Annotated in this window: 66 protein-coding genes and 1 pseudogene (1 of these 67 running past the window's edge); 11 read left to right on the top strand and 56 right to left on the bottom strand. The window is 73.9% G+C overall.

Annotated elements, in window-relative coordinates; all coding sequences use genetic code 11:
* The 8 genes from ptsP to IEV86_RS12355 form a co-directional block, all read right to left on the bottom strand.
* Positions 1–1,515, bottom strand: partial view of a phosphoenolpyruvate--protein phosphotransferase gene (ptsP, locus tag IEV86_RS12390; RefSeq protein ID WP_052426504.1) — the 5' portion only. Its footprint begins 159 nt before the window's first position; the window shows 1,515 of its 1,674 coding nt (coding positions 1–1,515); the start codon lies at positions 1,513–1,515; its stop codon lies beyond the left edge, outside the window.
* 14 nt (positions 1,516–1,529) lie between these two features.
* The gene (locus IEV86_RS12385; protein WP_043609323.1) at positions 1,530–1,829 is read right to left on the bottom strand and encodes an HPr family phosphocarrier protein; all 300 of its coding nucleotides are present in this window, start codon (positions 1,827–1,829) and stop codon (positions 1,530–1,532) included.
* A 90-nt stretch (positions 1,830–1,919) separates the two neighbouring features.
* Entirely contained in the window at positions 1,920–3,434 is a 1,515-nt protein-coding gene (locus tag IEV86_RS12380) for a PTS fructose transporter subunit IIC (RefSeq protein WP_043609327.1), read from the bottom strand.
* Entirely contained in the window at positions 3,431–3,895 is a 465-nt protein-coding gene (locus tag IEV86_RS12375) for a PTS sugar transporter subunit IIA (protein ID WP_043609330.1), read from the bottom strand. Before IEV86_RS12375 ends, IEV86_RS12380 begins: the two co-directional genes overlap by 4 nt.
* Positions 3,892–4,872 (bottom strand): 1-phosphofructokinase family hexose kinase, encoded by a 981-nt coding sequence (locus IEV86_RS12370; RefSeq protein ID WP_043609334.1) that lies wholly within the window; start codon positions 4,870–4,872, stop codon positions 3,892–3,894. Before IEV86_RS12370 ends, IEV86_RS12375 begins: the two co-directional genes overlap by 4 nt.
* Positions 4,869–5,627, bottom strand: coding sequence for a DeoR/GlpR family DNA-binding transcription regulator (locus IEV86_RS12365; protein ID WP_043609337.1), 759 nt, complete (start codon positions 5,625–5,627; stop codon positions 4,869–4,871). The genes IEV86_RS12370 and IEV86_RS12365 overlap by 4 nt, the downstream gene beginning before the upstream one ends.
* A 407-nt stretch (positions 5,628–6,034) precedes the next feature.
* On the bottom strand, positions 6,035–7,153 hold the full coding sequence (locus tag IEV86_RS12360) for a ScyD/ScyE family protein (protein WP_052426339.1): 1,119 nt from the start codon (positions 7,151–7,153) through the stop codon (positions 6,035–6,037).
* Positions 7,154–7,377: 224 nt separating this feature from the next.
* Positions 7,378–8,502 (bottom strand): GuaB3 family IMP dehydrogenase-related protein, encoded by a 1,125-nt coding sequence (locus IEV86_RS12355; protein ID WP_043607830.1) that lies wholly within the window; start codon positions 8,500–8,502, stop codon positions 7,378–7,380.
* Between the two features lie 75 nt (positions 8,503–8,577).
* Between IEV86_RS12355 and IEV86_RS12350 the strand changes: the two genes are divergently transcribed.
* Complete coding sequence (locus IEV86_RS12350; RefSeq protein ID WP_043607810.1) at positions 8,578–9,303, top strand: exonuclease domain-containing protein; 726 nt, start codon at positions 8,578–8,580, stop codon at positions 9,301–9,303.
* Positions 9,304–9,333: 30 nt separating this feature from the next.
* Here the strand turns inward: IEV86_RS12350 and IEV86_RS12345 are convergent, their stop codons facing one another.
* The 4 genes from IEV86_RS12345 to IEV86_RS12330 form a co-directional block, all read right to left on the bottom strand.
* On the bottom strand, positions 9,334–10,170 hold the full coding sequence (locus IEV86_RS12345) for an inositol monophosphatase family protein (protein WP_043607812.1): 837 nt from the start codon (positions 10,168–10,170) through the stop codon (positions 9,334–9,336).
* Complete coding sequence (guaB, locus tag IEV86_RS12340) at positions 10,167–11,699, bottom strand: IMP dehydrogenase (RefSeq protein WP_043607813.1); 1,533 nt, start codon at positions 11,697–11,699, stop codon at positions 10,167–10,169. Before guaB ends, IEV86_RS12345 begins: the two co-directional genes overlap by 4 nt.
* Before the next feature lie 43 nt (positions 11,700–11,742).
* Positions 11,743–12,384 carry a LuxR C-terminal-related transcriptional regulator gene (locus IEV86_RS12335; RefSeq protein WP_043607815.1) on the bottom strand — a complete coding sequence of 214 codons (642 nt, stop codon included), beginning with the start codon at positions 12,382–12,384 and terminating at the stop codon, positions 11,743–11,745.
* Between the two features lie 256 nt (positions 12,385–12,640).
* Complete coding sequence (locus tag IEV86_RS12330; protein ID WP_081978818.1) at positions 12,641–13,735, bottom strand: MerR family transcriptional regulator; 1,095 nt, start codon at positions 13,733–13,735, stop codon at positions 12,641–12,643.
* 442 nt (positions 13,736–14,177) lie between these two features.
* Between IEV86_RS12330 and IEV86_RS12325 the strand changes: the two genes are divergently transcribed.
* The gene (locus IEV86_RS12325) at positions 14,178–14,468 is read left to right on the top strand and encodes a WhiB family transcriptional regulator (RefSeq protein ID WP_043607831.1); all 291 of its coding nucleotides are present in this window, start codon (positions 14,178–14,180) and stop codon (positions 14,466–14,468) included.
* Positions 14,469–14,787: 319 nt separating this feature from the next.
* Here the strand turns inward: IEV86_RS12325 and groES are convergent, their stop codons facing one another.
* A complete protein-coding gene (gene groES, locus IEV86_RS12320) occupies positions 14,788–15,084 on the bottom strand; it encodes a co-chaperone GroES (protein ID WP_043607816.1) in 297 nt (98 codons plus the stop codon).
* Positions 15,085–15,289: 205 nt separating this feature from the next.
* Here groES and IEV86_RS12315 point away from each other — a divergent pair, with 205 nt between their 5' ends.
* The 3 genes from IEV86_RS12315 (at position 15,290) to IEV86_RS12305 (ending at position 18,360) form a co-directional block, all read left to right on the top strand.
* Entirely contained in the window at positions 15,290–16,477 is a 1,188-nt protein-coding gene (locus tag IEV86_RS12315) for a class I SAM-dependent methyltransferase (RefSeq protein ID WP_043607818.1), read from the top strand.
* Complete coding sequence (locus tag IEV86_RS12310) at positions 16,477–17,613, top strand: glutamate--cysteine ligase (protein ID WP_043607819.1); 1,137 nt, start codon at positions 16,477–16,479, stop codon at positions 17,611–17,613. Before IEV86_RS12315 ends, IEV86_RS12310 begins: the two co-directional genes overlap by 1 nt.
* An 81-nt stretch (positions 17,614–17,694) precedes the next feature.
* A complete protein-coding gene (locus IEV86_RS12305; RefSeq protein WP_043607820.1) occupies positions 17,695–18,360 on the top strand; it encodes a hypothetical protein in 666 nt (221 codons plus the stop codon).
* Positions 18,361–18,372: 12 nt separating this feature from the next.
* Here IEV86_RS12305 and tsaD read toward each other — a convergent pair whose 3' ends face one another.
* Positions 18,373–19,437 carry a tRNA (adenosine(37)-N6)-threonylcarbamoyltransferase complex transferase subunit TsaD gene (gene tsaD / locus IEV86_RS12300; protein ID WP_043607822.1) on the bottom strand — a complete coding sequence of 355 codons (1,065 nt, stop codon included), beginning with the start codon at positions 19,435–19,437 and terminating at the stop codon, positions 18,373–18,375.
* Between the two features lie 95 nt (positions 19,438–19,532).
* On the opposite strand from tsaD, the gene IEV86_RS12295 reads away from it, so the two are divergent.
* Both IEV86_RS12295 and IEV86_RS12290 read left to right on the top strand, forming a co-directional pair.
* Positions 19,533–19,904, top strand: a complete 372-nt coding sequence (locus tag IEV86_RS12295; protein ID WP_052426341.1) for a PadR family transcriptional regulator — start codon at positions 19,533–19,535, stop codon at positions 19,902–19,904.
* Entirely contained in the window at positions 19,901–20,404 is a 504-nt protein-coding gene (locus IEV86_RS12290) for an HAAS signaling domain-containing protein (protein WP_052426342.1), read from the top strand. The genes IEV86_RS12295 and IEV86_RS12290 overlap by 4 nt, the downstream gene beginning before the upstream one ends.
* 118 nt (positions 20,405–20,522) lie before the next feature.
* Here IEV86_RS12290 and rimI read toward each other — a convergent pair whose 3' ends face one another.
* The 6 genes from rimI to IEV86_RS12260 form a co-directional block, all read right to left on the bottom strand.
* On the bottom strand, positions 20,523–20,960 hold the full coding sequence (gene rimI, locus IEV86_RS12285) for a ribosomal protein S18-alanine N-acetyltransferase (RefSeq protein WP_043607823.1): 438 nt from the start codon (positions 20,958–20,960) through the stop codon (positions 20,523–20,525).
* A complete protein-coding gene (gene tsaB / locus IEV86_RS12280) occupies positions 20,957–21,643 on the bottom strand; it encodes a tRNA (adenosine(37)-N6)-threonylcarbamoyltransferase complex dimerization subunit type 1 TsaB (RefSeq protein WP_229734623.1) in 687 nt (228 codons plus the stop codon). Before tsaB ends, rimI begins: the two co-directional genes overlap by 4 nt.
* On the bottom strand, positions 21,640–22,167 hold the full coding sequence (gene tsaE, locus IEV86_RS12275; protein ID WP_043607827.1) for a tRNA (adenosine(37)-N6)-threonylcarbamoyltransferase complex ATPase subunit type 1 TsaE: 528 nt from the start codon (positions 22,165–22,167) through the stop codon (positions 21,640–21,642). The genes tsaB and tsaE overlap by 4 nt, the downstream gene beginning before the upstream one ends.
* Positions 22,164–23,318, bottom strand: a complete 1,155-nt coding sequence (gene alr / locus IEV86_RS12270; RefSeq protein ID WP_052426343.1) for an alanine racemase — start codon at positions 23,316–23,318, stop codon at positions 22,164–22,166. Before alr ends, tsaE begins: the two co-directional genes overlap by 4 nt.
* 111 nt (positions 23,319–23,429) lie before the next feature.
* Positions 23,430–24,137, bottom strand: a complete 708-nt coding sequence (locus tag IEV86_RS12265; RefSeq protein ID WP_229734622.1) for a nucleoside/nucleotide kinase family protein — start codon at positions 24,135–24,137, stop codon at positions 23,430–23,432.
* Positions 24,127–25,758 (bottom strand): NAD(P)H-hydrate epimerase, encoded by a 1,632-nt coding sequence (locus tag IEV86_RS12260; RefSeq protein WP_188484689.1) that lies wholly within the window; start codon positions 25,756–25,758, stop codon positions 24,127–24,129. Before IEV86_RS12260 ends, IEV86_RS12265 begins: the two co-directional genes overlap by 11 nt.
* Before the next feature lie 67 nt (positions 25,759–25,825).
* On the opposite strand from IEV86_RS12260, the gene IEV86_RS12255 reads away from it, so the two are divergent.
* Positions 25,826–26,815 carry an LLM class F420-dependent oxidoreductase gene (locus IEV86_RS12255; RefSeq protein ID WP_043608866.1) on the top strand — a complete coding sequence of 330 codons (990 nt, stop codon included), beginning with the start codon at positions 25,826–25,828 and terminating at the stop codon, positions 26,813–26,815.
* A 112-nt stretch (positions 26,816–26,927) separates the two neighbouring features.
* Here IEV86_RS12255 and IEV86_RS12250 read toward each other — a convergent pair whose 3' ends face one another.
* Together IEV86_RS12250 and glmS are read right to left on the bottom strand one after the other, a co-directional pair.
* Positions 26,928–27,287: a holo-ACP synthase gene (locus tag IEV86_RS12250; RefSeq protein ID WP_043608865.1), complete on the bottom strand. Its 360-nt coding sequence runs from the start codon at positions 27,285–27,287 to the stop codon at positions 26,928–26,930.
* A gap of 37 nt (positions 27,288–27,324) precedes the next feature.
* Entirely contained in the window at positions 27,325–29,190 is a 1,866-nt protein-coding gene (glmS, locus tag IEV86_RS12245; protein WP_043608864.1) for a glutamine--fructose-6-phosphate transaminase (isomerizing), read from the bottom strand.
* Between the two features lie 62 nt (positions 29,191–29,252).
* On the opposite strand from glmS, the gene coaA reads away from it, so the two are divergent.
* Entirely contained in the window at positions 29,253–30,200 is a 948-nt protein-coding gene (coaA, locus tag IEV86_RS12240) for a type I pantothenate kinase (RefSeq protein WP_043608863.1), read from the top strand.
* Between the two features lie 6 nt (positions 30,201–30,206).
* Here the strand turns inward: coaA and IEV86_RS12235 are convergent, their stop codons facing one another.
* The 6 genes from IEV86_RS12235 to IEV86_RS12210 all read right to left on the bottom strand — a co-directional run bounded on the left by IEV86_RS12235 (position 30,207) and on the right by IEV86_RS12210 (position 36,242).
* Complete coding sequence (locus IEV86_RS12235; protein WP_052426469.1) at positions 30,207–30,923, bottom strand: DedA family protein; 717 nt, start codon at positions 30,921–30,923, stop codon at positions 30,207–30,209.
* A 282-nt stretch (positions 30,924–31,205) separates the two neighbouring features.
* Entirely contained in the window at positions 31,206–31,838 is a 633-nt protein-coding gene (locus IEV86_RS12230) for a peptide deformylase (protein WP_043608860.1), read from the bottom strand.
* Positions 31,835–33,184 (bottom strand): phosphoglucosamine mutase, encoded by a 1,350-nt coding sequence (gene glmM / locus IEV86_RS12225; protein ID WP_043608858.1) that lies wholly within the window; start codon positions 33,182–33,184, stop codon positions 31,835–31,837. Before glmM ends, IEV86_RS12230 begins: the two co-directional genes overlap by 4 nt.
* Positions 33,185–33,307: 123 nt before the next feature.
* Positions 33,308–33,790, bottom strand: coding sequence for a 30S ribosomal protein S9 (rpsI, locus tag IEV86_RS12220; protein ID WP_043608857.1), 483 nt, complete (start codon positions 33,788–33,790; stop codon positions 33,308–33,310).
* 31 nt (positions 33,791–33,821) lie between these two features.
* On the bottom strand, positions 33,822–34,280 hold the full coding sequence (rplM, locus tag IEV86_RS12215) for a 50S ribosomal protein L13 (RefSeq protein ID WP_043608856.1): 459 nt from the start codon (positions 34,278–34,280) through the stop codon (positions 33,822–33,824).
* 285 nt (positions 34,281–34,565) lie between these two features.
* Positions 34,566–36,242, bottom strand: a complete 1,677-nt coding sequence (locus tag IEV86_RS12210; RefSeq protein WP_043608854.1) for an ATP-binding cassette domain-containing protein — start codon at positions 36,240–36,242, stop codon at positions 34,566–34,568.
* A gap of 144 nt (positions 36,243–36,386) precedes the next feature.
* Between IEV86_RS12210 and IEV86_RS12205 the strand changes: the two genes are divergently transcribed.
* Complete coding sequence (locus IEV86_RS12205) at positions 36,387–36,821, top strand: DUF5709 domain-containing protein (protein ID WP_188484679.1); 435 nt, start codon at positions 36,387–36,389, stop codon at positions 36,819–36,821.
* A 189-nt stretch (positions 36,822–37,010) separates the two neighbouring features.
* On the opposite strand, the gene truA is transcribed toward IEV86_RS12205, so the two are convergent.
* Positions 37,011–37,895, bottom strand: a complete 885-nt coding sequence (gene truA / locus IEV86_RS12200; protein ID WP_188484678.1) for a tRNA pseudouridine(38-40) synthase TruA — start codon at positions 37,893–37,895, stop codon at positions 37,011–37,013.
* A 66-nt stretch (positions 37,896–37,961) separates the two neighbouring features.
* Between truA and IEV86_RS12195 the strand changes: the two are divergent.
* Positions 37,962–38,737, top strand: a pseudogene (locus tag IEV86_RS12195) (ROK family protein).
* A gap of 33 nt (positions 38,738–38,770) precedes the next feature.
* On the opposite strand, the gene IEV86_RS12190 reads toward IEV86_RS12195, so the two are convergent.
* The 27 genes from IEV86_RS12190 to rplB all read right to left on the bottom strand — a co-directional run bounded on the left by IEV86_RS12190 (position 38,771) and on the right by rplB (position 53,802).
* Complete coding sequence (locus IEV86_RS12190; RefSeq protein ID WP_229734621.1) at positions 38,771–39,562, bottom strand: alpha/beta fold hydrolase; 792 nt, start codon at positions 39,560–39,562, stop codon at positions 38,771–38,773.
* A gap of 126 nt (positions 39,563–39,688) precedes the next feature.
* Positions 39,689–40,279: a 50S ribosomal protein L17 gene (rplQ, locus tag IEV86_RS12185; protein WP_043605488.1), complete on the bottom strand. Its 591-nt coding sequence runs from the start codon at positions 40,277–40,279 to the stop codon at positions 39,689–39,691.
* A 62-nt stretch (positions 40,280–40,341) separates the two neighbouring features.
* The gene (locus IEV86_RS12180) at positions 40,342–41,346 is read right to left on the bottom strand and encodes a DNA-directed RNA polymerase subunit alpha (RefSeq protein ID WP_043605489.1); all 1,005 of its coding nucleotides are present in this window, start codon (positions 41,344–41,346) and stop codon (positions 40,342–40,344) included.
* 174 nt (positions 41,347–41,520) lie between these two features.
* Positions 41,521–41,928, bottom strand: coding sequence for a 30S ribosomal protein S11 (gene rpsK / locus IEV86_RS12175; protein ID WP_043605490.1), 408 nt, complete (start codon positions 41,926–41,928; stop codon positions 41,521–41,523).
* Between the two features lie 89 nt (positions 41,929–42,017).
* A complete protein-coding gene (rpsM, locus tag IEV86_RS12170) occupies positions 42,018–42,398 on the bottom strand; it encodes a 30S ribosomal protein S13 (protein ID WP_043605491.1) in 381 nt (126 codons plus the stop codon).
* A 190-nt stretch (positions 42,399–42,588) separates the two neighbouring features.
* Positions 42,589–42,702, bottom strand: a complete 114-nt coding sequence (gene rpmJ / locus IEV86_RS12165; protein WP_003956441.1) for a 50S ribosomal protein L36 — start codon at positions 42,700–42,702, stop codon at positions 42,589–42,591.
* Between the two features lie 84 nt (positions 42,703–42,786).
* On the bottom strand, positions 42,787–43,008 hold the full coding sequence (gene infA, locus IEV86_RS12160) for a translation initiation factor IF-1 (protein ID WP_012867920.1): 222 nt from the start codon (positions 43,006–43,008) through the stop codon (positions 42,787–42,789).
* 206 nt (positions 43,009–43,214) lie between these two features.
* Positions 43,215–44,036, bottom strand: coding sequence for a type I methionyl aminopeptidase (gene map, locus IEV86_RS12155; RefSeq protein ID WP_043605558.1), 822 nt, complete (start codon positions 44,034–44,036; stop codon positions 43,215–43,217).
* A 2-nt stretch (positions 44,037–44,038) separates the two neighbouring features.
* On the bottom strand, positions 44,039–44,608 hold the full coding sequence (locus tag IEV86_RS12150) for an adenylate kinase (protein ID WP_043605493.1): 570 nt from the start codon (positions 44,606–44,608) through the stop codon (positions 44,039–44,041).
* Complete coding sequence (gene secY, locus IEV86_RS12145; protein WP_043605495.1) at positions 44,605–45,900, bottom strand: preprotein translocase subunit SecY; 1,296 nt, start codon at positions 45,898–45,900, stop codon at positions 44,605–44,607. Before secY ends, IEV86_RS12150 begins: the two co-directional genes overlap by 4 nt.
* 155 nt (positions 45,901–46,055) lie before the next feature.
* Positions 46,056–46,604: a 50S ribosomal protein L15 gene (rplO, locus tag IEV86_RS12140; RefSeq protein WP_081978665.1), complete on the bottom strand. Its 549-nt coding sequence runs from the start codon at positions 46,602–46,604 to the stop codon at positions 46,056–46,058.
* Between the two features lie 2 nt (positions 46,605–46,606).
* Complete coding sequence (rpmD, locus tag IEV86_RS12135) at positions 46,607–46,789, bottom strand: 50S ribosomal protein L30 (RefSeq protein WP_043605497.1); 183 nt, start codon at positions 46,787–46,789, stop codon at positions 46,607–46,609.
* Complete coding sequence (gene rpsE / locus IEV86_RS12130; protein WP_043605499.1) at positions 46,789–47,424, bottom strand: 30S ribosomal protein S5; 636 nt, start codon at positions 47,422–47,424, stop codon at positions 46,789–46,791. The genes rpmD and rpsE overlap by 1 nt, the downstream gene beginning before the upstream one ends.
* A 43-nt stretch (positions 47,425–47,467) precedes the next feature.
* Positions 47,468–47,839 carry a 50S ribosomal protein L18 gene (gene rplR, locus IEV86_RS12125; RefSeq protein WP_043605501.1) on the bottom strand — a complete coding sequence of 124 codons (372 nt, stop codon included), beginning with the start codon at positions 47,837–47,839 and terminating at the stop codon, positions 47,468–47,470.
* 2 nt (positions 47,840–47,841) lie between these two features.
* Positions 47,842–48,378 (bottom strand): 50S ribosomal protein L6, encoded by a 537-nt coding sequence (gene rplF, locus IEV86_RS12120; RefSeq protein WP_043605503.1) that lies wholly within the window; start codon positions 48,376–48,378, stop codon positions 47,842–47,844.
* Positions 48,379–48,402: 24 nt separating this feature from the next.
* Positions 48,403–48,801, bottom strand: coding sequence for a 30S ribosomal protein S8 (gene rpsH / locus IEV86_RS12115; protein ID WP_043605504.1), 399 nt, complete (start codon positions 48,799–48,801; stop codon positions 48,403–48,405).
* Between the two features lie 67 nt (positions 48,802–48,868).
* Positions 48,869–49,054 (bottom strand): type Z 30S ribosomal protein S14, encoded by a 186-nt coding sequence (locus IEV86_RS12110; RefSeq protein WP_043605506.1) that lies wholly within the window; start codon positions 49,052–49,054, stop codon positions 48,869–48,871.
* A gap of 2 nt (positions 49,055–49,056) precedes the next feature.
* A complete protein-coding gene (gene rplE / locus IEV86_RS12105; protein ID WP_043605508.1) occupies positions 49,057–49,626 on the bottom strand; it encodes a 50S ribosomal protein L5 in 570 nt (189 codons plus the stop codon).
* The gene (gene rplX, locus IEV86_RS12100; protein WP_043605510.1) at positions 49,626–49,967 is read right to left on the bottom strand and encodes a 50S ribosomal protein L24; all 342 of its coding nucleotides are present in this window, start codon (positions 49,965–49,967) and stop codon (positions 49,626–49,628) included. The genes rplE and rplX overlap by 1 nt, the downstream gene beginning before the upstream one ends.
* A gap of 2 nt (positions 49,968–49,969) precedes the next feature.
* Positions 49,970–50,338 (bottom strand): 50S ribosomal protein L14, encoded by a 369-nt coding sequence (gene rplN / locus IEV86_RS12095; RefSeq protein ID WP_035056152.1) that lies wholly within the window; start codon positions 50,336–50,338, stop codon positions 49,970–49,972.
* A 106-nt stretch (positions 50,339–50,444) separates the two neighbouring features.
* A complete protein-coding gene (rpsQ, locus tag IEV86_RS12090; protein WP_043605513.1) occupies positions 50,445–50,741 on the bottom strand; it encodes a 30S ribosomal protein S17 in 297 nt (98 codons plus the stop codon).
* 14 nt (positions 50,742–50,755) lie between these two features.
* Positions 50,756–50,998 (bottom strand): 50S ribosomal protein L29, encoded by a 243-nt coding sequence (gene rpmC, locus IEV86_RS12085; protein ID WP_043605515.1) that lies wholly within the window; start codon positions 50,996–50,998, stop codon positions 50,756–50,758.
* Positions 50,998–51,417 (bottom strand): 50S ribosomal protein L16, encoded by a 420-nt coding sequence (rplP, locus tag IEV86_RS12080; protein WP_043605516.1) that lies wholly within the window; start codon positions 51,415–51,417, stop codon positions 50,998–51,000. Before rplP ends, rpmC begins: the two co-directional genes overlap by 1 nt.
* 2 nt (positions 51,418–51,419) lie before the next feature.
* On the bottom strand, positions 51,420–52,247 hold the full coding sequence (gene rpsC / locus IEV86_RS12075; protein ID WP_043605517.1) for a 30S ribosomal protein S3: 828 nt from the start codon (positions 52,245–52,247) through the stop codon (positions 51,420–51,422).
* A complete protein-coding gene (rplV, locus tag IEV86_RS12070; RefSeq protein ID WP_043605518.1) occupies positions 52,247–52,615 on the bottom strand; it encodes a 50S ribosomal protein L22 in 369 nt (122 codons plus the stop codon). Before rplV ends, rpsC begins: the two co-directional genes overlap by 1 nt.
* Before the next feature lie 53 nt (positions 52,616–52,668).
* Entirely contained in the window at positions 52,669–52,950 is a 282-nt protein-coding gene (gene rpsS / locus IEV86_RS12065) for a 30S ribosomal protein S19 (RefSeq protein WP_043605520.1), read from the bottom strand.
* 15 nt (positions 52,951–52,965) lie between these two features.
* Positions 52,966–53,802 carry a 50S ribosomal protein L2 gene (gene rplB / locus IEV86_RS12060; protein WP_043605521.1) on the bottom strand — a complete coding sequence of 279 codons (837 nt, stop codon included), beginning with the start codon at positions 53,800–53,802 and terminating at the stop codon, positions 52,966–52,968.
* Positions 53,803–53,831 lie beyond the last annotated feature (29 nt).

Genomic DNA, 53,831 nt, shown 5'->3' with positions numbered 1-53,831 from the left:
CGACGGCGCCATCGACAGGCTCGTCACGCCGAGCCCGACCAGCACGAGGGCGAGCAGCGGGTCCGACGCGGACTCGCCGCACACCCCGACCGGACGGTCGGCCGCACGGCCGCCGTCCGCCGTGAGGGCGACCAGGTCGAGCACGGCCGGCTGCCACGGGTCCAGCAGGTCGGCGAGCTCGCCGCGCAGGCGGTCCGTCGCCATCGTGTACTGCGCGAGGTCGTTGGTCCCGAGCGACACGAAGTCGACCTCGGCGAGGACGTCGCGCGCGCGCAGGGCGACCGCGGGCACCTCGACCATGACGCCGACCGTCCGGACGCCCGCCTCGCGCGCGAGCTCGGCGAACCGCCGCGCCTCGTCGGCCGTCGCGACCATGGGGGCCATGACCCACGGGTCGGTGCCCGTCTGCTCGGCGGCACGCGCGACGGCGCGCAGCTGGGTGCGCAGCAGCTCCTCGGCCACGCGGACCAGGCGGTACCCGCGCACGCCGAGCGCGGGGTTCTCCTCGCCCGGCTGGGTGACGAACGGCAGCGGCTTGTCGGCCCCCGCGTCGAGCGTCCGCAGCACGACCTTGCGGCGCCCGAGCGCGGTGAGCACGCGCGCGTACGTCGCGACCTGCTCGTCCTCGGTGGGTGCCGCGTCGCGGCCGAGGAACAGCACCTCGGTGCGGAACAGGCCCACCCCCTCGACGGCGGCGTCGACGAGCCGCTCGGCGTCCTCCGCGGTGCCGATGTTGGCGAGCAGCGCGACGTCGTGCCCGTCGGCCGTGCGACCCGGCGCGGTGTCCTCACCGAGCTGCGCGAGCGCGACGCGCCGCGACTCGACGGCGGCGCGCACGGCGTCGTCGGGGTCGACCGTGAGGACGCCGGCCGCGGCGTCGACCGCGACCTCGGTGCCCTCCGGCAGGTCCGTCGCACCGCGCACCTGCACGACGCACGGGATGCCGAGCTGGCCCGCGATGATCGCCGTGTGGCCGGTCGGCCCGCCACGCTCCGTCACGAGCGCGAGCGTCAGCGCCAGGTCCAGGCCCGCGGTGTCGGCGGGTGCCAGGTCGTCGGCGACGACGACCGACGCGCGCTCGAGCACCGGCACCCCCGGAGCGGGTCTGCCCAGCGCGTGCGCGGCGACGCGGTCGCGCACGCTGCGCAGGTCCGTGACGCGCTCGGCGAGGTAGCCGCCGGCCTGCTCGAACATCGCCGCGAACCCGTCGACCACCGCGTCCAGCGCGGCGACGGCGGGCTCTCCCGCGTCGACCCGGGCGAGCGTCTGGGCCCGCAGGGCCGGGTCCGCCGCCATCTGGGCGGTCGCCCCGAGCACCTCGGCGAGGGTGCCCCGCGCGGCGGCCGCCTGCTCGCCGAGCCGGGCCGCGACCGCGTCGAACGCCTCGGCCATGACCCGGTGCGCGTCCGCGGCGTCGGCCCCGACCTGCTCCTGCGGGTCGATCTCGGGGGCCCCGTGGACCTGGACCACGGGACCGACGACGGCGCCGCGGCCCACCCCGGTCCCGTGCAGCACGCCGGCCACGGTCGTCACGCCCCCGCGCCGGCGGGCGGCGGCGCGTCCTCGCTGTCGAGGTCGGTCGCGAGGACGGCGACGAGGTCGTCGAGGGCGGCCTCCGCCCCGTCGCCGTCGGCCTCGAGCACGACGTCCTCGCCGTGCGGCACGCCGAGCGTCATGACCATGAGCACGCTCGCGGCGTCGACGGGGGCGCCGCCGGGCCGCGCGATGGTCACGGGGACGCCGGCCGCGGCGGCTCGCTGGGCGAAGATCGCGGCCGGACGGGCGTGCAGCCCGACCTTCGACGCGACGGTGACGGTGCGCTGTGCCATGGGTGGCCCTCCCGGGTCGTGGTGTGCGGGTGTGGCGTGGTGTGACGGGGTGAGTCGGGTGAGGCGGGTGCTGCTGCGGTGGTCGGCCGCTCAGCGCGAGCCGGCGAGCGCAGCGACGCTCTCCGTCTCGTCCAGGACGTCCTCCTGCGGGCTCCGACCGATGTTCTTCGCGATGACGACCGCGAGCGCGCTGACGACCGTACCGGCGGCGAGCGCGAGCAGGAACAGCAGCGGGACGCTGATCAGGGGCGTGACCCAGATGCCGCCGTGCGGGGCGACGAGCCCGCTCCCCACCGCCATCGTCAGGCCGCCCGTGACCGCGCCGCCGATCATGAAGGACGGCAGCATGCGCAGCGGGTCCGCCGCCGCGAACGGGATCGCACCCTCGGAGATGAAGGACGCGCCCAGCAGCCAGGCGGACTTGCCCGACTCGCGCTCGGCCTCGGTGAACAGACGCCCGCGCACGGACGTCGCGAGGGCGATCGCGAGCGGCGGCACCATGCCGGCGGCCATCACTGCCGCCATGACGCGCGCCTCGGTCGCCGCGGCGTCTCCCGCGGCGTTCGCCAGGCCCGTCGTCGCGAACACGTAGGCGACCTTGTTGACCGGTCCGCCCAGGTCGAAGCACATCATGAGGCCGAGGATGATCCCGAGCGGCACGAGCGCCCCGCCCGTGAGCCCGTTGAGCCAGCTCGACAGCCCGTCGTTGATCGCCTTCATGGGCGGCCCGACGACGAGGAACGTCGCGATGCCGACGACGAGCGTCGTGACGAGCGGGATGACGACGACCGGCATGATGCCGCGGAACCCCTTGGGGACGGCACGGCGTGCCAGCCACAGGGCCACGAACCCCGCGATGAACCCGGTCGCGATGCCGCCGAGGAAGCCCGCGCCGACCAGGCCCGCGATCGCGCCGCCGACGAAGCCCGGCGCGATGCCCGGCCGGTCGGCGATGGCGTACGCGATGTACGCCGACAGCGCGGGCACGAGGAAGCCGAATGCCAGCGCGCCGGTCTGGAACAGCAGGACGGCCCAGTGCTCGAGGTTGGTCCACTGGAACGCGGTCCACAGCGTCTCGGCGGGGACCGCCGTGACCTCGATCGCGCCGTTCTCGGCCCACGCGACCGACGACAGCATGAACCCCAGCGCGATGAGGATGCCGCCCGCGGCGACGAACGGGAGCATGTACGACACGCCGGTCATGAGGTACTGGCGGATGCGGGTCCCGACACCGACCGTGCGGGTCGCCGGCGCGGCGGCGACGGGTGCGGGCGCGGCCCCCGACGACGGCGCGGGCGCGGCCTCGACCGCGGCGATCGCGGCGGCGAGCACGCCGGGTGCGTCGTGGACGGCCTTCTTCACGCCGACGTCCACGAACGGCTTGCCCGCGAAGCGCTCTCGGTTCTGGACCTCGAGGTCGGCGGCGTAGATGACGCCGTCGGCGGCCGCGATGACGGCGGGGTCGAGCGGCTGCGAGCCCGCCGCACCCTGCGTCTCGACGACGACCTCGTGGCCGGCGGCGCGGCCGGCCTGCTCGAGGGCCTCGGCGGCCATGTAGGTGTGCGCGATGCCCGTGGGGCACGAGGAGACGGCGACGAACTTCATGACGGGACGACCTCTCGGGTGACGATCGCGGCGACGGTCGCCGCGTCGGGCGCCTCGTGCAGCGAGGTGCGGAAGGACTCGTGGACCAGGCGCCGTGCGAGCGCGGCGAGGATCTGCAGGTGGTCGCTGCCCCCGGCGGCGGGTGCGGCGATGAGGAAGACGAGCGTGGCGGGGCCGTCGGGCGCCCCGAAGTCCACGCCGCCGGGCACCTTGGCGACGGCGAGGCTCGGGACCGTCACGTGCTCGGAGCGCGCGTGCGGCAGACCGATGCCGCCCGGCATGCCGGTCGCCATCTGCGCCTCGCGCGCCCGGACGTCGGCGAGGAACCCCTCGGCGTCGGTCACGCGCCCGGCCGCGACGAGCAGGTCGACGAGGCGCCGCGTGACGTCGTCGCGGTCGGCCGCCACGACGTCGACCGCGACGAGGTCGCGTGTGATCAGCGGGGTGGACGGGGTGGTCATCGGAGCTCCTCGAGGGCGAGTGACGGATCGGGTCGGTGCAGCACGCGGACGACGTCCTCATGGACGTCCTCGGGTGCCGGGACGGCGCTGCCGGGGCACAGGACCGCGGCGCGGCCCCACGCGACGGCCGTGCGCAGGCGGCGCGCGTGCCCGTCGTCGGCGTCCGCGGACGGGCCGGTCGACGGGTCGACGGACAGGAAGCCGGCGAGGGCGGTGTCCCCCGCGCCGACGGTCGAGAGCGGGACGACGGGCGGGCCGCCCGCCCACCAGTGGTCGTCGGGCGTGACGAGCAGCGCGCCGTGCGCGCCGAGGCTCACGAGCAGCTCGGCGACACCCGCCGCCTGCACCTGGCGCGCCGCGGCGACCACGTCGCCGACGGTCCGCAGCCGCGCCCGCACGAGCTCGGCGAGCTCGTCGTCGTTGGGCTTGAGCAGCGCGATGCCGCCCGCCGCGACGGCGTCGACCAGGGTCTGCCCGGACGTGTCGAGCACGAACGGGGTGCCACCCTCGGACGCGATCCGCGCGAGACGGGGGTACAGGTCCGCCGCGGCCCCGCCGGGCACGCTGCCCGCGGCGACGACGGCGCGCGGACGGAGGGCGACGAGCCGCTCGACCGCGTCGACCAGCGCGTCGACCTCGTCGGCCGTCAGCGCCGGGCCGCCCGCGTTGACCTTGGTCGTCACGCCGGCCGCGTCGACGAGCGTGACGTTGGTGCGCGTCTCCCCCGCGACCGGGACGCCGACCGCCTCGACGCCGACCTCCCGCAGCATCGCCACGAGGCGGTCCCCGACCGGTCCGCCCGCCGGCAGGACCGCCGTCGTCGGGACGCCGTGGCGCGCGAGCGCGCGGCTCACGTTGATGCCCTTGCCGCCCGCGTCGTGGTGCACCGACCGTGCGCGGTTGACCTGGCCGGTCACGAGCGCGTCGAGCTCGAACGTCCGGTCGAGGCTCGGGTTGGGCGTGACGGTGACGATCATGCGGTCACCACCCGGACGTGGCGCTCGAGGTCGCCGAGCAGCTCCGGGTCGACCCCGGTGTCCGTGATCAGCGTGTCGACCGTCGAGAGCGGCGCGACCTGCGCGAAGTCGACGCGGCCGAGCTTGGTGCGGTCGGCGAGCACGACGACGCGCTGCGCCGCCGCGGTGAGCGCGCGCTTGACGGCCGCCTCCGCCAGGTCCGGGGTCGTGAGCCCGTGCTCGACGGTCAGCCCGTTGGTCCCGAGGAACGCCACGTCGACGTGGATGTCGGCGAGCTGGCGCTGCGCCCAGTGGCCGACGGCGGCGAGCGTCCGGCCGCGGACCGTGCCGCCCACGAGGTGCAGCGTGATGCCCGGCCGCGTCGCGAGGATCGTCGCGACCGGCAGCGCGTGCGTGACGACGGTCAGCTCGCGGTCCGTCGGCAGCATCTCGGCGAGGCGCACCGTCGTCGTCCCCGCGTCGAGGAGGATCGAGCCCTCCTCGGGCAGCTCGTCGAGCGCGCGCTTGGCGATGCGCTCCTTCTCGGCCGCGTGGACGCTCTCGCGGTCGGCGATCCCCGGCTCGAAGCCCAGCCGCTCGACCGGGATCGCTCCGCCGTGCATGCGCCGGACGAGACCGAGGCGCTCGAGCGAGGTCAGGTCGCGGCGCACGGTCTCCGGCGTGACGTCGAGCTGCTCGGCGAGGTCCTTCACCTCGACCCGTCCCGCCTCGCGAGCGATCCCGAGGATCTGCTGCTGCCGCTCCGTCGCGTACACACCGGCTCCGTCCGATCGGCGGGGAGAGGCCTCTCCCCCGAGGGCGGCCCGTCACCGGCACCGCACCGTGTCCGTTTGCATGTTGCTTTGGCTTTGTTTAGTTCTGATTCTGCCCGGCGTCAAGACCTGCGAAGGGGGACGGAGGTCCCGGTCCGGCCGCGACGGCCGGCGGCCGACCGTCGAGCCCGCCACGTGACGGCCTCGTCCGCAGCCGCCCCTGCTCCACTGAACGCCCCTGGCGGCCTGGGCGCAATGGCCGGCACGGACCGCCGGGCGCGGGTGCCGCCGCGCCCTGCGGGGCGGGACCCGCGACGTCGGGGCGGGCACGCCGACGCCCCGCGACCCTCGGAGGGACGCGGGGCGTCGGCGGTGGTCGGGCGCCGCCCGGCGGGCCGGACGGCGCGCCGTCAGCTCGCCGGGCGGGCCGGCATCATCGTCACGATCGAGCCGTCGCCGAACGCGCCGGTCGCGACGTACAGACGTCCGCGCTGCCACTCGACGGCCGCCGGCTCGGTGAGCTCGGCCACCGTCCGGACCTCGCCCGTCCGCGTGATCGCCGAGAGCCGCCCGCCGAACAACTCGGTCACGTACACGGTCCCGTCGGGTGCGACGGCGAGGTCGGTCGCACCGAGGAACCCGCGGTGGACCAGGTCGACGTCGCCCGTGCGCGGGTCGACGGTGAACACGCCGCCGTTGGCCCCGAGGCTCCCGTCCTCGGGCCCGCCGGGCAGCGAGGACACGTAGAGCACCCCGTGCCGGCCGACCTCGACGTCCGTCGGGACCGGCTCGGCCCAGTACTCGAGCCCGACGACGCACGCGTCCAGCCCGAAGGACTCCGCGAAGCCTGCGGTGATCTCGATCGGGACGGGCGGGAGCACCGCCGCCGTGGAGACCTCGCCGTCGGCCGACACCGCGAGGACCGCGTTGGCGCCGGCGTCGGCGACGTACGTCGTCCCGCCGACCGTGACCGACGCGTAGGGGTTCGAGTCCACCTGGCCCGTGTACGGCAGGAGGAAGGGGGCGACCTCGGGCGGCAGGCTCGCCGCGCACTCCTCGGAGAGCCCCTGGATGCCGTACGTGTTGCCCTGGTCCGGGTTCGCGCCCGCCTCGTACGCGAGGACGTCGACGGTCTGCTCGGAGCCGTCGGCCGCGCGCCGGACGAGGACCGCGGACGTCACGACGAAGTCCTCGTCCGTCCGCTCGGCCCACGTCAGCGTGCCGCGGGAGTACGACACCGCGCCGACGCCCGCGCCCTCGGTCGCGACGAGGTCCGTGCGCTCACCCGTCCGCGAGACGCGCGTCACGAGCCCCGCGAAGGCCTGGCCGACGTACACCGTGCCGTCGGGCGTGACGTCGAAGGACAGCGGCCCGGCGAGACCGTCGACCACCGTCTGCGGGCTGCTCGCAGCGTGCGCCGGGGGGATGCCGGGGGGTGGGTCCGCCGCGGCGGAGGTGGCGCCGGCGAGCAGCAGCGCGGCGGCTGCGGTCGTGGCGGCAGTGGCTGACGTGGGTCGCAGGTGCCTCATCGTTCTCCTCCTCGAGAACTGAGCCGGCCACCCAGGGGGTTGGGTGACCGATCCGACCCACTGTGTCCGGATGATCACGGTATGTCCATGGTTCGGCCCGGCCGGCCTGACGCCGCGCACGGAGCCCGCCCCGGCGCCCAGCACGACGCCCCGCCGTCCGGCAGGACGACGGGGCGGGTGTGGTGTGCAGCGGCTGCCCGACGGGGGTGAGCCGCGGCCGCGGCTCAGCGCGGCTGGTAGGGCGAGACGACGACCTCGACGCGCTGGAACTCCTTGAGGTCCGAGTACCCCGTCGTCGCGAGCGCGCGGCGCAGCGCACCGACGAGGTTGAGCGTCCCGTCGGCCTGACGGCCCGGCCCGAAGAGGATCTCCTCGAGCGTCCCCGCGGTGCCGACCTCGACGCGCTCGCCGCGCGGCAGCTGCGGGTGGTGCGCCTCGGGACCCCAGTGCCAGCCCTGCCCCGGCGCCTCGGCGGCCCGCGCGAGCGCGGCCCCGAGCATCACGGCGTCGGCGCCGCACGCGACGGCCTTGACGAGGTCCCCGGACCGCCCGACGCCGCCGTCGGCGATCACGTGGACGTAGCGGCCGCCCGACTCGTCGAGGTAGTCGCGCCGCGCCGCGGCGACGTCGGCGACCGCGGTCGCCATCGGGGCGTGGATGCCGAGCGTCGTCCGGGTCGTGTGCGCGGCGCCGCCGCCGAAGCCCACGAGGACGCCCGCGGCACCCGTCCGCATGAGGTGCAGGGCCGCGGTGTACGTCGAGGCGCCGCCGACGACGACGGGCACGTCGAGCTCGTAGATGAACCGCTTGAGGTTGAGCGGCTCCGCGACGCCGGAGACGTGCTCGGCCGAGACCGTCGTCCCGCGGATGACGAACAGGTCGACGCCCGCGTCGACCACCGTGCGCCACAGCTGCTGCGTCCGCTGCGGCGAGAGCGCACCGGCGACCGTGACGCCCGCGTCACGGACCTCCTTGAGCCGCTCGGTGATGAGCTCCGGCTGGATCGGCGCCGCGTAGATGTCCTGCATGCGTGCCGTCGCGACGTCGGGCGCCAGGTCCGCGATCTCGTCGAGCAGCGGGGTCGGGTCCTCGTACCGCGTCCACAGGCCCTCGAGGTCGAGCACGCCCAGCCCGCCCAGCCGGCCGACCGCGATCGCCGTCGCGGGGCTCATGACCGAGTCCATCGGCGCGGCGACGATCGGCAGGTCGAAGTGGTACGCGTCGATCTGCCAGGCCGTCGACACCTCCTCCGGGTCGCGCGTGCGGCGCGAGGGCACCACGGCCACGTCGTCGAAGGAGTACGCGCGACGACCGCGCTTGCCACGGCCGATCTCGATCTCGTTGCTCACGCGCACAGGCTACCGGCGCGGCACCACCGGCCTGTCGGTGCCCGCTGGCACAGTGCGGGCGACGGAGGTGGTCGCATGGGCTGGGTCGACGGGCCGGTCATGGGGTTCGACACGGAGACGACGGGGGTCGACGTCGGCACGGACCGCATCGTCACGGCGGCGCTCGTGCACCGTGAGGGGACGACGACGACGGTCACGTCCTGGCTCATCGACCCGGGTGTCGAGATCCCCGAGGCGGCCGCCGCGATCCACGGGATCACGACGGACCACGCGCGGCGTCACGGCCGTCCGCCGCGCGGTGCGCTCGACCAGATCGCGGGGATGCTCGCCGACGCGCTGCTGCGCGGGGAGCCGGTCGTCGCCTTCAACGCGTCGTTCGACCTCTCGCTGCTCGACGCCGAGCTGCGTCGCCACGCCCTCCCGACGCTCGCCGACCGCATCGCGCGCGACGTCCGCGTGGTCCTCGACCCGCTCGTGCTGGACCGCGCGTTCGACCGCTACCGCCGCGGCAAGCGCCGCCTCGGCGACCTGTGCGCGCACTACGAGGTCGAGCAGGAGGACAGGCTGCACACCGCCGACGTCGACGTCCGGGCGACCCTGGACGTGCTCGGCGCCCTCGCACGCTGCTTCCCCGAGCTCGCCGAGACCGACCTCGACGTCCTGCACGAGCGCCAGGTCGCCGCGCACCGCCGCTGGGCTGCGGGGTACAACCTCTGGCGCGCCGAGCAGGGCCTGCCGGGTCCCGGCGCCGAGGGCTCGTGGCCCATGCGCGTCCTCGAGGACGTGCTCGTCGGGGCCTGAGCGACGGCGCTCACCGGGGCGTGGTGCCGCTCAGCCGAGGAGGTCGGCGGTCAGCACGTCCTGCACGGTGCGCCACGTCGCCTCGTCCGCCGCGGCGATGAGTGGCCCGCCGCGCCCGACGGCGAGGTAGTCCTCCCCCGTCGGGGCGCGCGAGACGCCGCCCACCTCGCGCACGATCACGGCGCCCGGTGCGTGGTCCCACGGCGACGTGCGCCAGTAGCACAGGAAGTCCCGCTCACCCGAGGCGAGCCGCGAGTACTCCCACCCCGACCAGAGCCGCTGCGGCGTCGTCGCGCCGCCCGCGATGCGCGGGCACGCCGCCTCCACGCGCTCCCGGACGTCGGCGCCCATCCCCCACACCGCGACGGCGCCGCGCAGCGCCTCGGGGTCGGGTGCCGGGCGCGAGAGGCGCAACCCGTCGACCCAGGCCCCCGCCCCGCGCTCGGCCGCGTAGGTCCGACCGTGCGCCGGCAGGCAGATGACGCCCACGACCGGCGTGCCCCGCTCGACGAGCGCGACCATGACGGCGTGGTCGGGTGAGCCCTCGACGAACGCGCGCGTCCCGTCGAGCGGGTCGACGACCCACGCGCGCGGCGCCCCCGTCAGCGCGCGGAGCACCGAGGGGTCGGCGGCCGAGGCCTCCTCACCGACCACCGGGACGCCCGGCAGGATCCGGTCGAGACCCTCGGCGAGCGCCGCCTCGGCCTCGGTGTCGACGACCGTCACGACGTCGTCCACGCCCTTGGCGGCCACGTCACCCGCGGCGAGCGCGCGGAAGCGCGGCGACACGATGCGCGCGGCGACGCCCTCGACGAGCGCGACCACCGCGTCGACGTCGACGCCCGTCCCCCCTGCCGCCCGCGTCAACGGCGCGACGCGTAGTTGGGCGCCTCGACCGTCATCTGGATGTCGTGCGGGTGGGACTCCTTGAGCCCGGCCGCCGTGATCCGGACGAACCGGCCGCGGCTCTGCAGCTCGGGGATGGTGCGGGCACCGACGTAGAACATGGACTGCTGCAGCCCGCCGACGAGCTGGTGCGCGACCGCGCGAAGCGGCCCGCGGTACGGGACCTGGCCCTCGATGCCCTCGGGGACGATCTTCTCGTCGCTCGCGACGTCGGCCTGGAAGTAGCGGTCCTTGGAGTACGAGACGCGCCCGCGCGAGGCCATCGCGCCGAGCGAGCCCATGCCGCGGTAGTGCTTGTACTGCTTGCCGTTGACGAACACGAGGTCGCCCGGGCTCTCGTCGCACCCGGCGAGCAGCGAGCCGAGCATCACGGTGTCCGCGCCGGCGACGAGCGCCTTGGCGATGTCGCCCGAGTACTGCAGGCCGCCGTCGCCGATCACCGGGACACCCGCGGGACGGCACGCCTTGGCCGCCTCGTGGATCGCGGTCACCTGCGGGACGCCGACGCCCGCGACGACGCGCGTCGTGCAGATCGACCCCGGTCCGACGCCGACCTTGACCGCGTCCGCACCGGCGTCCACGAGCGCCTGGGCGCCCGCACGCGTCGCGACGTTGCCGCCGACCACCTCGACGCCGCGCGCCGCCGGGTCCGTCTTGAGGCGGTGGATCATCGCGAGCATCGCCTGCGCGTGCCCGTGCGCGGTGTCCACCACGAGGACGTCCACGCCCGCGTCGACGAGCGCCATCGCCCGCTCCCACGCGTCGCCGTAGAAGCCGACGCCCGCGGCGACGCGCAGCCGGCCCTCGGCGTCCTTGGTCGCGTCGGGGTACTGCTCGGACTTCACGAAGTCCTTGACGGTGATGAGGCCCGCGAGCCGACCCGCGTCGTCGACGAGCGGGAGCTTCTCGACCTTGTGCTTCGCCAGCAGCGCTGCCGCGTCGTCGTTGCTGATCCCCACCGGGCCCGTGACGAGCGGCATGCGGGTCATGACCTCGTGCACGCGCAGCGACGCGAAGTCCGCGGGCGGGACGAACCGCAGGTCGCGGTTGGTGATGATGCCGAGCAGGCGGCGGTCCTCGTCGACGACCGGGAGGCCCGAGACGCGGTAGACGCCGCACAGCTCGTCGAGCTCGGCGAGCGTCGCGTCGGGGCGGATCGTGACCGGGTCGGTCACCATGCCCGACTCCGAGCGCTTGACGAGCGTGACCTGGTGCGCCTGGTCCTCGATCGACAGGTTCCGGTGCAGCACGCCGATGCCGCCCTGGCGCGCCATCGCGATCGCCATGCGCGCCTCGGTGACGGTGTCCATCGCGGCCGACAGCAGCGGCACCGCGACCGAGACGCCCTTGGTCAGCCGCGCCGTGGTGTCGACCTCGGAGGGGATGACGTCGCTCTCACCGGGCAGCAGCAGGACGTCGTCGTACGTCAGGCCCAGGAGGGCGAAGGGGTCTGCGGGGGCGTCGGGGGTGACGGGCTCGGGCGCGCTCACCCGGCGATAGTACGTGCCCGCCCGGGACGGCCGGGGCGGGCGTTCAGCGGATGAGGCCCTTGCGGAGGCCGATCGCGACGGCCTGCGCGCGGTCGGACGCACCGAGCTTGCGGAACAGGCGGCGCGCGTGGGTCTTCACGGTGTCCTCGGACAGGAAGAGCTCCGCGCCGATCTGCGCGTTCGACCGTCCGTGGCTCATGCCCGCGAGCACCTCGAGCTCGCGCTTGGTGAGCTCGACGCCGTCGGCGGCGGCCGGCCGCTCGGGCCGCGCGGGGGCACGCTCGGCCTGCTGCGGGGGGCCCGCCTGCTGGGGGACGACGGACGCGGACAGGCTGTGCGCCGCGACCGCCGCGAGCTCGCTGCGGTCGACGTCGGGGGCGAGGTAGCCGCGCGCACCGAGCGCGACCGCGCGGTCGAGCGTGATCTCGTCGCCCGGGACGGCGAGCATGATGACGACGGGGTTGGTGCCGAGCGCGCGCAGCCGGCGCATCGCCTCGATGGGACCCGTGCCCGGCAGGTGCGCGTCGAGCAGCACGAGGCCCGGGCTCGCGCGGCGGGCCAGGGCGACGAGCTCCTCCGCGGTCGCGGCGGCTCGGGCCGGCGCCAGCGCCGAGATCCCATGGGCGGCGGCCACGATGCGCTCTCGCACGCTCGAGGAGCCGTGGCACACGATGACGCCTGCCATCGGCCCTCCTTCCTCACAGCACCGGCCGCAGCCGGGGCGCGGGCCCTCGCCGCGCAGGGATCTCATCGACAGCCACGACCACCGGCGTGAGTCCTCGACGCGGGTGAACTGACGCGGATCGACCGACTCGTCCGGTGAACGCACGACTTGTCCGGACGAGGGTGCCCGACGGCGGCGGTGCCGTCCGGCTGCCGTCGGCGCCGGACGGGCCCCGTCGGGCGCCGACCGGGTGCCGCCCGGGCGCCGGCCGACGAGGTCAGGTCACCGTCGCGAGGAGCTCGTGGAGCGTACCGGTGAGCGTCCGGATGCGGTGGACGGTCGCGGCGACGGGCAGGTCGAGGCCCTGCACCCCGTCCCCGTGCACGAAGACCGGCACGTCCTCGTCGGCCTCGACGACGCTGCGGACGGCCTCGACGGCTGCGGGCCGGTCCGCCTCGTCGGGGCCCACCTGCACGAGGACGGCGTCGGGCCGGAGCCGGGAGAGCGCCTCGACCGCGGCGCGCGGGCTCGACGACGACAGGACGCGCACGCGCACGCCGCGCTCCTGCAGCGCGGTCGCGACGACGTGGACGAGCAGCTCCGTGCCACGGCCGGCGCTGAGCGCGAGGACCGTCGCGCGGTCGTCGAGCGCGGGCGTGCGGGCGGCCGACGCGGCGGCGCGGCTGCGCAGCTCGGCGAACGCGGCGGCGGTCAGCGCGGGCGCCGCGTGCTCGCCCGGACCCTCGAGGGTCACGCGTCCGACGAGCGTCCGCAGCGCCGGGTCGACGAGGTCGGTCCACCACGCGACGGGGTCCCGCGGGTGGACGCGCGAGAGCATCCACCGGACGGCGGCGTTGTCGAAGTGGCCCGCGGCCGCGACGAGCGCGGGAGGGTCGGCGGCCATCGGCACCGCGTCGGTGTAGGCGTCGACGACCTGGCTCACCGAGGGTCCGCGCGGCCCCGCACCGGCGACCGCGTCCGACGCCGGGTCGGCGGACAGCGCGGCGCGCGCGGCCTCGGCAGGGGCGACACCCTCGAGCGTCAGCCGGCGCATCACGAGGAGCCGCGACACGTCGGTCGCGGAGTAGCGACGGTGTGCGCCCGCGAGGTGCTCGGACGGACCCAGCCCGTAGCGGCGGTCCCAGGTGCGCAGCGTCGCCGGGGCGACACCGAGCCGACGGGCGACCGCGGCGACGGTCAGGGAGGGGCCGGACGCGGCGGGTTCCGTCTCGACACCTCCTCGGGCTGGTCCCCCGGGCTCCGGAGCGACGGTCAACGGCACGGCGGGGCGCCGGGCTGGGGCGTCCGGGTCGGGTCCCGGACGGTCGGGCGGACGGCGGGCCTGCGCCCCGGCAGACCCTGACCTGGCCATGGAGCGATTCTGCCCGGGAACTGGCGCGATCCGCCACTTCACGGACGCGTCGGCGCGCCGCGGTCGCGCCGACTGGCGCGGTCCAGGAACGTCACGGCGGTGCGGGGCGACCGTGCGACCGCTCCGGCGCTCTCCCCCGGGGACGTCCGGCCGACGCGGCTCCGGTCGGGCCCATCGGGCGCCCCGCACCACGGACGCAGGACGGTCCTTGTTCACGGGATCGGGCAAACGCGTCACGACCGCGCCATCCGGGCGCGGCGACCGAGTGGGGCCTTCGTCCCTGGCCCAGGAGCGCAGCACTCACCCGAACGACTCCGAAGAACTGTGAATGAGGGGGTTGACCAACTTCTGACTCGGTTCTAGGTTGGGCACAGCGCGCGGCGCCCCGGACGGAACGGACCGGGCGGGCGCCGACCACCAGCTCGACACGCAGGAGGACGACATGACCGAGATCTCGCGGCTCCCCGGCCCGGTGATGGACCTCTGGGAGTGGCAGTACGAGGGCAAGTGCCGCGAGGCCGACCCCACGCTGTTCTTCCACCCGGAGGGTGAGCGGGGCTCGGCGCGTCGTCGTCGGGCGGAGGCCGCCAAGGCCGTCTGCGCGACCTGCCCGGTCATCGACGCCTGCCGCGAGCACTCGCTCGCCGTCCGCGAGCCCTACGGCGTGTGGGGCGGCCTCTCGGAGGAGGAGCGCACCGCGGTCCTCGCGCAGCGCCTCCGCAAGGCGGGCTGACCCTCCGGTTCCCCGACGGAGCCCCGTGCACCCCGGTGCGCGGGGCTCCGTCGCGTCCGGGCGCACCCGGACGCCGCGGGGCCGGCACCAGCACCGGCACCGGCACCGGCACCTGTGCGGACCCGGTCGGCCGCAGGACGACCGTTCGACTCCGCACGACGGCCCTTGCGACGACATCCGCTCCCAGGCCCGGGTCGCGACGCACCCCGGGGACGACGACGCACCCCGGGGACGACGACGCACCCCGGGGACGACGAAGCCCCGCACACCGAGGGTGTGCGGGGCCGTCCTGCGCCGGCTGGGCCGGCTGGTCGTGAGCTCAGCGCTCGACGACCGCCAGGATGTCGCGCGCCGAGAGGATCAGGTACTCCTCGCCGGAGTACTTGACCTCGGTGCCGCCGTACTTGCTGTAGATGACGGTGTCACCGACGGCGACGTCGAGCGGGATGCGCTGACCGTTGTCGTCGACACGCCCGGGACCGACAGCGAGGACCTCGCCCTCCTGCGGCTTCTCCTTGGCGGTGTCCGGGATGACCAGGCCGGAGGCGGTCGTCTGCTCTGCCTCGAGCGTGCGGACGACGACGCGGTCCTCGAGCGGCTTGATGGAGACCGACACAGCGGACCTCCCCTTCGCATTCGTGGGAACGGACGGATGTTCGTGGCAGTGCGTGCTGAGGACGACCGTCGTCGCGGGTGCCGGGCGTCGTCTGCCGTTGCTGCGCTGGTGGCACGGGTGCCGACTCAGAATCTAGGCGCGGCGTTAGCACTCGGTCAACCTGAGTGCCAGACCGTGCGGCGTGGCACCGTGCGAGGATCGACGCGTGGATCCCGCCGCCCTGTCGCTGCTGCTCAGCCCCGAGGGATGGGCGCTCCTCGGCGCGCTCCCGCCCTACGACGAGGACCGCGCGATGGCCGTCTCCGAGCGGCTGCGGCGCGAGGGCGTCGACCCGGCGCTCGTGGCCGCGGCACTCACCCAGTCGCGGCTGCGCACGCGGGCCCGGGCGAAGTTCTCCGACTTCGCCGACGGCATGCTCTTCACGCCCGAGGGCCTCGAGCAGGCGACGCGCCTGACCGTGGCGGCGCGGCACGCCCAGCGGTACGCGGTCGCGGGCTGCGAGCGCGTCGCCGACCTCACCTGCGGGCTCGGCGGCGACGCGATGGCGATGGCCGCCCTGGGCCTGCGGGTGCTCGCGACCGACGTCGACGAGCTCACCGCGGCGCTCGCGACCGTCAACCTCCGGCACTTCCCCGACGCGGAGGTGCGGCACGGCGACGGGCTCGCCCTGGACCTCACGGCGGAGGGTGTCGACGGCGTCTTCGCCGACCCCGCCCGGCGCACGGCCGGCGGCCGCCGCAGGCACGACCCCGCGTCGTACGCGCCGCCGCTCGACGACGTGCTCGCCGTCCGCGCGGAGGTCCCGGCGCTGGGCGTCAAGGTCGGCCCGGCGATCCCCCACGACCTCGTGCCCGCCGACGCCGAGGCGCAGTGGGTGAGCGTCGACGGCGACGTCGTCGAGGCGGGGCTCTGGTTCGGACCGCTCGCCCCCGAGGGGCCCGGTCACAGCGCGCTGCTCCTCGGCGAGGGTGGCGCGACGACCGTACGCACGCCCGACGGCGGGCTCGACGCCCCCGACGTGGGCCGCGTCGGCGCCTACCTGCACGAGCCCGACGGCGCGGTCATCAGGGCGGGCCTGGTCGCCATGGTCGCCGAGCAGGTGCACGGGCGGCTCGTCGACCCCACCATTGCCTACGTGACCTCGGACAGCCTCGTGGCGACGCCCCTCGCCACCAGCTACCGCGTGCTCGACGTCATGCCCTTCGGCGTCAAGCGCCTCCGCACCGCGCTGCGCGAGCGCGGCGTCGGACGGCTGACGATCAAGAAGCGCGGCACCGCCGTCGTGCCCGAGCAGCTGCGCAAGCAGCTCGACCTGCGCGGCGAGGTCGACGCGACGGTGGTCCTCACGCGCGTCGCCGGCGCGCAGAGCGCGATCCTCGTGGAGCGTGTCTGATGCAGATCCCGTTCGCGGAGTCCGAGCGGTCGACCCTCGGCGTGGAGTGGGAGCTCGCGCTCGTCGACGCCGACAGCGGCGACCTGCGCCAGGTCGCGCAGACGGTCCTCGACGCCGTCGCGCCGGACGACGGCGACGAGCACCCGACGATCAAGCAGGAGCTGCTCCTCAACACGGTCGAGATCGTCACGGGGGTGTGCCGCACGGTCTCCGAGGCCGGCGCGGACCTCCAGCGGAGCATCGACGAGATCCGCGCGGTCACCGACCCCCTGCGCGTCGAGCTCATGTGCGCGGGGACGCACCCCTTCGCCCGCTGGAGCAACCAGCGCGTGACCGACAAGCAGCGGTACGCCACGCTCATCGACCGCACGCAGTGGTGGGGCCGGCAGATGCTCATCTACGGCGTCCACGTGCACGTCGGCATCGAGCGGCGCGACAAGGTGCTGCCGATCCTCCGCGCGATGCTCACGTGCTACCCGCACCTGCAGGCGCTGTCCGCGTCGTCGCCCTTCTGGGGCGGCAAGGACACCGGCTACGCGTCCAACCGCGCGCTCATGTTCCAGCAGCTGCCGACGGCGGGCCTGCCGTTCCAGTTCGACCGCTGGCAGGACCTCGAGCGGTACACCGCGGACATGATGCACACGGGCGTCATCGACCAGTTCGACGAGATCCGCTGGGACCTGCGCCCCTCGCCGCGTCTGGGCACGCTCGAGATGCGCATCTGCGACGGCGCGTCGAACCTCGCCGAGGTGTCCGCGTTCGCCGCGCTCACGCACTGCCTCGTCGAGCACTTCTCGACGATGCTGGACGAGGGCCGCGAGACGCCCGCGCTGCCCCCGTGGTTCGCGCAGGAGAACAAGTGGCGCTCCGCGCGCTACGGCATGGACGCGATCATCATCACGAGCGCGCGCGGCGACGAGGAGCTCGTGACGGACGCCGTCGAGAAGCTGCTCACCGAGCTCGAGCCGACCGCCGAGCGGCTGCGGTGCTCCGACGAGCTGGACGGCATCCGGACGATCCTGCGCAAGGGCGCCTCCTACCAGCGCCAGCGCGCCGTGGCCCGCCGCAACGGTGGCGAGCTCGACGCCGTCGTGAACGCCCTCGTCGCGGAGATGCGGGCCGGCCGGCCGCTCTGACGGCCGGGCGGCGGTCGTCCCACGCACGGGCGACCCCCTCGGCCCTTGCGGCGGACGGGCCGGGTCCGGGAGGCTCCGGCCGTGGACGACGACGCCGCGGGTGCGGTCTCGCAGGAGCTCCCCGCAGGACCCACCGGCTCGCGGGCCGACGCCGCTGGGCGGCGCCCTCGCCGGACGCTCGTCGGGACGGCCGCCCTCGCCGTCGTCGTCGTCGGGTGGCTCGCGCTGGGGTTCTCGCCGCGCCTCGCGCCCGGGCCGTTCTCCGCCACCCCGGCCGGCTGGGAGACGGATACGACCGCGTCAGGCGGCCTGCCGGGCGAGGAGGCCTGGCGCTTCATCGACCCGGGACCCGACGGAGCGTCGTTCACCGTGAGCTGGACGAACACCGGTCTCTTCCCGGTGCGCGTGTCCGCGGTGGCCGACCAGTCGCTCGTCGTGCGCACCGAGCTCGTGCGGGCCGAGCGGTGGACGAGCGTGCCGCCGCCGAGGGACCCCGACGGCGCGCCGCACGACGTCGTCGTCATCGCGCCCGGCGAGGCCGTCGCGGTCAGCGCGACGATCGCGATCCCGTGCGTCCACATGACAGCGGGCTCAGCCCTCGGCGTGTCGGCCGTCGTGCTCGAGGCGGGCAGCCTGGGGCTCCACCGGCGGGTCGAGCTGGAGCTTCCGGCGACGATGTGGCTCGAGTCCTCCACGGACCGGACGTGCGACGACGGCGGTGCGGGCCTGTCCGAGCCGGGGCGGTGACGCCTCAGCCCCTCAGCGCCCGACGACGACCTGCGTGAGCGGCATCGACGAGTCGACCGCGAGGTCGAGGGGCGACGCCGGGACGCCGCGGCGCACCGCCGCGGCGCCGACGGCCGCGATCATCGCCCCGTTGTCGGTGCAGTACCGCACCGGCGGGATCCGCAGGGTGATGCCGGCCTCGGCGCAGCGCTGCGCGGCGAGCTCGCGCAGCTGCGAGTTGGCGGAGAACCCGCCGCCGACGACCAGCGTGTCGACGCCGTGCCGCCGGCACGCGGCGATCGTCTTGGCGGTCAGGACGTCCGCGACGGACGCCGCGAAGGACGCCGCGACGTCGGCGACGGGGACGGGCTCCCCGGCGTCCTCGCGCGCCTCGACCCAGCGCGCCACGGCGGTCTTGAGCCCCGAGAACGAGAAGTCGTCGGCATGCCGCGCCTGGTCCTTGGGGGCGGTGAGCCCGCGCGGGAAGCGGATCGCGGTGGGGTCGCCCTCGCGCGCGAGGCGGTCGACGTGCGGACCACCCGGGTACGGCAGGCCGAGCAGGCGGCCCACCTTGTCGAAGGCCTCCCCCGCGGCGTCGTCGAGCGTGTGGCCGAGCTCGGTCACGCCGTCGACGGCGTCGTCCACGAGCAGGAGCGACGAGTGGCCGCCCGAGACGACGAGAGCCATCACGCGGTCGGGGAACAGCCCGTGCACGAGCTCGTCGACGACGACGTGGCCGATGACGTGGTTGACGCCGTAGAGCGGTCGGTCGAGCGCGACCGCGAGCGCCTTGGCCGCGGACGCGCCGACCGTGAGCGGCCCGACGAGCCCGGGGCCCGCCGTCACCGCGACCGCGTCGACGTCCGCGAGCGTGACGCCCGCGTCGTCGAGGGCACGGCGGAGCGTGGGCACCATCGCCTCGAGGTGGGCGCGCGACGCGATCTCGGGGATGATCCCGCCGAACCGCGCGTGCTCGTCGACCGAGCTCGCGACCGCGTCGGAGAGCAGCTCGCTCGCGTCGTCGGTCGCACGGACGACCGCGACACCGGTCTCGTCGCACGAGGACTCGATGCCGAGGACGAGGGCGGCGGAAGGCATGGGGACAGCGTAGGAGCCGCTCGGAGGACGTCGCGCCGCGGGGACGACGTCGCCAGGTACTTGGCGATACCGAGTACCTGGCGTAGCTTCGCCGCATGACGGAAACGCGGGACCCCCAGCTGCTCAGGGGCGTCCTGCCCATGCTGGTCCTGCGGCTGCTCGCGGGGCAGGAGTCCTACGGCTGGGAGCTCGTCACCCGGCTGCGGGACGCGGGCCTCGCGGACATCAGCGCGGGGACCGTCTACCCCGTGCTCAGCCGGCTCGAGCGCGAGGGGCAGGTCGCGTCGCGCCTCGTCGCGTCGACGTCGGGACCCGCACGGAAGTACTACACGCCGACCGACGCCGGCCGGGCCGCCCTCGCGCGCGCCGAGTCGGCCTGGGCGGACCTCGTGCACGTCGTCGCCGGCGTGCTCGACCACCACGACGGGACCGCCGTCCCGTCGCACGCACCCGAGGGGGACCGATGACCAGCACCGGGCGAGCCGACCGCATCCGGCTCGAGTGGTATCTCGCACGCCTGTCGTGGGCGCTCCAGGACTACCCGGGCCGCCGTCGGCGCGAGGTGATCCGTCAGCTGCGCTCGGACACGCTGGCCGCGGCCGCCGAGGTCGGGATGGCCGAGGCTCTGCGCGACCTGGGGCACCCCGTCGCGCTCGCCGAGGGCTACGTCACCGAGCTCGGGCGGCGCCTCCCCCGCTACACGTCCGGCGCGGTCGCCGCGGCGCTCGCCGTCGGTGCTCTGGTGTACCTGTCCCTCGCGTACGCCGCGGGGACCATCGACACGCTCGAGGCGCTCGGCGGCGGCTCCGTCACGACGCACCCCCTCGGCGGCGAGGTGACCTTCACGGCGCTCGACGGCGAGCTGTCCGTCGCGTCGAGCCTGTCGTGGCAGGGCGGGCTGCTGCACGCCGCGGTGGGCGCAGTCGCGTTCGTGCTCGTCGGGCGCCTGTGGCGGCTCCTGGGCTGAGCGCCTCGCCTCGCCCCCGTGCCGGGCGCCCGCGAGCGGTTCGTCGGCGACCCGGCCGCGCGCGAGCACCTCGCGCGCCGACGTCGCACGGACGGTCTGACGACGACGCGCCCGGCCCTCAGAGCGCGAGGCGCATCGTGAACGCGTCGACGTCCTCGGGCTGGTAGTACCGCCGACGGCGGCCGAGCACCTCGAACCCGTGGCGCTCGTACAGCGTGATCGCCGCGTCGTTGTCGACGCGCACCTCGAGCAGGACCGCCGACGCGCCGAGGTCCCGCGCGGTGTCCACGACCCAGGCGAGCAGCGACGTCCCGATCCCCCGCCGCTGCGCGGCAGGGTCGACGCCGATCGTCATGACCTGCGCGACGTCGCCGTCGAACCACAGGCCCGCGTAGCCGACGAGCACCCCGTCGGCGTCCACGCCCGCGTACGCGCGGCCGGGGGCGCCGAGCTCCTCGGTGAGCATGCCGAGCGTCCACGCCGACGCGCCGAACAGGACGTGCTCGAGCTCGACGAGCCGCGGCAGGTCGGCCGTGGCGAGCGCGCGGACGGTCATGCCGTCGCCCGCTTGCGCCCCCCGGCCGGCGTCACGTCCGGGCGCCGCAGGTACAGCGGCTCGGCGGGCTGGTCGACCCCGGCCGCCGCGCGGTCGAGCGCGAGGCGGGCGAGCAGCACGGGATCCACCTCGACGGGTGCACCGTCCCCGGGAGGCAGCACGTCCGCGTAGAGGTGGGCGCCGGCCCCCACGACGACCGCGCCGCCGACGACGACGTCCGCGGGGCGCTGCACCTCGGGACCCTGGACGAGGTGGACGCCGTCGTCGGTGACCGCGTAACGCGCGACGTACACCTCACGGCGCCGCGCGTCGGTCACCACGAGGACCTCGTCCCCCGCCCGGGCGACGTCCCGCGCCGCGAGCGCCACCGCGTCCAGGCTCGGCACGCCGTGCACGGGCAGCCCGAGCGCAAACGCGAACGTCCTCGCCGTCACGAGGCCCGCGCGCAGGCCCGTGAAGGGTGCGGGACCGGTGCCCGCGACCACCGCGGTCAGCGCGCGGCGGTCGGCGCCCGCGTCCGCGAGCGCCTCGAGGACCAGTGGTGCGAGGAGCTCGGCGTGGTGGCGCTGCTCGGCGAGCCGGCGCCGCGCGAGGGGTTCGCCGTCCGGCCCGACGACGGCGACGGCGAGGTCGGCGGACGTGTCCAGGGCGAGCAGCACGCCGTCCATCCTCGCAGGACTCACGCGGACGGGACGACGGGGAGCGGCACGCCGTCCCAGCGCGCGCCGACGCCGCGCAGGGTCACGTGGCGCACGCCGACGTCGGCCTGCTCGAGGTCGGCCCCGCCTGCGCCGCCGCCGAGCGGCATCTCCCCGTGGGGACGCTCGATGGTCACCTCGAGCCTGTCCTCGGACAGCACCTCGGCGAGCCCGGCGCCCCACTCGACGAGCGTGACCGAGTCCTCGAGGCTCTCGTCCAGGTCGAGCGCGTCGAGCTCGTCGAGCGAGCCGAGCCGGTACGCGTCGACGTGCACGAGCGCGGGGCCACCCGTCGTCGACGGGTGCACGCGGGCGATGACGAACGTCGGCGACGACACCTGGCCCCGGACGCCGAGACCCTCGCCGACCCCCTGCGCGAACGTCGTCTTGCCCGCGCCGAGCGGACCGGTCAGGACGACGAGGTCCCCCGCGCGCAGCAGCCCCGCGAGCCCGCGCGCGTAGGCGCGCGTCGCGTCGGCGTCCAGCAGGTCGACGCGCACGGACGTCACGGCGCCTCCCCCACGTACGTCCGCGGCACGCGCGCGCCCAGCCGCGTGACGATCTCGTAGGAGATGGTGCCCGCGGCACGCGCCCAGTCCTCCGCGGTCGGCTCGCCGTCGCGCCCCGGGCCGAACAGCACCACCGTGTCGCCCGCGGTCTCGGTCGCGCCCGGTCCGAGGTCCACCACGACCTGGTCCATGCAGACGCGGCCGGCCACGCCGAGACGTCGGCCGCCGACCTGGAGCGGTCCGCCGGGTACGGTGTCGTCACCCGACGCGTGCCGCGGGACGCCGTCGCCGTAACCGAGCGGCACGACGCCGAGCACCGTCCGCTCGGTGGTCGTGTAGGCGTGCGCGTAGGAGACGCCCTGCCCCACGTCGACCTCCTTGACGAGCGCGAGCTCGGCCTCGACGCGCATCGCGGGCACGAGCCCGTAGTCCTCGGGCCCCCCGAGCTGCGGTACGGGTGACAGGCCGTACACCGCGAGGCCCGGGCGCACGAGGTCGAGGTGCACCGACGGGTCGGTGAGCGTCGCCGCCGAGTTCGCGAGGTGGCGCACCTCGAGCCGCGCGCCCATCCCCTCCACGAGCCGCACCGCGTCGGCGAACACCTCGGCCTGGCGGCGCACCGTGGGGTGGTCGGGCGCGTCGGCCCACGCGAGGTGGGACCACAGCCCGACGACGCGGCACACACCCTCGGCCTCGGCGCGCAGGGCGGCGTCGACGAGGGCCCCGAGCTCGCCCGGCATGACGCCGTTGCGGCCGAGGCCCGTGTCGACCTTGACGTGGACCCGCGCCGTCCGGCCCGTCGCCCGGGCGCCGGCGAGCACCTCCTCGAGCGCCCACGGCGCCGCGACCGACAGGTCGACGCCCGCCCCGACCGCCTCGGCGAGCGGAGCACCCGGCGCGTACAGCCAGGCGAGCACAGGCGCCTCGATCCCGGCGGCCCTCAGCGCGAGCGCCTCCGAGACCTGCGCCGTCCCGAGCCACGTCGCACCACCGGCCAGCGCGGCGCGTGCGCTGGGGACCAGGCCGTGGCCGTAGGCGTCGGCCTTGACGACCGCGAGGACCGCCGCGGCCCGCGCGTGGTCGGCGAGCGCGGCCACGTTGGCGCGGATCGCTGCGAGGTCGACGACGGCACGTGCCGGGTAGTGGCTCACGGCGGCCAGTCTCGCACCGAGCGCGCCGTCGGCCGCGCCGGACGCCGCGTTCCGACCCCGGCGTGGCGGACCCCGCGCTGACGGCTCGACCGGGCGGCGCGGGCCTCGGGCTCAGCCGAGCCGCACGACGACGTCCGCGCGGCCCCGTCCGGCGGCGACGAGCCGCGCGTCGCGCTCGTCCGAGCGGAGCACCCAGTCCCGCGTGGCGGCCGGATCCTTGCCGAACGCGACGTGTCGCGCGACGAGGCGGGCGACCCGCACGTCGTCGGTCAGGTCCAGGTACCAGCTCTCGTCGAGCAGCCCCCGCACGTCCGCCCCCGGCCCGTCGTCGTGCAGCAGGTAGTTGCCCTCGACGACGACGAGCCGGTCCTCCGGCTCGACCGGCACCGCGCCCGCGACGGGCTCCTCGATCGCGCGGTCGAACAGCGGGAGGTGGACCGTCGGCGTGCCCGGACGCTGCTCGCGCACGCGCCGCAGCGCCGCGACGAAGGCCGGGGCGTCGAACGTGTCCGGTGCGCCCTTGCGGTCCGCGCGGCCCAGCCGCTCGAGCTCGGACTGGACGAGGTGGAAGCCGTCCATCGGCACGAGCACGGACGCGACCCCGGCCGCACGCGCCTCGTCCACGACGCGCTCGGCGAGCGTCGACTTACCCGCACCCGGCGGCCCGGCGATGCCCAGCACCACCCGATCGTCCGCCGGGAGCCACTCCGCCGACGCGACCACCCGGCGCACCGCCGCGTCGGCGTCGAGGACGGTCACCCCGGCGGCAGCCGGCACGCTCGTGTTCACGGGCGCCGCCGTCGCCTCGTCAGCGCGCACGCCCACCGCCGGCGAGCAGGTCCGCGATCGTCCCCGGGAGAGCGCGCGCGACGTCGCCCGCGGTGACGGGCCCGCCCGGGCACGCACGGTGCGCGGCCCGCCCGTGCACGAGGGCCGCGAGCGCCGCCGACACGGCGACCTCGTCGTCCGCGCGCGCCGGGTCGCCGCCCGCGCGGCCACCCGGCCCGCCTCGCGCGCCCGCCCGGCCGGCGAGCACCGCACCCAGCACGCCCGCGAGCACGTCACCCGCACCCGCCGTCGCGAGCCAGGCGGGGGCGTCCGCCTGCGACCAGGTCCCGCCAGGTCCGACGACGACCGTCACGGCGCCCTTGAGCAGCACCGTCGCCCCCGTCGCCTCGTGCGCGGCGCGCGCGTGCCGCAGGGGCTCAGCGTCGACGTCGTCGCGCGACACCTCCGTGCCGCGCGACGAGAGGAGGCGCGCGAGCTCGCCCGCGTGCGGTGTGAGGACGACGCGCGGCGGGACCCGGTCCGGCAGGAGCGCGAGCGCACCCGCGTCGACGACGACGGGCACGCGACCCTCGGGCCGGCCGGCCGCACCGAGCCGCTCGAGCACGCTCCGGGCACGCGCCGCCTGCTCCTCGTCGGCGGGGTCGAGGCCCGGCCCGAGGACCCACGCCTGCACGCGCACGTCGGTGTCCCCACCCGTGACGACCTCGGGGTGCGCCGCGAGGACGGCGTCGCGCACCCGGTCCGGACCGACGTACCGGACCATGCCGCAGCCGGCGCCCTGCGCCCCCGCGACCGTGAGCACCGCCGCACCGGGGTACGTCGAGGTGCCCGCCACGACGCCGACGACGCCGCGGGTGTACTTGTGCGCCGTGCGCCCGGGCACGGGCCACAGGCCCGGTACGTCGTCGGCGACGAGCCGACGCACCGCCGCGTCGGCGGCGAGGGTCGCCGCGAGCCCGAGGTCGACGAGCTCGAGCTCACCCGCCAGGGCCGCGGCCGGCGGCAGCAGCAGCCCCGGCTTGGCCGTCCCGAACGTGACGGTGCGGTCGGCGCGCAGCACGGGACCGGGGACCGTCCCGTCGTCCACCCCGATGCCCGACGGGACGTCGACCGCGACCACCTCGGGGAGCAGCGCGTCGGCCCGCTTACCCGTCCCCGCGAGCTCCCGGTCGAGCAGCTCGCCCAGCAGCCGCACGAGCTCGGCGGCGGGCTCGCGCAGCGGTCCGCGCGCGCCGATCCCGAGCAGCCCGTCGAGGACCACGTCCGCCGCGACCGCCTCCGCCAGCGCGTCACCGACCCACACCCGCCGTCCCGGGGCGCCGTCGACGAGGGCGAGCACCGTCGCCCCGCGGTCGGTGAGCGCAGCCAGGCCGCCGCCGTGGACCTCCGCCGAGGTGAGGACCGCGACGCAGCGCACGCCCCGCCCGGCGAGGTGCGCGAGCGCGTGCAGCGCGTCGCCGCCGTTGTTGCCGGGACCCACGAGCGCGACGACGGTGCTGCCGACCACGCGGCCGCGACGCACGACGAGGCGTCGGCGGACCGTCCCCGCGAGCGCCGTCGCCGCCCGGTCCATGAGGCCGCCGGAGAAGGCGCGCTCCTGCGCGAGCAGGGGCTCCTCGGCGGCGCGGACGTCGCGTGCGGCGTGGGCCATGATCACGCTCCCATCCTGCCGTGACCGTGCCCGGCACGCCGCCCGGGAGGCGGTTAGGTTGAGGCCCATGCGCTTCGGACTCTTCATCCCGCAGGGCTGGCGGATGGACCTCGCCGGCATCGACCCCTCCCAGCACTGGGCCACCATGAACGGCCTCGCACAGCACGCCGACGGCGGCGACGTGTGGGAGTCCATCTGGGTGTACGACCACTTCCACACCGTCCCCGAGCCCACCGAGGACGCCACGCACGAGGCGTGGACCCTCATGGCCGCCTACGCCGCGTCCACCTCGCGCGTCCGCCTCGGCCAGATGTGCACGTGCATGGCCTACCGCAACCCCGCGTACCTCGCGAAGGTCGCCGCGACGACGGACCTCATCAGCGGCGGGCGCGTCGAGATGGGCATCGGGGCCGGCTGGTACGAGCACGAGTGGCGCGCGTACGGGTACGGCTTCCCGCGTGCCGGCGAGCGCATCGCCGCGCTCGAGGAGGGCGTCGAGATCATGCGCCAGGCCTGGGAGACCGGCTACGCGACGCTCGACGGCACGTACTACCAGGTCGACGGTGCGCGCGTGTTCCCGCTGCCGGCCCAGCCCGGCGGGATCCCCTTCTGGATCGCGGGCGGCGGCGAGAAGAAGACGCTGCGCATCGCGGCCAAGTACGCGCAGTACACGAACTTCGACGGCAGCCCGGAGGGCTTCGCCCACAAGTCCGAGGTCCTGCGGGGGCACTGCAGCGACCTCGGGCGGGACTTCGACGCGATCGTCCGGTCCGCCAACTACAACGTCGTCATCGGCCGCGACGCCGCCGAGGTCGAGGAGCGGTTCCGCTGGTACGAGGACCACTTCGGGCGCACGGTGCCGGCCAAGGCCGAGGAGACGGTCCAGGGCCTGCGCAACGGTCCGCTCGTCGGCACGCCCGAGCAGCTCGTCGAGAAGCTCACCGAGCTCCGCGGGCTCGGGATGACGTACGCGATCACGTACTTCGCCGAGGCGGCGTACGACCGGTCGGGCATCGAGCTCTTCGAGCGTGAGGTCGCGCCCGCGCTGATGGGCTGAGCCGCGAGCGCGACGGGGCGGGGTGCGATGCGCACCCCGCCCCGTCGTCGTCCCGCAGTGCCCTGCCTGGCCGCCGACCGGCGGACCGGGTCCCGCTCCACGGCTGCGACCGTCAGGCCGGGTCGCGCTCCGCGATCGCGACCGCCGACGCGATGCCCGCGTCGTGCGAGATCGACACGTGCCAGCGGTCGATGCCGAGCTCGGCGGCGCGCGCGGCGACCGTCCCGACGAGCTCGACCTCGGGCGCCGACCCGCTGATGCGGCGGACGGTGGCGTCCTGCCACGACATCCCGGCGGGGGCGCCGAGCGCCTTCGCGATCGCCTCCTTGGCCGCGAACCGCGCCGCGAGCGACGTCGGCGGCATGTCGCGCTCCTCCGGCGTGAAGAGCCGCTCGACGAGCCCGGGCGTGCGCTCGAGGGTCGCGAGGAACCGTGCGATGTCGACGACGTCGATCCCGACCCCGACGATCACCGCACGCCCTCGCTCGTCGCCGCGCCCGGGCCCGCGGTCACTCGACGGTGACGGACTTGGCGAGGTTGCGCGGCTGGTCGACGTCGAGGCCCTTGGCCGTGGCGAGCTCCATCGCGAACAGCTGGAGGGGCACGACGCTGACGAGCGGCGCGAGCAGAACGGGCGTCTGCGGGACGTAGAACGTCTCGTCGGCGAACGGTGTGACCGCCTCGTCGCCCTCCTCCGCGATGACGAGCGTGCGGGCACCGCGGGCGCGGATCTCCTGGATGTTGGAGATGACCTTGCTGTGCAACGAGTCCCGGCCGCGCGGCGACGGCACGACGACGAAGACCGGCTGCCCGGGCTCGATGAGCGCGATCGGCCCGTGCTTGAGCTCGCCGGCCGCGAAGCCCTCGGCGTGGATGTAGGCGAGCTCCTTGAGCTTGAGCGCGCCCTCCATCGCGACGGGGTAGCCGACGTGCCGGCCGAGGAACAGCACCGACGACGTGTCCGCCATCCAGTGCGCGATCTGCCGGACGCGGTCCGCGCCGTCGAGCACCGTCTGGATCTTGGCGGGGATCGCGCGCAGCTCGGTGAGGACCTCGGCGATCTCGTCGGGGAACTTCGTCCCGCGCAGCTGCGCCAGGTACAGGCCGAGGAGGTACGCCGCGGTGATCTGCGCGAGGAAGGCCTTGGTCGACGCGACCGCGACCTCGGGACCCGCGTGCGTGTAGAGCACCGCGTCCGACTCGCGCGGGATCGTCGAGCCGTGCGTGTTGACGATCGCGAGCACCGTCGCGCCCTGCTCGCGCGCGTGGCGGACGGCCATGAGCGTGTCCATCGTCTCGCCCGACTGCGAGACCGCGACGACGAGCGTGCGGCGGTCGACGATCGGGTCGCGGTAGCGGAACTCGTGCGCGAGCTCGACCTCGACCGGGATGCGGCACCAGTGCTCGATCGCGTACTTGGCGACCTGGCCGGCGTACGCCGCCGTGCCGCACGCGACGACGATGATCTTGTCGACCTGGCGCAGGACGGCCTCGTCGACGTGGATCTCGTCGAGGACGAGGCGGCCCTTGTCGTCCGTCCGGCCCAGCAGCGTGTCCGCGACCGCGTGCGGCTGGTCGTGGATCTCCTTGTCCATGAAGGAGCGGAAGCCGCCCTTCTCCGCAGCCGACGCGTCCCAGTCGACCGTGTACCGCTTGGGCTCGGCGCGCTCGCCGTCGAACCCGACGACCTCGACCGAGTCCGGCGTGATCGTCACGACCTGGTCCTGGCCGAGCTCCATCGCCTCCTTGGTGTGCGCGATGAAGGCCGCGACGTCGGACCCGAGGTAGTTCTCGCCCTCGCCGAGGCCGACGACGAGCGGCGAGTCGTGCCGTGCACCGACGACCGTGTCGGGCTGGTCGGCGTGCACGGCGAGGACCGTGAACGTCCCGTGCAGGCGCTGCGCGACGGTGCGCACCGCCTCGGTGAGGTCCTTCGTCTCGTGGTAGCGCCGCGCCACGAGGTGCGCGACGACCTCGGTGTCGGTCTCGGAGGTCATCTCGACCCCGTCCGCGACCAGCTCTGCCCGCAGCTGGGCGAAGTTCTCGACGATGCCGTTGTGGATGACCGCCAGCGACCGGTCCTGCGACAGGTGCGGGTGCGCGTTCACGTCGTTCGGTGCGCCGTGCGTGGCCCAACGCGTGTGCCCGATCGCGGCGGTCGCGGGCGGCAGGGGCCGCTCGTCGAGCTCGGCCGCGAGGTTGGCGAGCTTGCCGGCCTTCTTGGCCCACGCGAGCTCGTCCTGCCCTGGGGTCACGAGCGCGACGCCCGCGGAGTCGTACCCGCGGTACTCGAGCCGGGCGAGACCACCCATGACGACCTCGAGCGGACGACCGCTCACCTCCTGGGCACCGACGTACCCGACGATTCCACACATGGCGGCGAGTGTAGTGCCGCACCCCGCGCGGCCACGGCGGCGCGATCCGGCAGACTGCTCGCATGCTCGACCTCGCACCGACGACGCCCTACGTCGACCTCGACCGGGCGGCGTGGAGCAGGCTCTCGTCCTCGACCCCCCTGCCGCTGACCGACGCGGACGTCACACGCCTGCGCGGCCTCGGCGACCCCATCGACCTGGCCGAGGTCGACGCGGTGTACCGACCCCTGTCGCGGCTGCTCGCCCTGTACGTCGAGGCGACCGGTCGGCTGCACTCGGCGTCGTCGACGTTCCTGCGCGAGGGCGCGGCGCGGACCCCGTACGTCATCGGCGTCGCCGGCTCGGTCGCCGTCGGCAAGTCGACGACCGCGCGCGTGCTGCGCGAGCTCATGGCGCGCTGGCCCGAGACGCCCCGCGTCGAGCTCGTCACGACCGACGGCTTCCTGCTGCCCAACGCCGAGCTCGAGCGTCGCGGGCTCATGGAGCGCAAGGGCTTCCCCGAGTCCTACGACCGGCGCGCGCTCCTGCGCTTCGTGTCCGCGATCAAGGCGGGCCGCTCCGAGGTCCGTGCACCGGTGTACTCGCACCTCTCCTACGACATCGTCCCCGGTGAGCACGTCGTCGTGCGCAGCCCCGACGTGCTGATCGTCGAGGGCCTCAACGTCCTCCAGCCCGCCCGGACGACCGGCGTGGGCGAGTCCAGCCTCGCGGTGAGCGACTTCTTCGACTTCTCGATCTACGTCGACGCCCGGACCAAGGACGTGCGGCAGTGGTACGTCGACCGGTTCCTGTCGCTGCGCAGGACGGCCTTCGCCGACCCGGCGTCGTACTTCCACCGGTACGCGTCGCTGACCGACGACGAGGCGGTCCTGCGTGCCGAGCGGATCTGGGACGCGATCAACGCGCCGAACCTCGAGCAGAACATCCTGCCGACGAGAGGACGCGCGACCCTGGTGCTCCGCAAGGGGCGGGACCACGCCGTCGAGCGCGTCCGCCTGCGCAAGCTCTGACGGACGTCACGCGGCGGGCTCGGCCGGCACGGGCGACCGCTCGGCCGGGAGGTCGGTCACGCTCACGACGGAGGCGCCTCCGCGTGCGGCGGCGTCGACGCGTCGCCCCCGGCGGCCCCACAGGTGCACCGCCCGCTTGACGACCGGGTCGATCACGAGGCCGAGCAGCACACCCACGACCACGCCGACGGCGACGGCGAGCGCGGGGTGGTCCTTGAACCAGACGCCGGCGCCGATGCCGAGGAGCACCGAGTAGATCGACCAGGTGACCGCGGCGATGCCCGCGAGCAGCACGAAGCGCGGGCGCGAGAAGCCGACCGCACCTGCGGTCATGTTGACGGCGACCCGGCCGACCGGGACGTAGCGTGCCGCGATGATGAAGGCCGCGCCGCGGTTCGCGAGCGCGCGCTCGGCCCACGCGAGAGCCTCCTTGCCCCGTCGCCCGCGGAAGATGCGCAGCTCGTGCACCGGGATGCGCCGCCCGATGTGGTACGCGATGAGGTCACCCGTGAAGGCGCCGGCGGCGGCGACCGCACCGAGCCACCAGAAGCTCGGGGCCCCGGTCGAGACCGAGAGCGCGGCGAGCGCGATGACGACCGACTCGCTGGGGATCGGCGGGAAGAACCCGTCGATCGTGGCGAACACGTACAGCGCCACGAACACCCAGGGGGAGGCGGCGAGCGCGACCATCCACTCGATGATCGCCGCGGCGAGCTCCTCCACGTGGCACCCCTCCGGTCGCGTGGCAGCCGCCGGACGGCGACGTGACCACGGTAGGCCGCGGCGCCCGCGGGGCGGAATGGGTTTCCTCCCTGAGCGGACCCTGAGCCGGCCCGGGGTCGACCCCGAGCCGGCTCGATCATGCGCGACACGCGTCGCGTGCGTCGTCCGCCGTCGGGATGAGATCGACCGGCCGCCCGTCGGACCCCGGCGGGAGGCGGGGCGGACCGGGACGGCGTCCCGGGACCGGGTGCAGCCGGCTCGCACCGGCAGCCGCCGGACGGCTCAGGGCAGGTCGAACCCGAGCGCCTGGGCGGCGCGGTGCGGGGTCGGGTCTGTCCACCGCAGGGCGTTCGTCGGCGCGACGAGCGAGCGCATCTCGGCGTGGTCGACGTAGAGCCGGCCGAGGAGGTGGTCCGTCTCGTGCTGGACGATCCGCGCGGGCCAGCCGTGCAGCACCTCGTCGACCTCCGCGCCGCGCTCGTCGAGGCAGCGGAGCCGCACGGACCGCCAGCGCGACCGGACGGCCTGCCAGCCGTCCACGCTGAGGCAGCCCTCGTAGTGCCCGACGCGCTCGTCGCCGACTGCCTCGTACGACGGGTTGACGAGGACCCGGAACGGGACGGGCGTGCGCTCGCGTGCGAGCGCGGTCTCGTCGTCGAGCGGCCACTGGTCCTCGACGACCGCGATCGCGAGGCCGAGGCCGACCTGCGGCGCGGCGAGCCCCACACCGGGGGCGGCGTGCATCGTGGCGCGCATCGCGACGAGGAGCTCCGCGAGGAGGCCGTCGTCGAGCTGACCGTCGTACGGCTCGGCGACCGCGCGCAGGACCGGGTCGCCCGCCTGGACGATCGGCATGGGCTGCGGCCCCGCGAGGAGCGCCTCGACGGCGTCCCGGACGACGCTCGCCGACGTCACAGGGCGAGCCGCTCGCGGACCACGTCCGCGAGCCGGTGGGCCACCTCGTCGGCGTGCTCCTGGCGCGCGGCCTCGACCATGACACGGACGACCGGCTCGGTGCCGGACGGCCGCAGCAGGACGCGGCCCGTCTGACCGAGCTGCGCCTCGGCCTCCGCGACCGCCGCGAGCACGCCGTCGTCGTCGGCCGCGCGGCTGCGGTCCACGCCCTTGACGTTCACGAGGACCTGCGGCAACCGGGCGACGCCCGACGCCAGGTCCTCGAGCGAGCGACCGGTCTCGGCGACGCGCGACGCGAGCTGCAGCGCCGTGAGCGTGCCGTCACCGGTCGTCCCGTGGTCGGCGAGGATGAGGTGGCCCGACTGCTCGCCACCCAGGCTGAACCCGTGGGCGCGCATCGCCTCGAGCACGTACCGGTCGCCCACCGCGGTCTGCACGGTGCGCACCCCGGCCGCGTCCATCGCGAGCTGCAGGCCGAGGTTGCTCATCACGGTCGTGACGAGCGTGTCCTCGTGCAGGCGACCGCGCTCCTTAAGCGCGACCGCGAGGACGCCCATGATCTGGTCGCCGTCGACCAGCGTGCCGCGCGCGTCGACGGCGAGGCAGCGGTCCGCGTCGCCGTCGAACGCGACCCCGAGGTCCGCCTCGGCCGCCACGACGGCGGCCTGGAGCTGCTCGGGGTGCGTCGAGCCGCACTTCTCGTTGATGTTCCGGCCGTCGGGCGACGCGTTGATGACGACCACATCGGCGCCCGCCGCGCGCAGCGCCGCCGGACCGACGTCGCTCGCCGCGCCGTTCGCGCAGTCGACGACGATCCGCAGCCCCTCGAGCCGGGCGGGCAGCGTCGAGACGAGGTGCTCGACGTAGCGGTCCCCCGCGAGGCCGACGTCGCTCGTGATGCGGCCGACCGCGGCGCCCGTCGGACGGTCCCACGGCTCGCGCATGCGCTGCTCGATGGTGTCCTCGATCTCGTCGTCGAGCTTGTGCCCGCCGCGCGCGAAGAACTTGATCCCGTTGTCCGGCATCGGGTTGTGCGACGCGGAGAGCATCACCCCGAGGTCCATCCCGAGCGCACCCGTGAGGTAGGCGACCGCAGGCGTGGGCAGCACGCCGACGTTGACGACGTCGACGCCCGCGCTCGCCAGGCCGGCGGCGACCGCCGCGGAGAGGAACTCACCGGACGCTCGCGGGTCGCGGCCGACGACGGCACGCGGTCGGTGCCCCTCGAACGCGCCGGATGCGCCGAGCACGTGCGCGGCTGCGACCGACAGGTCGAGCGCGAGCTCCGCGGTGACGTCGCGGTTCGCCAGGCCCCGGACCCCGTCCGTGCCGAACAACCGACCCATGTGGTACCTCCTCGTCCGTTCGAACTGTCCCACAGCGGGACCGTGCCGCGGAGCCGACCGGCCCCTGACGCACCGACGGCCCCGATGGTGTTCCATCGGGGCCGTCGGGAAGCGCGGCTGGGATCAGCGCTTCGAGTACTGCGGGGCCTTGCGGGCCTTCTTGAGACCGGCCTTCTTGCGCTCGACGACGCGGGCGTCGCGGGTCAGGAAGCCGGCCTTCTTGAGCGCCGGGCGGTTGTGCTCGGCGTCGATCTCGTTGAGGGCACGGGCGATGCCCAGGCGCAGCGCGCCGGCCTGGCCGGTCACGCCGCCGCCGACGATGCGCGCGATGACGTCGAAGCGGCCCTCGACGTCGACGAGCTTCAGCGGGCTGTTGACGAGCTGCTGGTGCACCTTGTTCGGGAAGTAGTCCTCGAGCGTGCGCCCGTTGATCTTCCACTGACCCGTCCCCGGGACGAGACGCACCCGGGCCACGGCCTCCTTGCGGCGGCCGAGCGCCTGACCGGGGGCGGTCAGGCTCTGCCCGCGGCCGGTCGGCGCAGCGGTCTCGGAGGTGTAGCTGGTGGGCGTCTCGTCGCCCTCGAAGTCGACGGTGGTGTCGGCCACTGGTGGATCCTCGCGTCCTGTGGAATCGGTGTCAGCGGCCGGCGGGCTGCTGAGCGACCTGGGTGATCTCGAAGGGCTTCGGCTGCTGCGCGGCGTGCGGGTGCTCCGGGCCGGCGTAGACCTTCAGCTTGCCGATCTGGGCGCGGCCCAGGGAGTTCTTGGGGAGCATGCCGCGCACGGCCTTCTCCACGGCGCGCTCGGGGCGCTTGTCGAGCAGCTCGCTGTAGGGCACCGCGCGCAGACCGCCCGGGTAGCCCGAGTGGCGGTAGGCGAGCTTCTGCTCACGCTTGTTGCCCGTCAGCGCGACCTTGTCGGCGTTGATGACGATGACGAAGTCGCCCTGGTCGACGTGCGGCGCGAACGTCGCCTTGTGCTTGCCGCGCAGCAGCGTGGCGACCTGCGAGGCCAGCCGGCCCAGGACGACGTCGGTCGCGTCGATGACGTGCCAGGTCCGCTCGACGTCGCCGGGCTTCGGGGTGTACGTGCGCACGGTCGTAGCCTTCGTTTCGTGGTGCTGAATGATGGCACCGCTGCTCGCGGGGTTTGAGGCCCGCGAGACACCGGTGAGGGTCGGGTGTCGTGCTCCGCCCGGCAGCTCGACCGACCCTCAGGGGCGGTCACGGCGCGCGGGTACGCACAACGACACGCCAGAGTACCCGCACGCGGCCTGAGGGGTCAAAACCTGGTAGGCGCAGACGCAGTCCGGGTGCTCCGCGCCGGTCCCCGGGGACGCCGCCGCCCCCCGACGACACCGCCCGCCGGCACGCGTGCACCGTCACCGGGCGCGCCGGACCCGTTCGACGTCCCACACGGGCTCGGGGTGCTCGCGGACTCCGCCGTCGGCGTCGACCACGAGGAACCGGTCGAAGCCGCGCGCGAACCAGCGGTCGTGCGTGACCGCGACGACCGTGCCCTCGAACCGCTCGAGCCCGTGCTCGAGCGCCTCGGCCGAGTGCAGGTCGAGGTTGTCGGTCGGCTCGTCGAGCAGCAGCAGCGTCGCGCCCGAGAGCTCGAGGAGGAGGATCTGCAGGCGCGCCTGCTGACCGCCCGAGAGCGTCCCGTAGGGCTGCTCCGCCGCGGCCACGAGCTCGTACCGGTCGAGCGCCCGGCTGGCCTGCTCGCGGCCCATCCCGGCCCGGCGCCCGTCGCCCTCGTGCAGGATCTCGAGCAGCGTCCGGGCGGCCAGCTCGGGGTGGGTGTCGTTCTGCGCGAACCAGCCGGGGACCACCCGGGCGCCGAGGCGCACGTGGCCGGTGTGCGGCACGGGTGCGACGGGGACCACGGGCCGCTGGTCGGGCTCGGGGTCCGTGCCGCCCGCGGCGAGCAGGCGCAGCAGGTGCGACTTGCCCGACCCGTTCGACCCGAGCAGCGCGACGCGCTCGCCGAACCACACCTCGAGGTCGAACGGCTCGAGGAGCCCCGTGACGGCGAGGCCCTCGGCGACCACGGCGCGTCGGCCGGTGCGGCCGCCGCGGAGCCGGACCCGCACGTCCTGCTCGCGCGCGAGCTCGGCCGGCGGCCCCGCCTCCTCGAACTTGCGCAGGCGCGTCCTCGCCGCCTGGTAGCGCGACGACATGCCGTCGTTGAACTTGGCCCGCACCTTGAGGTCCTCGACCAGCCGGCGCAGCTGCGTGCGCTCCTCCTCCCACCGTCGCAGCAGCTCCTCGTGCCGCTCCCGGCGCGCGGCGCGGGCCGCGCCGAAGGTGGCGAACCCCCCGCCGTGCACCCAGGCGCGGGACCCGACGGCCGTCGGCTCGAGACTCGCGACGTGCGTCGCGGTGCGGGACAGCAGCTCGCGGTCGTGGCTCACGAAGAGCACCGTCTTGGGGGACGCGACCAGCTCGCGCTCGAGCCACCGCTTGGTGGGCACGTCGAGGTAGTTGTCGGGCTCGTCGAGCACGAGGACCTCGTCGGGGCCCCGCAGCAGGGCCTCGAGGACGAGGCGCTTCTGCTCCCCGCCCGACAGGCTGCGCACCTCGCGGTGCTGCGCCCGCTCGAAGGGCAGCGACAGGACGGCGTCGGTCACCTGGTCCCAGTCCGCCTCGGCCTGGTACCCACCCACGTCGGCCCAGTCGGCGAGGGCCTGGGCGTAGCGCATCTGCGCGGGCGTGTCGTCGACCTCCATGATCGCCAGCTCGGCGGCGGCGAGCTCGACGGCCGCGTCGCGCACGGCCGGGCGTGCGAGGTCCGCGAGCAGGTCGCGGACGGAGCGGTCGTCGTCGATGCGCCCCACCATCTGGCGCATGACGCCCATGCTCCCGCTCCGCGCGACCACGCCCGAGTGCGGTGCCTCGTCCCCGACGACGAGCCGCAGCAGCGTGGACTTGCCGACGCCGTTGGGGCCCACGAGCGCGGTCCGCGCGCCGTCGGCCACGCGGAGGCTCACGCCCGCCAGGAGCGGCCTGCCGTCGGGCAGCACGTAGCCCACGTCCTGGATGTCGACATGACCCATGCGAGGAGTCTGACGCGTCGTCGGGGCGTGCCGCGACGACATTGCGGCGCACGCACCCACGGCGGAGCGCGCGCTGGCCCCGCGCGGCCCGCCGGGGCCGCGCTGCGGATGCACGACCGGGCACCCGGTGCCACCGTGGACGGCATGAGCACGAGCGACTACGGCGACACCACGGCCACCTCCCCGGACCCGGAGACGGCCGCCGAGGGCGACACCAACCAGCTGCAGCAGGACGACACCCTGCTCGACCGCGGGGTCGACAGCGTCCTCGACGAGGGCTACTCGCCGCCCGAGCACCCCACGGGCAACCGGCTCGAGACGCACCTGGACCAGGCCCTCGGCGAGCGCCTCGACGACAAGCTCGCGCAGGAGGAGCCCGAGGTGTGGGACGCGCAGGACGAGCCGGTCGCCGGCGCGCGCGAGGCCGACCGCGCCGGCCGGCTCGCGGCCGACGAGGCCGCCGCGACCGGCGAGCCCACGTCGAGCACCATGGCGACCGACGTCGGCATCGCGGGCTCCGGCGCGACGGCCGAGGAGGCGGCGGTGCACGTCATCGACGAGGACGAGTCCGGGCTCTGACGCGCCGGACGCGAGGCCGGTCCCCGCGGGGACCGGCCTCGCGCGCGTCCGGGGGGGGCGTCCGGGGGGGGCGTCGCCGTCGCGGGCGGACGGCCGGTTCGCATCGCAGGCGGACGGTCGGTCGCCGTCGCAGGCGGCGGGTCGGTCGCGATCGCGGGCGACCCGTCGTCATCGGACGGCGGCGGAGCGTCAGCCGTCCTCGGCCGTCCCCGTCGCCTCCTCGGCACGACGCCGCGCGCGCGTGGCCTCGGCGCGCTCGGCGAGCCGCTCCGCCGCCGGGTACGCGACCTCCTCGAGCGTCAGCCCGTGCGCCGGCGCGACGACGGCCGCGCCGTCCCGCACCCGCCCCGCGAGGAGCTCGGCCGGCCACCCCTGCTCGCGGCGCCCCTCCCCCACCGCGACGAGCGCGCCGACGAGCGCCCGCACCATCGAGTGGCAGAACGCGTCCGCCTGGACGACGGCGACGACGAGCCCCTCGTCCGGGCCGTGCTGCGGTCGCGACACGTCGAGCACCTGGAGCGTCCGGATGGTCGTCGCGCCGGGCCGCGGCCGGCAGAACGCGGCGAAGTCGTGCCGGCCGACCAGGGAGCCGGCCGCCTCGCTCATCGCGACGGCGTCGAGCGGGAGACGGTGCCGGACGACGTGCGACCGGCGCAGCGGGTCCACACGGCTCACGTCGTCGGCGAGCCGGTACGCGTAGCGGCGGTGCAGCGCCGAGAACCGCGCGTCGAACCCGTCGGGCGCGGGCGCGGCCGCGTGGACGACGACGTCCGGCGGCAGGACCCCCGCGAGCCGCCGCACGAGCACGGCGCCCGGCGGGCCGGTCATCCGTCCGCGCACCGCCTCCCACGCGTCGCGCTCGACGTCGACGTGCGCGACCTGACCCCGCGCGTGGACGCCCGCGTCGGTCCGGCCCGCGACCGTGAGCCGCGGCGGCGCGCAGCGCAGGACCGTCCCGAGTGCCGACTCGAGCGTGCCCTGGACGGTCCGCAGGCCGGGCTGCGTCGCCCAGCCCGCGAACGCGGTGCCGTCGTACGAGAGGTCCAGGCGGACCCGGAGCAGGGCGTCGTTCACGCGCCCAACCTAGCCACCGGGCAGGGGTGACCGGCGACGACCGCGGCGGGGCAGTAGCCTCCGCGGGTGGACGGTCTCACGCTCGCCGTGGACTGCGGCGGAGGCGGCATCAAGGCGTCGGTCCTCGACGCCGCGGGGACCCTGCACGTCCCGGCCGTGCGCGTGCCGACGCCGTACCCGCTGCCGCCGGACCGCCTCGTCGAGGTCGTGCTCGGCATCGCCCGGGACCTCCCGGCCGCCCGACGGGCGACCGTCGGCATGCCCGGCATGATCCGCCACGGCGTCGTCATCGCGACCCCGCACTACGTCACGAGGGCGGGGCCCCGGACGCGCGTCGACCCGGACCTCGTCGCGGCGTGGGAGGGGAGGGACATGGCGGCGGCGCTCACCCACGCCCTGGGCGTGCCGACGCTCGTGCTCAACGACGCCGAGGTGCACGGCGCGGGCGTCGTCACCGGAAGCGGCCTGGAGCTCGTCCTGACCCTGGGTACGGGTCTGGGCTCGGCGCTCTTCGACGGCGGGGCCCTCGCACCGCACCTGGAGCTCTCGCACGCCCCGGTGCGCCGGGGCGTGACCTACGCGCGTGGCTCGGTGAGCACGAGCGTCGGCGCCTCGGCGACGCGCTCTGGTCGCGCCGCGTCCGACGTGCGGTCGAGGGGCTGCGCCCGGTGTTCCGGTGGGACCGCCTCTACCTCGGCGGCGGGAACAGCCGGCGGGTCTCCCCGACCGCCCTCGAGGCCCTCGGGGACGACGTCGTCGTCGTCCCGAACTCGGCGGGCATCGTGGGCGGCCTGCGCGCCTGGACCCTGCGCCCACCGACGGCGACCGGCGGCGACGCCTGACGTCGCCCGCACGCGCGTCCGGTCGGCGCCGTCTCAGCCGTGCGGACGCGCCGGGTCGACCGTGTCGAGGAAGTCGAGCAGCGCGCGGTTGTACGCCACCGGGTGGGTCAGCGCGACGAGGTGGGTCGCACCGGCCACCAGGACCCGCTCGGCACCCGGCGCCGCCGCGAGGAAGGCGCGCTCCTGGAGACGGAAGTGGTCCAGGGAGCCGTTGACGAACCGCACGGGGCAGCGGACCCGGGAGAGGTCGTCGAGCGGACGCAGCGCACGCATCGCCGTCAGCAGGTCGACCATGACGTCGAGCGCGAAGCCACCCTCGCCGAGCGCGGCACCGCCGTCGTCCGGGATCGCGAGGTCGACCAGGAGCTGGTTGAGCCGTGCGCCGCGGTCCGGCAACCGCCCGATGACCACGGCCGCGAGCCGCCACGCGTCGGTGAGCCGACGGTCCGGCTCGGTGCAGCACCCGGACGCCAGCAGCCCCGCGGCGCCGTCCGGGTGGTCGGCCGCCCACCGGATCCCGAGGTACCCGCCGAGCGAGAGACCGACGACGACGGCACGCCCGCCGACCGCGTCGACCGCCTCCCCGATGGCCTCCAGGGAGCCGTCGACGGTGAACCGCTCACCCATGCGTCGCCCGTGGCCGGGCAGGTCGGGGGCGACGGCGGTCCGACCGGCGCGGGCCAGCGCGTCGAGCTGGGCGCGCCACATGGTGCCGGACGTCCGCGCACCGTGGAGCAGCACGACCGGCAGCGACGGCGGCAGCGGCCCGGCGCGTCGCGCGTCGGCGTCCCGGCCGCCGCCCAGGGTGCGGGTCGACGTCTCCACGGACGTCACGCTACCCACGCGCGCGGCCCCGTGCCGTGCACTCGCGACCGCCCCCGGCCACCGACGGGACGAGAAGAGGGACCGGAGCACGTGGCTCCGGTCCCTCTCGTCGGTGGTGCGGCGGCGTCAGGCCTTCTCGGTGCCCTCGGCGTCGGTCGCCTCGTCGGTCGCCTCGGCGTCCGCCGTCGGCGCCTCCTCGGCCTCGGCGGGCGCCTCGGTCGCCTCGGCAGCCGTCGGCTCCTCGACCGTCTCCTCCGCCGCCGGCTCCTCGGCGGCGGGGGCGGCCTTGGCCTTCTTCGGCGCAGCGGCCTTCTTGGTGGCCTTCTCCGCCTCGCGGACCGTCGCCTGCTTGGCGCTCACGGGCTCGAGGACGAGCTCGATGACGGCCATGGGCGCGTTGTCGCCCTTGCGGGGACCGATCTTCGTGATGCGGGTGTAGCCGCCCTGGCGCTCGGCCATCGCGGGCGCGATCTCGGTGAAGAGCTCGTGCACGACGCCCTTGTCCTTGACGGTCGCGAGCACGCGGCGGCGAGCCGCGAGGTCGCCGCGCTTGGCGAACGTGATGAGACGCTCGGCGAGCGGGCGGAGCCGCTTCGCCTTCGTCTCGGTGGTCGTGATGCGGCGGTGCTCGAACAGGCTCGTCGCCAGGTTGGCGAGGATGAGCCGCTCGTGCGCCGGACCGCCTCCGAGCCGCGGACCCTTGGTGGGCGTAGGCATGTCGTACTCCTCAGTAGTTCATCGACGGGGCACGCGGACTGGTGCGCGTGTCCCCCACGGCGTCAGGACAGCTCGTCCTCGGTGTAGTCGGCGTCGTCGTAGTACGCCGCCGTCGAGGGGTCGAAGTCGATCGGGCTGTCCTTGAGCGACAGGCCGAGCCCGGCGAGCTTCTCCTTGACCTCGGTGATGGACTTCGCACCGAAGTTGCGGATGTCCAGGAGGTCGGCCTCGCTGCGCGCCACGAGCTCACCCACGGAGTGGATGCCCTCGCGCTTGAGGCAGTTGTAGGAGCGGATCGTCAGCTGGAGCTCCTCGATCGGGAGCGCGAGGTCCGCGGCGAGCGCCGCGTCGGTCGGCGACGGGCCGATCTCGATGCCCTCGGCCTCGACGTTGAGCTCGCGCGCCAGCCCGAACAGCTCGACGAGCGTCTTGCCAGCGGACGCGAGCGCGTCGCGCGGTGCGATCGCCTGCTTGGTCTCGACGTCGACGACGAGCTTGTCGAAGTCGGTGCGCTGCTCGACACGGGTCGCCTCGACCTTGTAGGTCACCTTGAGGACGGGCGAGTAGATCGAGTCGATCGGGATGCGGCCGATCTCGGCGTCGTACGCCTTGTTCTGCTGCGCCGACACGTAGCCGCGGCCGCGCTCGACCGTGAGCTCGATCTCGAGCTTGCCCTTGCCGTTGAGCGTCGCGATGTGGAGGTCGGGGTTGTGCACCTGGACGCCGGCCGGCGGCGTGATGTCCGCCGCGGTCACCGTGCCGGGGCCCTGCTTGCGCAGGTACATCACCACGGGCTCGTCGTTCTCCGAGGAGACGACGAGCTCCTTGATGTTGAGGATGATCTCGGTGACGTCCTCCTTGGCACCGGTGATGGTGCTGAACTCGTGGAGCACGCCGTCGATGCGGATCGACGTCACCGCCGCGCCGGGGATCGACGAGAGCAGGGTGCGGCGCAGCGAGTTGCCGAGCGTGTAGCCGAAGCCCGGCTCGAGCGGCTCGATGACGAACCGCGAGCGGTACTCGGAGATGACCTCTTCGGTCAGCGTGGGGCGCTGTGCGATGAGCACGGTGGGTGTCCTCTCAGTGTGCGTCCGCCATATGACGCATCACGGGGTCCTGCGGGTCTCGGTCCACCCGGCAGGGGTCCAGCAGGAGGGCGGGTGCCCTCGGGACGCGGGCCGGGGCCGCGCGCGGGTGCGGGGTCGGGTCGCCGTTCGGCGACCCGACCCGGCGGGGAGTCGTCAGACGCGGCGACGCTTCGGCGGGCGGCAGCCGTTGTGCGCCTGGGGCGTCACGTCCTGGATCGAGCCGACCTCGAGGCCGGTCGCCTGGAGCGAGCGGATCGCGGTCTCGCGGCCCGAGCCGGGGCCCTTGACGAAGACGTCGACCTTCTTCATGCCGTGCTCCTGCGCGCGGCGGGCGGCCGCCTCGGCGGCGAGCTGGGCGGCGAACGGCGTCGACTTGCGCGAGCCCTTGAAGCCGACCTGGCCCGAGGAGGCCCAGGCGATGACGGCACCCGTGGGGTCCGTGATCGAGACGATCGTGTTGTTGAACGTGCTCTTGATGTGGGCCTGGCCCACGGCGACGTTCTTCTTCTCCTTGCGGCGGGGCTTGCGGGCCGAGCCGGCAGTACGGGTCTTGGGAGGCATTGCGGTTTCTCTCCTGGTCTGAGGTCGTCGGACCGGTGCGCGGAGGGCGTCGCTCGTGCGAGCCGCGGCTCACGCCACCGGACTGCTGGCTACTTGCGCCCGGCCTTCTTCTTGCCGGCGACGGTGCGCTTCGGGCCCTTGCGGGTGCGGGCGTTGGTCTTGGTCCGCTGACCGCGCACGGGCAGCCCGCGGCGGTGCCGCAGACCCTCGTAGCTGCCGATCTCGACCTTGCGACGGATGTCGGCCGCGACCTCGCGGCGGAGGTCGCCCTCGAGCTTGTAGCTGCCCTCGAGGTGGTCGCGCAGCGCGACGAGCTCGGCGTCGCCGAGCTCGCGGACGCGCAGGTCCGGGCTGATGCCCGTCGCCGCGAGCGTCTCCTGCGCACGCGTGCGCCCGACGCCGTAGATGTAGGTGAGCGCGACCTCGAGCCGCTTGTCGCGGGGGAGGTCGACGCCGACGAGACGTGCCATTCTCAGTGCTCCTGTACTGCGTCGGAGGTCTTCCGCACGGTCCTCCCGCTGCTGCGGGCCCCGGCCTCCGAGCCGGGGGTTGCGCGTGCGCCGTGGGCGACGCGCTGACCGTGCGCTGGTCGGCCCCGAGGGGCCGGTGGTCCTGCTGTCCTGCTCGCACGAGCCCGGTCGAGGACCGGGACGCCGGGGCTCAGCCCTGGCGCTGCTTGTGCCGCAGGTTGTCGCAGATGACCATGACGCGACCGTGCCGGCGGATCACCTTGCACTTGTCGCAGATCTTCTTGACGCTGGGCTTGACCTTCATGCTCGTTCCTCCGCCGCCGCACGCGCGCACGAGCGTGCGACGGGCGGCAGTTCGATCGGGGTGTGATCTGGTGATCGGGACGGACTACTTGTAGCGGTAGACGATCCGGCCGCGGGACAGGTCGTACGGGCTCAGCTCGACCACCACCCGGTCCTCGGGGAGGATCCGGATGTAGTGCTGTCGCATCTTGCCCGAGATGTGGGCGAGAACCTTGTGGCCGTTCGCGAGCTCGACGCGGAACATCGCGTTCGGCAGCGCCTCGACCACGGAGCCCTCGATCTCGATGACACCGTCCTTCTTTGCCATGTCCTCCGCTAACTGTCGTGATGCATGTCTGCGACCCCTGGACCCGACGGATCAGGACCGGATGGGTCGTCCTCCGGCGCGGTTCCACCGGGATCCAGGATCCCGGTTGCGGACACACGCGCCCGACGGACCATCGTACGGCATCCGGCGCCCTGGGACGAACCGACGCGCCGATGCCGTCGCGGTCCTCGACCTCGCGCCGTGCGTCACTCCCAGGGGGCGACGGTGACCCCGAGGGCGGCGAGCCGCTCGGCCCCGCCGTCGGGCGCGGTGAGCACCCAGATCCCGTCGGGCCCGATGGCGACGGTGTGCTCCCAGTGGGCCGCACGCGCTCCGTCGACCGTGACGACCGTCCAGTCGTCCTCGAGGACCTGCGTCATGCGCGACCCGCGCGTGAGCATCGGCTCGACGGCCAGGCACATCCCGGCGCGCAGCCGGGGCCCCTTCTCGCGCGTGCGGTAGTTGAGCACGTCGGGCGGCTGGTGCATCGCGCTGCCGATCCCGTGGCCCACATACTCCTGCACGACGCCGTACGGCACGCCGGCCGCGTCGACGACGTCCTCGACCGCCTCCCCCACCGCGCCGAGCCGGTCCGACGTCGCGAGCGCCGCGATGCCGGCCCACATGCAGTCCTCCGTGACGCGCGAGAGCTCGACGTCAGCAGGGTCCGCGTCCGGAAGGACCACCGTGAACGCCGCGTCGCCGTGCCACCCGTCGACGATCGCGCCGCAGTCGACCGAGACGACGTCGCCGGGCTCGAGCACGCGGCTGCCGGGGATCCCGTGGACGACCTCGTCGTTCACGGACACGCACAGCGTCGCGGGGTATCCGTGGTACCCGAGGAACGACGGCGTCGCACCGGCGGCGCGGATGACCTCCGCCGCGACGGCGTCGAGGTCCGCCGTCGTCAGGCCCGGGCGGATCGCGTCGCGGACGGCCGCATGAGCGTCGGCGACCACCAGGCCGGCCCGGCGCATGTGTGCGACCTGCTCGGCGCTCTTGTACTCGATCCTGTCGCGACCGAACACGGTCATCCCTCGAGCGCGGCCAGCAGCCGCTCGGTGACCTCGGCGACCTCGCCGATCCCGTCGACCTGCGCGAGCAGGCCGCGCTCGGCGTACACGTCGGCGACCGGCTGCGTCTGCTCGCGGTAGACCTCGAGGCGGTGCCGGATGACCGGCTCCGTGTCGTCGACGCGCCCCTCGACGGTCGCCCGGTGCAGGAGGCGCGTCACGACCACGTCCGTGTCGGCGGTGATCTCGACCGCACGGTCCAGCGTCAGGCCGCGCGCGGAGAGCATCCCGTCGAGCTCCGCCACCTGGGCCGTGTTGCGCGGGTAGCCGTCGAGGAGGAAGCCCTCCGCGACGTCGGCCTCGTCGAGCCTCGCCGCGACCATCGCGTTGGTGACCGAGTCGGGGACCAGCTCGCCACGCGAGGTGTAGCCCTGGGCGGTGCGACCGAGCTCCGTCCCCCCGGCGATGTTCGCGCGGAAGATGTCTCCCGTCGAGATCGCCGGGACACCGAGAGCCTCGGCGAGGCGCGCTGCCTGCGTGCCCTTGCCCGCTCCGGGCGGGCCGAGGAGGACGATGCGACGGCTCAACGGAGGAACCCTTCGTAGTGGCGCTGCTCGAGCTGCGACTGGATCTGCTTGACCGTCTCGAGGCCGACACCCACGACGATGAGGATCGACGCGCCGCCGAGCGGGATCGTGGTGCTGATGCCCAGCGCGATGAACACGAAGAGCACGACCATCGCCACGAAGGCGAGGTACAGCGAACCAGGTGCCGTGATGCGCGTGATGACGTAGTCGAGGTACTCGGCGGTGGGCCGGCCGGCGCGGATGCCCGGGATGAACCCGCCGTACTTCTTCATGTTGTCCGCGACCTCGTCCGGGTTGAACGTGATGGCCGTGTAGAAGTACGCGAAGAAGATGATCAGGACGATGTAGAGCGCGATGTTCAGCGGTGCCGCCGGGTCGACGACGTTGTTGGTGACCCAGATGACCCACTCCGCGGTCGGGTCCGCGAACTGCGCGATCAGACCGGGGACCGCGAGCAGCGACGACGCGAAGATGATCGGGATGACACCCGACATGTTGATCTTGATCGGGATGTAGGTGCTCGAGCCTCCGTACATCTTCCGACCGACCATGCGCTTGGCGTACTGCACCGGGATCCGCCGCTGAGACTGCTCGACGAAGACGACCAGACCGATCGTCAGGATGATCACGGCGAGCACCGCGACGAACTTGGCGATGCCGTTCTCGCCGCCGGCGATCGACCAGAGCGCCGTCGGGAACGTGGCCGCGATCGAGGTGAAGATCAGGAGCGACATGCCGTTGCCGATGCCGCGCTCGGTGATGCGCTCGCCGAGCCACATGATGAGCGTCGTCCCCGCCGTCATCGTGATGATCATCAGCAGGATCGTGGCGACCGTGTCGTCGGGGATGACCGGCACGGAGCAGTTCTGGAACAGCTGGCCGTTGCGCGCGACCGTGATGATCGTCGTCGACTGCAGGATCGCGAGACCGATCGTCAGGTACCGCGTGTACTGCGTCAGCGTCGCCGTGCCGGACTGCCCCTCCTTGTGGAGCGCCTCGAACCGCGGGATGACCACGCGGAGCAGCTGCACGATGATGCTCGCCGTGATGTACGGCATGATCCCGAGCGCGAACACCGACAGCTGCAGCAGCGCGCCGCCGCTGAAGAGGTTGATGAGCCCGAGCAGGTTGTTGTCGGCGGACTCGCCGACGCACACCTGCACGTTGCGGTAGTCGACACCAGGCGTCGGGATGAACGAGCCCACCCGGTAGATCGCCATGATCGCGATGGTGAAGAGCAGCTTGCGCCGCAGGTCTGGCGTCCGGAAGGCCCGGCCGAATGCGCTGAGCACCTGTCCTCCTGCTCCGCCGTCAGCGGCGGTGTGTCGTCGAGCCCGTCACCGACGCCGTGGTCGGCTGCGGGGAGCCGCCTGGAACCCTAACCCAGCAGGGTCCCGGGACGGCGCAGGGGCCGGGGCGCTGCGCGCGTCCCGGCCCCTGCGTCAGGTCAGTCCTCGGAGACGGACCCGCCGGCCGCGAGGATCTTCTCCTTCGCGGAGGCGGAGATCGCCTGGACCGCCACCGTGAGCTTCACGTCGATCTCACCGGTGCCCAGCACCTTGACGGGCTGGTTCTTGCGGACCGCGCCCTTGGCCACGAGGTCCTCGACCGTCACGTCGCCACCCGAGGGGTAGAGCGCCGCGAGCGTCGCGAGGTTCACGACCTGGTACTCGGTGCGGAACGGGTTCTTGAAGCCCCGGAGCTTCGGCAGCCGCATGTGCAGCGGCATCTGCCCGCCCTCGAAGGCCTCGGGAACCTGGTACCGGGCCTTCGTGCCCTTGGTACCGCGACCCGCCGTCTTGCCCTTCGACGCCTCACCACGACCCACACGGGTCTTGCGGGTGTGCGCGCCCGGGGCCGGACGCAGGTGGTGCAGCTTCAGGGTGCCACCGGCGCCCTCGGTCGCGTTGGTGACCTTCGCCTCGGCCGCCTTCGCGGCGGAGGCCTTGGTCCCCTTGGCGGCCGGGGTCGCGGCAGCGCTCTTCTTCTCAGCCATGGTCACTCGACCTCCTCGACGGTGACGAGGTGCGCCACCGTGGTGACCATGCCGCGGATCTCCGGACGGTCCTCCTTGACGACGACGTCGCCGATGCGCTTGAGGCCGAGGGTCCGCAGCGTGTCACGCTGGTTCTGCTTGCCGCCGATGGCGGACTTGGTCTGGGTCACCTTGAGCCGGGCCATCAGGCACCTGCCTTCGCGGCGACGCCCGCTGCACGTGCCCGGAGCATGGCCGCGGGGGTCACGTGCTCGAGCGGCAGGCCACGGCGCGCGGCCACGGCCTCGGGCTCCTCGAGCTCGCGGAGCGCCTGCACCGTGGCGTGCACGATGTTGATGGCGTTCGACGAGCCCATGGACTTCGACAGGACGTCGTGGATGCCCGCGCACTCGAGGACCGCGCGGACGGGACCACCGGCGATGACACCGGTACCCGGCGAAGCCGGACGCAGGAAGACGACGCCGGCCGCGGCCTCACCCGTGACGGGGTGCGGGATGGTGCCCTGGATGCGCGGGACGCGGAAGAAGCTCTTCTTGGCCTCCTCGACACCCTTGGCGATCGCCGCGGGCACCTCCTTGGCCTTGCCGTAGCCCACGCCGACCGTGCCGTCGCCGTCACCCACCACGACGAGCGCGGTGAAGCTGAAGCGGCGACCACCCTTGACGACCTTGGAGACGCGGTTGATGGTCACCACGCGCTCGACGAAGGCACTCTTCTCGGCGGCGTCGCCGCGGCGGTCGCCACGACGGTTGTCGCCACGCTCGCGCCGGTCGCCGCCGCCGCCGGCGGCGCCGGTGTTGCTGCGCTGCGGTGCAGCCATCAGTACTTCCTCTGCTTCCGTACGGACAGGACTCGGGGGGCGGTCACAGTGCGAGACCGCCGTCGCGGGCACCGTCGGCGACCGCCGCGACCCGACCGTGGTACTTGTTGCCGCCACGGTCGAACACGACGGCCTCGACACCGGCGGCCTTGGCGCGCTCGGCGATCAGCTCGCCGACCCGACGGGCCTTGGCGGTCTTGTCACCGTCGAAGGCACGCAGGTCCGCCTCGAGCGTCGACGCGGACGCCACGGTGCGGCCGACGCTGTCGTCCACGACCTGGGCGACCATGTGCCGCGACGAGCGGGAGACCACCAGGCGAGGACGGGTCGTCGTGCCGACGACCTTCTTGCGCAGGCGGAGGTGGCGACGGGCGCGGGCGACAGCCTTGCCCTTGCCGCGGATGGTGATAGCCACGGTTACTTACCAGCCTTTCCAGCCTTGCGGCGGACGACCTCGCCGGCGTACCGCACACCCTTGCCCTTGTACGGCTCGGGCTTGCGGATCTTGCGGATGTTCGCGGCGACCTCGCCGACCTGCTGCTTGTCGATGCCGCTCACCGAGAACCTCGTCGGCGTCTCCACCGCGAAGCTGATGCCCTCCGGGGCGGTGACGAGCACCGGGTGGCTGAAGCCGAGCGCGAACTCCAGGTCGGAGCCCTTCGCCGTCACGCGGTAACCGGTACCGACGATCTCGAGCTTCTTGGTGTAGCCCTCGGTGACCCCGGTGACGAGGTTCGCGAGCAGCGTGCGGGTCAGGCCGTGGAGCGAGCGCGAGGCGCGCTCGTCGTCGGGGCGCGTCACCACGAGGGTGCCGTCCTCCTGGGCGACCTGGATCGGTGCCGGGACGGTGTGGGTCAGGGTGCCCTTCGGGCCCTTGACCGTCACGTCGGCACCACTGATCGTCACGTCCACGCCGGCCGGGACCGGGACGGGGACCTTGCCGATACGAGACATGGTTCTCTCCTCTCGGTCTCTCGGTTACCAGACGTAGGCGAGGACTTCCCCACCCACGCCCTTCTGGGCGGCCTGCTTGTCGGTCAGGAGCCCCGACGACGTGGACAGGATCGCCACGCCGAGGCCCCCGAGCACGCGGGGCAGGTTGGTCGACTTGGCGTACACGCGCAGGCCCGGCTTGGACACGCGGCGCACACCGGCGAGCGAGCGCTCGCGGTTCGGGCCGAACTTCAGCTGGATCGTGAGGTTCTTGCCCACGGGGGCGTCCTCGACGGTCCAGCCGGCGATGTAGCCCTCCGCCTGGAGGATCTCCGCGATGTGCGACTTCAGCTTGGAGTACGGCATCGTCACGGAGTCGTGGTACGCGGAGTTCGCGTTACGCAGACGCGTGAGCATGTCTGCGATGGGGTCGGTCATCGTCATCGGGCTTGTGCCCTTCCTCGCCGGGGTATCCCCGCACCGGAGCGCAAGGGGACCTGCGGCGTAGTTGTTACCAGCTGCTCTTGGTGACGCCGGGAAGCTCGCCGCGGTGCGCCATCTGGCGCAGGCAGATGCGGCAGAGGCCGAACTTGCGGTACACGGCGTGCGGACGGCCGCACTTCTGGCACCGGGTGTAGGCGCGGACACCGAACTTCGGCTTCTGCGCCGCCTTCTGGATCAGGGCGGTCTTCGCCATGCTCAGTTCTCCTTGAAGGGGAAGCCCAGACGGCGGAGCAGCGAACGGCCCTCGTCGTCGGTGGTCGCGGTCGTGACGACGGTGATGTCCATGCCGCGCGTGCGGTCGATGCGGTCGGGGTCGACCTCGTGGAACATGACCTGCTCGGTCAGACCGAAGGTGTAGTTGCCGTGCCCGTCGAACTGCTTGGGCGACAGGCCGCGGAAGTCGCGGATGCGCGGCAGCGCGAGCGAGACGAGGCGGTCGGCGAACTCCCACATGCGGTCGCCGCGCAGCGTGACGTGCGCACCGATCGGCATGCCCTCGCGCAGTTTGAACTGCGCGATGGACTTGCGGGCCTTCGTGACCTGAGGCTTCTGGCCGGTGATCGCCGTGAGGTCGCGGATCGCGCCCTCGATGAGCTTGGAGTCCTTCGCGGCCTCGCCGACGCCCATGTTCACGACGATCTTGACGACGCGCGCGACCTGGTTGACGTTCTCGTGGCCGAACTCCTCGCGCAGCCCGGGGAGGATCTCCTCCGCGTACTTCGCCTTGAGGCGCGGGACGGCCCGCGTGACGGTCTCAGTGCTCATCAGATGTCCTTACCGGAGCGCTTGGCCACGCGGACGCGCACGGAACGGGTGCGGCCGTCACGCTCGATCTCCTCGGTGCGGTAACCGACCCGGGTGCCCTTCTTGGTCTCCGGGTCGACCAGCATCACGTTGCTGACGTGGATCGGCGCCTCGACGGTCTCGATGCCACCGGTCCGGGTGCCGCGACCGGTCTGGCCGGCCTTGGTGTGCTTCGTGACGCGCTGGACACCCTCGACGATGATGCGGTCGGAGTCCTTGACGACCTCGAGCACACGGCCCTGCTTGCCCTTGTCGCGGCCCGCGATGACGACGACGAGGTCGCCCTTCTTGATCTTGGCCATGGTCAGAGCACCTCCGGTGCCAGCGAGATGATCTTCATGAACTTCTTGTCCCGCAGCTCGCGGCCGACCGGGCCGAAGATGCGCGTGCCGCGCGGCTCGCCGTCGTTCTTGAGGATCACGGCGGCGTTCTCGTCGAACTTGATGTACGAGCCGTCCGGGCGGCGGCGCTCCTTGGTGGTGCGCACGACGACGGCCTTGACGACGTCTCCCCGCTTGACGTTGCCGCCGGGGATGGCGTCCTTCACCGTCGCGACGATGACGTCGCCGATACCGGCGTAGCGACGGCCGGACCCGCCGAGAACACGGATGCAGAGGATCTGCTTCGCTCCCGTGTTGTCGGCGACCTTCAGTCGCGACTCCTGCTGGATCATGTCTGTGAACTCCTGTCGTCGTGCCGGTTCTCGTCAGTGCGAGCCTGGCCGAACGGATGTGGTGGGCGGCGGACCGCCCGGTCGCGGGCGACCGGGCGGGACCGGGCTACTTCGCCTTCTCGAGGATCTCCACGACGCGCCAGCGCTTGGTGGCCGACAGCGGGCGGGTCTCCATGATGAGGACCAGGTCGCCGATCCCGGCCGAGTTGGCCTCGTCGTGCGCCTTGACCTTGCTCGTCCGCCGCATGACCTTGCCGTAGAGCGGGTGCTTGACCCGGTCCTCGACCTCGACCACGACGGTCTTGTCCATCTTGTCGCTGACGACGTAGCCGCGCCGCGTCTTGCGGTACGGCCGGCTCTCGGCCGTGGCGTCAGCGGTCTTCGCTGCGTTCTCGGTGCTCATGTGTGACCTCTCGCTCACTCAGCGCTCGGGCTGGGTGCCGTACGGATGCCGAGCTCGCGCTCGCGCAGGATCGTGTAGATCCGCGCGATGTCGCGGCGCACGGCCTTCAGGCGCCCGTGGCTCTCGAGCTGGCCCGTCGCGGACTGGAAGCGGAGGTTGAACAGCTCCTCCTTGGCCTTCTTCAGCTCGGCGACGAGCGTCTCGTCGTCCATGCCGTCGAGCTCGGCCGGAGCAAGCTCCTTCGAACCGATAGCCATCAGTTGCCACCACCCTCGCGCACCACGAAACGGCACTTCATCGGGAGCTTGTGCATCGCGCGGCGCATCGCCTCGCGGGCCAGCGGCTCGGGGACACCCGCGAGCTCGAACATGACCCGACCGGGCTTGACGTTGGCGATCCACCACTCCGGGGAACCCTTGCCGGAGCCCATGCGGGTCTCCGCCGGCTTCTTGGTGAGAGGCCGGTCAGGGTAGATGTTGATCCACACCTTGCCGCCACGCTTGATGTGACGGGTCATGGCGATACGAGCGGACTCGATCTGGCGGTTCGTGACGTAGGCCGGCTCGAGAGCCTGGATGCCGTAGTCGCCGAACGAGATCGTGGTGCCGCCCTTCGCCGCGCCCGAGCGCGACGGGTGGTGCTGCTTGCGGTGCTTGAGCCTGCGCGGGATCAGCATGCTCAGGCCTCCGTTCCGGTCTCAGGGGCCGATGCGGGGGTCGACGGGGCAGCGGCCTCGGCCGGGGCCTCGGTGCGCTCGGCGCGCTCGGGACGACGCGCGCCGCCACGGGCGGGACGGTCGCCACGGTCGCCACGAGGGCCACGCGGAGCACGCGGGCCGGCCGAGGCCTGCTCGCGGGCGTACTCCTTCTCCGTCATGTCGCCCTTGTAGATCCACACCTTGACGCCGATCTGACCGAACGTCGTGCGGGCCTCGAAGGTGCCGAAGTCGATGTTCGCGCGGAGCGTGTGCAGCGGCACACGACCCTCGCGGTAGAACTCCGAGCGGCTCATCTCGGCGCCGCCCAGACGGCCGGCGCACTGCACCCGGATGCCCTTCGCGCCGGCGCGGAGCGCGGACTGCATGCCCTTGCGCATCGCACGGCGGAACGAGACACGGCTCGCGAGCTGCTCGGCGATGCCCTGGGCGACCAGCTGGGCCTCGAGCTCGGCGTTCTTGACCTCGAGGATGTTGAGCTGGACCTGCTTGCCCGTGAGCTTCTCGAGCTCGCCGCGGATGCGGTCGGCCTCGGCGCCGCGACGGCCGATGACGATGCCCGGCCGCGCGGTGTGGATGTCGACGCGGACGCGGTCACGCGTGCGCTCGATCTCCACCTTCGCGATGCCGGCACGGTCGAGGCCGGTCGACATGAGCTTGCGGATCTGCACGTCCTCGCGGACGTAGTCGCGGTACCGCTGCCCAGGCTTGGTGCTGTCGGCGAACCAGCGCGACCGGTGGTCGGTGGTGATGCCGAGGCGGTACCCGTGCGGGTTGACCTTCTGTCCCACTATCGGGTCCTCTCCTTCTTCTCGACCGGGGCCACGACCACGGTGATGTGGCTGGTGCGCTTCAGGATCCGTGACGCACGACCCTGCGCGCGGGGACGGAACCGCTTGAGCGTCGGGCCCTCGTCGACGTAGGCCGCCTGGACGACCAGCGCCGAGGCGTCGAACGCCTCGTTCGCGCGGTCGGCCTTCACGCGTGCGTTGGCGATCGCGCTCTCGACCACCTTGAGGACGGTCTCCCCCGCGGCCTGCGGCGCGAACTTCAGCGTCGCGACGGCCTCCTCGGCCTGCTTGCCACGGATGAGGTCCACGACGCGCCGGGCCTTCTGGGGCGTGACGCGGACGAACCGCGCCTGCGCCTTGGCTTCCATTGCTGTCCTGCCTTCTTGTGTCGTCATGGGAAGAGCTGCGTCACTGACTCGCGTCAGCGACGACGGCCCTTCCGGTCGTCCTTCTCGTGGCCGCGGAAGGTCCGCGTGGGGGCGAACTCGCCGAGCTTGTGGCCGACCATCGACTCGGTCACGAAGACCGGGACGTGCTTGCGGCCGTCGTGGACGGCGAACGTGTGCCCGAGGAACTCGGGGGTGATCATCGACCGGCGGGACCAGGTCTTGATGACGGTCTTGGTCCCCTTCTCGTTTTGGGCGTCCACCTTCTTCTGAAGGTGGTCGTCCACGAAGGGGCCCTTCTTGAGGCTACGCGGCATCGGTCAGGCTCCTTCTCAGCGCTTCTTGCCGGTACGACGACGGCGGACGATCATCTTGTCGCTCGCCTTGTTGGGGCGACGCGTGCGGCCCTCGGGCTGACCCCACGGGCTCACCGGGTGACGACCACCGGACGTCTTGCCCTCACCACCACCGTGCGGGTGGTCGATCGGGTTCATCGCGACACCGCGGACGGTCGGGCGCTTGCCCTTCCACCGCATGCGGCCGGCCTTGCCCCAGTTGATGTTCGACTGCTCGGCGTTGCCGACCTCGCCGACCGTCGCCCGGCAGCGCAGGTCCACGTTGCGGATCTCGCCGGACGGCATGCGCAGCTGCGCGTAGGGGCCGTCCTTCGCGACGAGCTGCACCGACGCGCCCGCCGAGCGGGCGATCTTCGCGCCGCCACCGGGCCGCAGCTCGATCGCGTGGATGACCGTACCCGTCGGGATGTTGCGCAGGGGCAGGTTGTTGCCGGGCTTGATGTCGGCGCCAGGGCCGTTCTCGACGACGTCGCCCTGCGAGAGCTTGTTGGGCGCGATGATGTAGCGCTTCTCGCCGTCCGCGTAGTGCAGGAGCGCGATGCGCGCGGTGCGGTTCGGGTCGTACTCGATGTGAGCGACCTTGGCCGGCACGCCGTCCTTGTCGTGACGACGGAAGTCGATGACGCGGTAGGCACGCTTGTGGCCACCGCCCTGGTGGCGCGTGGTCACCCGACCGGTGGAGTTGCGGCCACCCGTCTTGTGCAGCGGGCGGACCAGCGACTTCTCGGGCGTGGAGCGCGTGATCTCGACGAAGTCGGCGACGCTGCTGCCGCGGCGGCCGGGCGTCGTCGGCTTGTACTTACGGATTCCCATGGAGAGTCAGTCCCTCTGTCTCGTCGGTC

This window comes from Cellulomonas carbonis (assembly GCF_014636275.1).
Classification (GTDB): Bacteria; Actinomycetota; Actinomycetes; order Actinomycetales; family Cellulomonadaceae; genus Actinotalea; species Actinotalea carbonis.
Note: the sequence above shows the minus strand (reverse complement) of the source record. Positions and strands in the feature narration are given on the sequence as shown.

Coding starts and splice junctions, on each gene's coding strand:
- IEV86_RS12385 (WP_043609323.1), bottom strand. CDS start 1,829: ATGGCACAGCGCACCGTCACCGTCGCGTCGAAGGTCGGGCTGCACGCC.
- IEV86_RS12380 (WP_043609327.1), bottom strand. CDS start 3,434: ATGAAGTTCGTCGCCGTCTCCTCGTGCCCCACGGGCATCGCGCACACC.
- IEV86_RS12375 (WP_043609330.1), bottom strand. CDS start 3,895: ATGACCACCCCGTCCACCCCGCTGATCACACGCGACCTCGTCGCGGTC.
- IEV86_RS12370 (WP_043609334.1), bottom strand. CDS start 4,872: ATGATCGTCACCGTCACGCCCAACCCGAGCCTCGACCGGACGTTCGAG.
- IEV86_RS12360 (WP_052426339.1), bottom strand. CDS start 7,153: ATGAGGCACCTGCGACCCACGTCAGCCACTGCCGCCACGACCGCAGCC.
- IEV86_RS12350 (WP_043607810.1), top strand. CDS start 8,578: ATGGGCTGGGTCGACGGGCCGGTCATGGGGTTCGACACGGAGACGACG.
- IEV86_RS12335 (WP_043607815.1), bottom strand. CDS start 12,384: ATGGCAGGCGTCATCGTGTGCCACGGCTCCTCGAGCGTGCGAGAGCGC.
- IEV86_RS12330 (WP_081978818.1), bottom strand. CDS start 13,735: ATGGCCAGGTCAGGGTCTGCCGGGGCGCAGGCCCGCCGTCCGCCCGAC.
- IEV86_RS12325 (WP_043607831.1), top strand. CDS start 14,178: ATGACCGAGATCTCGCGGCTCCCCGGCCCGGTGATGGACCTCTGGGAG.
- IEV86_RS12310 (WP_043607819.1), top strand. CDS start 16,477: ATGCAGATCCCGTTCGCGGAGTCCGAGCGGTCGACCCTCGGCGTGGAG.
- tsaD (WP_043607822.1), bottom strand. CDS start 19,437: ATGCCTTCCGCCGCCCTCGTCCTCGGCATCGAGTCCTCGTGCGACGAG.
- IEV86_RS12295 (WP_052426341.1), top strand. CDS start 19,533: ATGACGGAAACGCGGGACCCCCAGCTGCTCAGGGGCGTCCTGCCCATG.
- IEV86_RS12290 (WP_052426342.1), top strand. CDS start 19,901: ATGACCAGCACCGGGCGAGCCGACCGCATCCGGCTCGAGTGGTATCTC.
- rimI (WP_043607823.1), bottom strand. CDS start 20,960: ATGACCGTCCGCGCGCTCGCCACGGCCGACCTGCCGCGGCTCGTCGAG.
- IEV86_RS12260 (WP_188484689.1), bottom strand. CDS start 25,758: ATGGCCCACGCCGCACGCGACGTCCGCGCCGCCGAGGAGCCCCTGCTC.
- IEV86_RS12255 (WP_043608866.1), top strand. CDS start 25,826: ATGCGCTTCGGACTCTTCATCCCGCAGGGCTGGCGGATGGACCTCGCC.
- glmS (WP_043608864.1), bottom strand. CDS start 29,190: ATGTGTGGAATCGTCGGGTACGTCGGTGCCCAGGAGGTGAGCGGTCGT.
- coaA (WP_043608863.1), top strand. CDS start 29,253: ATGCTCGACCTCGCACCGACGACGCCCTACGTCGACCTCGACCGGGCG.
- glmM (WP_043608858.1), bottom strand. CDS start 33,184: ATGGGTCGGTTGTTCGGCACGGACGGGGTCCGGGGCCTGGCGAACCGC.
- IEV86_RS12210 (WP_043608854.1), bottom strand. CDS start 36,242: ATGGGTCATGTCGACATCCAGGACGTGGGCTACGTGCTGCCCGACGGC.
- IEV86_RS12205 (WP_188484679.1), top strand. CDS start 36,387: ATGAGCACGAGCGACTACGGCGACACCACGGCCACCTCCCCGGACCCG.
- rplQ (WP_043605488.1), bottom strand. CDS start 40,279: ATGCCTACGCCCACCAAGGGTCCGCGGCTCGGAGGCGGTCCGGCGCAC.
- rpsK (WP_043605490.1), bottom strand. CDS start 41,928: ATGCCTCCCAAGACCCGTACTGCCGGCTCGGCCCGCAAGCCCCGCCGC.
- rpsM (WP_043605491.1), bottom strand. CDS start 42,398: ATGGCACGTCTCGTCGGCGTCGACCTCCCCCGCGACAAGCGGCTCGAG.
- rpmJ (WP_003956441.1), bottom strand. CDS start 42,702: ATGAAGGTCAAGCCCAGCGTCAAGAAGATCTGCGACAAGTGCAAGGTG.
- infA (WP_012867920.1), bottom strand. CDS start 43,008: ATGGCAAAGAAGGACGGTGTCATCGAGATCGAGGGCTCCGTGGTCGAG.
- rplO (WP_081978665.1), bottom strand. CDS start 46,604: ATGGCTGAGAAGAAGAGCGCTGCCGCGACCCCGGCCGCCAAGGGGACC.
- rpmD (WP_043605497.1), bottom strand. CDS start 46,789: ATGGCCCGGCTCAAGGTGACCCAGACCAAGTCCGCCATCGGCGGCAAG.
- rpsE (WP_043605499.1), bottom strand. CDS start 47,424: ATGGCTGCACCGCAGCGCAGCAACACCGGCGCCGCCGGCGGCGGCGGC.
- rplF (WP_043605503.1), bottom strand. CDS start 48,378: ATGTCTCGTATCGGCAAGGTCCCCGTCCCGGTCCCGGCCGGCGTGGAC.
- rpsH (WP_043605504.1), bottom strand. CDS start 48,801: ATGACGATGACCGACCCCATCGCAGACATGCTCACGCGTCTGCGTAAC.
- IEV86_RS12110 (WP_043605506.1), bottom strand. CDS start 49,054: ATGGCGAAGACCGCCCTGATCCAGAAGGCGGCGCAGAAGCCGAAGTTC.
- rplE (WP_043605508.1), bottom strand. CDS start 49,626: ATGAGCACTGAGACCGTCACGCGGGCCGTCCCGCGCCTCAAGGCGAAG.
- rplX (WP_043605510.1), bottom strand. CDS start 49,967: ATGGCCAAGATCAAGAAGGGCGACCTCGTCGTCGTCATCGCGGGCCGC.
- rplN (WP_035056152.1), bottom strand. CDS start 50,338: ATGATCCAGCAGGAGTCGCGACTGAAGGTCGCCGACAACACGGGAGCG.
- rpsQ (WP_043605513.1), bottom strand. CDS start 50,741: ATGAGCACCGAGAACGCAGCGAAGACCGCTGACGCCACGGCCGAGAGC.
- rpmC (WP_043605515.1), bottom strand. CDS start 50,998: ATGGCTATCGGTTCGAAGGAGCTTGCTCCGGCCGAGCTCGACGGCATG.
- rplP (WP_043605516.1), bottom strand. CDS start 51,417: ATGCTGATCCCGCGCAGGCTCAAGCACCGCAAGCAGCACCACCCGTCG.
- rplV (WP_043605518.1), bottom strand. CDS start 52,615: ATGGAAGCCAAGGCGCAGGCGCGGTTCGTCCGCGTCACGCCCCAGAAG.
- rpsS (WP_043605520.1), bottom strand. CDS start 52,950: ATGCCGCGTAGCCTCAAGAAGGGCCCCTTCGTGGACGACCACCTTCAG.
- rplB (WP_043605521.1), bottom strand. CDS start 53,802: ATGGGAATCCGTAAGTACAAGCCGACGACGCCCGGCCGCCGCGGCAGC.